The organism is Bacillus sp. FSL P2-0099, assembly GCF_038007445.1.
Taxonomy (GTDB): Bacteria; Bacillota; Bacilli; order Bacillales; family Bacillaceae_G; genus Bacillus_A; species Bacillus_A mycoides.
In genome coordinates this window covers 115,344-173,014 of the sequence record NZ_JBBOXE010000002.1, presented here as the reverse complement: position 1 = coordinate 173,014, position 57,671 = coordinate 115,344, and the positions used below count along the sequence as shown (strand labels likewise).

Genomic DNA, 57,671 nt, shown 5'->3' with positions numbered 1-57,671 from the left:
CGACCGGAGAGTTGTCAAAGTCCGGCTTACGCCTAGTGGTTTAAATTGTCATTTAGAAAGGGAGGAAAAACTAAAACATATTCTTAATGCGAACCTTTCAGATTTTGATGCAGACCAAATCGAGAAATCTTCTGAAATAATTAGGTGCCTAGTTCATGTGCTTGATCAACTATAATAGTATTCTAAAGCTTTCTTAGGTTCTTAGAACTAACTCCATCGCCATCAATATATCACCAGCAAAATTGAAAAATGGGCTGAATACTCAAATATAACTGTAAGATTTTGAACTACTCCCACTTAACGACTTTGCGGCCTTTTTGAAGTGGGAGATTTCTGTGAACATCGGTGTATCCACCAGTTATCTTAGCAGGATCCGTCCGTAGTTCCTATGGTGGGAACTGAAGTGTCTTTTACGTTGCCTCACCACGCTCCCTACTTTAGCTTGATTTTCGCAATTTCGGCAAGCGCGGGACGATAGGACGTTGAAAATTTTACGATTGCAACGAATTTTCTGCAACCAACCTCATATCTTCAGTTTTCAAAGATCAATCTGTACAAGTATATGGTAAAAAACATTTTGGCTTACACCAACCGACATGCATCCCACACTTAAAATTGACGTTTTACACTTTCACATTTTTAAGAAAGGAGTCTTTTGTCAGAATTCGATAAAATCGCTCCAATTCCTATTCATTTGAACTTGCCCCAGTACTATCTTTCTTCCCTTTTTCGAAGGATGCTTTGTTGCTTAAAGAACCTGAAAATTGAATTTAAGAGCGCAAAAAGTTTGTTTTTTAATTAATCAATTTATATAACTAGATAATCAATTTGTAATTTAACTATGGTAATGTTTTGGTAAAGTGCTAGGTATTGATGTAAAAACATAGAAGAAAAATTACTAATTATATTGTAATTAGCAAAGGTTTGTATTCCATTGAGTGAAATTATTGAGGTAACCGAAGATAATACGTATGCTGGTGTTGAAAAAGCAGAAGTATTCCGAATTGGAACAGCATACGGTACAACTGATTGTAGTTTAATTAAAACAATAAAGTATACCTATCTATGTTCTGTTGCAAAGTGTTTAAAACTAAGCTAAACTTTTGCAACAGAACCCATTTACTTTCCCTCTTCAAAAAATCGTAACTTTATTTCAAATCCACATTTAACCCTTAAAACAAAAAGAACTTGTAGGAATCTCTACAAGTTCTTTTTAGTTTCAGGTGAATATACGGGACAAACAAACTATCTTACAGATTCATCATAGAAACTACAGGGGTAATGCTTTGACAGATATATTATATAACAAATATTAACATCCATGGATTTTAATTTTGAAAATTATGTGAATTAAGAACGAAAGTAGCTTTTTTCTTAGCTATTATTAATTTCGTTTACTACTAACTTCTTTTTACTTAAATACACTGCTCGATCCGATTTTTTTGCAACTTCTTGTGAATGCGTAACAACAATTACACATTTATTCTCTTGATGAGCAAGCTCTTGAAACAACTCAATAATCTCTTTTGCTGTTTCTCCATCAAGGTTTCCTGTTGGTTCATCCGCAATAAGTAAATCAACATTGCAAGATAGTGCCCTAGCAATTGCTACACGCTGTTGTTGCCCGCCACTTAGTTGCAAGACGTTTCGTTTTGCTTCTACTTCTGTGAGTCCTACCTTCTCTAATAATTCTAATGCTCTTGCTTTTTTATTCTGTACCTTCACACCTGTAATTTCCATTGCCGTTAGTACATTTTGAAGAGCAGTCATATAGGTAATCAAATTATAGGATTGGAAAATTACGGATACATTTTGATTACGGTATCGATCCAAGCCAATTTTTCGAATATCCTTGCCATTAAACAGTACATAACCATTTTTAGGTATATCTAGACCACAACCTAAGCTAAGAGTTGTGGTTTTACCAGATCCAGATGGCCCTAAAATCGTGTAGAAATGCCCTTTTTGAAAAGAAAAATTAACATTATCTAGTATCGTTACTTTTTTTCCGTTACTTTCATAGTAATAATCTAAGTTTTTAAATTGTAAAATCGTCTCCATGTCGAGCCTCCTTATTCATCTTTTAAAAGGATTTGTTTTGGATTTAAGCGTAGAATAGATAATGCTGGAAGAAGCGTTGCTAATAAAGCAATAGCTAGTCCAATCCCCCCCATTTTCGCTACATCTTCTCCTGTTACACTTACATCAATTTTATCAATTGGATCTTCTTTTTGGTCTTGTAGCGTACCACCAGGTCCAGACATCATTACAGTACCATTTTGTGGGGTATCTGTTTCTTCGCTTGCTGTAGCAATTTCACTCGAAAGTAAATTATTCCCTATGAATTGAGAAATTTTTGCTCCTGTTGTTATGGATAATCCAAATGCTAAAATAGCAATACATACTACTTCTACTACGAACTGCGCCATCAGTTTCCATTTTTTCTCTCCAATGGACAATAGAATCCCCATTTCCTTACGACGCGCTTTAATCGATAACATAATGATTAATCCTAAGATAATCGCACCTGCAATAGATACCATATAGATAATCATTTGAGAAGTAGAAGCGATATTTTCGATAGGACCAATCATTTGTTTGTACAATGAATCATGTGCATCTAACTTAAAATAATTAAAATCAATATCAGATTTTTTTGCTTCTTTTTTAAATGCATCAATGTATTGTGGGTCGTTCAATAAGTACACAACTTGAATACTACTCATACCTTCATCTACTTCTAATTTTTTTAAAGTAGAGTAAGGCATATATAGTTTATTAGCTGGATTCATCATAGGAGGGGGATTTTGACCCATTGGTTGCTCATTCGTTTCGTAAATACCGATAATTTCAATTTCAAGAGTTTCCTTTTTATCCCCTGATTGAACTTTAACTTTATCTCCTACTTTCAAATTGTTTTGTTCCGCTAATCGTTTTTCCATTAAAGCTACATTCTGATCTTGCATCTGTTCTGTAATCGGTTTTCCATCAACGATTTTATTTTTTCCATTTTTAAAGCTTTCTTGTAATAAAGTCTTGCGAACTCCTTCTATCATAAGAGAAGAATTCATATCTATTTCTGTACCCGAACCTGATCCTCCCGCCGTTGCCACTCTAGCATTTCCATTTCCTTTTCCTTCTCCTTCTCCTTCTGAAACTCCTACTAATTTAAATCCATCTGCAATTCCGAAATTATGGGTTATATAATTATAGTCTTTTACATGCTTGGACTTCGCTAATTGATCTGTTTCTTTTGTATTGAGCTGCGGCGGATTAGGCGCTTCTCCAGTTTCCCTTGCTTGTTTTCCTAATTTATCAAAATCAAGACCTAAAGTAACATCAGCACCCAGTTTTTTTCTTGCTGCATCAGCAGCTTTTTTTGATGCATTTTGGATTGTGAATCCTGCCAGCACTAAGTTTGTAACAATCAGAAAGACCGCCATCAAAATTAATGATGTTCCTATTCTTTTTTTCATACTGAGAATTGCGCGTTTTATAAAATTCATTTTTCCTAACCTCCTTGATAGTTGTTATTGTATATACGCTATCTGGAGTTTATATGAAGATATTCAGTAGATTATCTAAAGATATTAGGGCTTATCTGGAGTTTATATGTAGTAATTCATTAATATGGGCAAGAAAAACTGGAACACAAATTAAAATACGTAATAAAAAAATTTTTAAAAGTTATTAGACAAATACAACCCAACGTTAAATCCACCGACTTTTGGGATATGTAAAAACTGGCTAACTAGAATCAGTTTTATTTTTTTATAAAAAAACCTTTATAACAGAACGCACATTCGTATACAATAAGAACATACGTTCTTATTTAAGGAGGCATAACGGTGTATGACTACTCAATTTTGCCAAATCGAATTGTTTTATGTGTAGATCTTCGCAGCTTTTATGCAAGCGTGTCCTGTATCAAGATGGGCTTAGACCCACTGCATACTAAATTAGCTGTAGTAGGAGATGTTAACAGGAGTGGCTCCATTGTTTTGGCTGCAACACCACCATTAAAGGCATTAGGTGTTAAAAAAATGGCAAGGTTGTACGAAATACCACGGCGTAAAGACATTCTTGTGGTAAACCCAATCATGGGAACTTATATAAAATGCTCAAATTACATAACGAAATTAGCTCTACAATACGTTCCGATTGAGGATTTCCATCAATACAGCATCGATGAATTCTTTATGGATATTACAAATAGCATTCATCTGTTTGCGAATGAGCCCTATGAATTTGCATTAAAATTCAAACGTGAAATATATGAAAGAACAAGAATTGAATGCACGATTGGGACTGGACCTAATCCTTTAATGAGCAAAGTGGCATTAGATGTGGAAGCGAAGAAAACGAAAGATTGTATAGCATACTGGAAGTACGAAGATGTCCCTATAAAATTATGGCCGATACGACCACTTAGCAAGTTTTGGGGGATTTCGGGTAAAACAGAAGCGAAGTTAAACCGAAAAGGAATACATTCAATCGGTGACCTAGCTGTTTATCCTCTCAAATACTTAATACAAAGCTTTGGGGTTATTGGTGAAGAATTACACTTACATAGCAACGGCATTGATTTTAGCCGCATTGCAGAAAAATACATACCCGCAACAACATCTATTGGTAAAAGTCAAATACTCATGCGTGATTACACGATAGAGGAATTCCCGATCATCCTACTGGAACATATCGAGGAAGTTTGTTATCGAATGAGAAGACAAAACAAACTAGCTCAAACAATCCATTTCTCCATTGGTTACAGTAAAAACTACGCTGGTGGTTTCAGAAAAATTCACACTATGAATCGACCAACTAATTTAACAATGGATATCTATCATATTTGTACATATTTTTTACATAAGTTTTATACCGGGGAACCAATTAGATCCATCAATGTTTCTTTAACCAACTTAATCAATGAAGGTGAAGAACAAATATCTCTTTTTGACAATGTAATACAACGAGAAAAAGAAATGAAATTAACGAAGGTAATGGATGAAATACGCACTAAGTTTGGTAAGAATAGCATATTAAGAGGAATTTCTTATACAAATAGTGCTACAGCAAGATACAGAAACACATTGTTAGGAGGGCACAAATCATGAACGACACTAATATGCCAAAGGGAAGAGGAATGGTGAAATGGACGCCATTCGCTGCAATGACAGAACAATTTGACGGTATACGTGAGATTATTAAGGAAAAAAATAAAGTAGCACGTCCACTCTTAACTTCTGAAGAAAAAGAACTTATCGAGAACATGTTATTATGCTCATTACTATCTGAAGAAGAGGTGTTGATTACATATTACGAAGATGGCTATCTGCTTACTAACTACATGACCGTGACTGATATTGATCCATTGAATTGTTCTATATTATGTACAGATGCTTTTTATAACAGGATTACTCTTAAATTTATGGATGTTGTCGATGCAAAATAAAAGCATTCAATGCAAAGTATAAATACTAAATGTGATGATTGCGCTCCCCCCTTGAAATAAATGAATTCGAAGCTAAGGATATGAAACTATATTTTAAAAATATAATAAATGAAACATAAGTCAAAAATATCTTATAACAAAAGTGACTCTTGTTTTGTTAGCTTGATAGCGATGTGGTGGGACCTCCTGCCCATCAAGTTAAAAAACTAATTATCTCCCAAAACGCAAAAAACGAGCGAAATTCACATAAATAACTATAGAGAGATAAAAATTTCGTTATGGGGGTACTTTAAAATCTTAGCTTGATAGCGATGTGACGCTACCCCTATAAGGGTAACAAGGCAAATATTAGATAAAATGATAACGAAAATAATAGATATGTCTGAATCACTTGGATGAAATCACTAGTTTCAAAAAAGCCTTCACGCAATGATGATTGCATGAAGGCTTTTGTGATACTAATGATTTCAAGTCGAAGTAAAGGGGTATTTCCATAAATTTTTTAAAAAGAGGAAATAAAAGGAGATGAACTTAATGAAGTGGAAGTTACCATTGACGATAATAGTCGTTGTTATCATTTACTATAATCGTACAGTTGAATCAAAAATACAGGGATTTCCTGTACCTGCTCGTGCAGAATATGTATATCAAGATGAGCATAAGGATTATGAATACAATGGATCATGCTTTTCGAACGGTTTACCATTTGATTATCAATTAGGAATATGGTTTGCTGGGTGGAAAACACTGAAGGCAGACGGCGCGATGATTAAATATAAAAAGGATGATAGGGTTGTAGTTTTAGTACAAAGCGGGAATGCCATTTATATTTACAAAGAAGGAAAAACTCAATAGAATCAGTTTGCGAATGTACATAATTTCTGTTCAGTTGCTATCAGGCAAACAAAAGAAATACCCTGTGAAATAAATAAGACGCCATTCTTTCTTAAAAATCATAGAAAGAATGGCGTTTTTGTATGTCTACTTTTTGTATTTATTTGACTAAAACAGTTTCTACAGAAAGACAGATAATATACATATTGATTATAATCAGTAAATCACAGCCAATTGAATTTCCCCCTTTTGTTTAGACCCTTCTACCTGAATCTTGATAATTTAAAGAAAGTTTACTAGGAAACTGAATTGTAAATCCACAAGAAATACCATAAAATGAAGAGATGGCTAATGGCTAATTTATTTAGTCCGTAAGCCAAACATTCTAAACTATTTATGCCCCTGTAAATCTTTTTTAATTACATCCCAGAGCGAATTATCTTGACGTATCGGTTTACCATCTTCGCCCCATTTTATTTTTTCTGTTCCCAATTCATAATTCATTCCCGTCCAAGTGTCTTCACGGAACGCATAGAATGATTTATGCCAACCTTTTTGGTTGAAGATAGAAATAAGGTCTTGCATGTATTTGGTAGCACCAGGGACAGTACGGTTAATTCCAAACTCCTCCGCAATAATTCGATTAGATGGTACATGATTTTTCTTAGACCATTGTTGGATTGGCTTTAAAAATTTCTCTAATCCCTGTTTGTTCCACATTACAGGTTTCTCTAAATCCCCAACTTTTACAAATCCCGGATATTGATATTCCTTGTTTTGTTTTTCACCTTGGCTCGTTAATTCATATGGTTCATACATATGAAATGCGTAAAGTGTTTTTTTATCCTTTACTGGTTTTAAATATTTAAAGGCCCATGGAGTAGCATATAAACCTGAATCTAAAATAATCGGTGTTTCTTGGTCCACTTCACGAATGGAATTAATGACCTTTTGATTAAATCTATTTAAATCCGCTGTCGTTCCTTTCACTTTTTCATACCATTTCTCGTAATCTTCTGTCCAAAAATCATTATATCTATTATTTTTAGCTGTTTCTGGATGCGGTTCATTTATAATATTGTAACCAACCACTGCAGGGTGATCTTTTAGTTCAAGAGCAAGGTCCTTCCAAAATTCACTTGCTTGTTCTTGATACTTCTCTTCTTCCCAGATTCTATCATCATTCTTATTATTATTGAATTGGCGCCATCGATCACCAGGTAAGGATAGCATTGTAAGAACGACTTTCATTCCTTGCGATTGTGCGGCATCTAAATCCGCTTTTAATTTTTCCAAATCTTCCTTTACCAATCCCTGATAGTTATCTGCATTCCCTATCAGAAAATCCTTTCCAGAAGTATCTGGTTTATCCTCAAATAAGAAATCTTTATCTTTCGCCCATTTATCAGGTGCTAAACGGACATATTCAATATTAGCTTCCTTTGCACTTTTATAGTTTTCAGGTAATGAAGTACTATTCATAAAATTAGTACCTTTTCTTTTGGAATCCCAAAAATGAATTTTGGAATCACTCTTGTGATAAGTATCAGCTTTCACATTCATTTCCTGTACTCCAAAACTCATCATGCCTAATAACGCAACAATCGGCAAAATTTTTTTCACAACTTTTCCTTCTTTCTCTTTATATTTAACACACATAACATACCTTTGTTTTGTTACAGGAATATGGCAATTTTACAAAAATGCCTTTTAAGTTTATAAAGTGGTAGTTCATTCATAAAAAAGAAAGAGATAATTAGAACGTTGCTTCATTTTCAAAGAAATAAAAAAGGAATCCTTTACGGATTCCTTTTTGCAATGCACTCTTTTTCAAATGGTACATTTTGTACCTACTTTTATTATACCTAACAATTCCTATAAAGTAAATAAGATTAGATGGAATTTACTTCATGTATTTTCATAAAAGTATATGAATCTATAAATTAATACTACTAGGTTCACTTACAAAAGATTTGTATTCTTTCACAAATAATAAAAAATCATACTTCTTTATAAATTTACAAATATAATTACGTATTTTTAAACCTTTCTCTTGAACATTATATTAGTAGTTCTATAGCAATCTTTCGCGCATGTTCCTCACTATCTACCAAAGTCAATCCTTGTGATATATAACTCCAAAATTCATATCCACAATCCTCCATCCATCTATACGCTTCTGTTGTATATAGACCATCTTTTCTTTTAATGATTTGAACCTTATAATTTTTACTTGGAGAAAAAACTCTTGTATAACCTGCTCCATTTATGCAATATCCCCCTAAAATAAGGGCTAGGCTTTTTCACCTAACCCTACTAATATATTTACCCGTGTTTAATCAATCTCATACGGACATCTTCGTCTGCACTATAAAGTTGTAACGTATTTAAATCATAATTTTGTACCTGATATCTAAAACTCTCAGTTCTTTGAGTCTTATAACCGTTCTCAGTTACGCTTGTTAGTTTTAATGTTAATTGTAAAGAAGGTACGTCTAACTCGTATGTTCCCTTCATTAGATTATCTCTACTTGGGAAATCCCCATACTTATAAAAAGCAAATGTCATATCACCTTCTAAATCAAATATTGTTTTGACTCCGTCTCCTAAATCAATACCATACTTACCTACAATAGATCTTTCATTTTTAATGTACCTAGATGTATTAGTATCGTTTATTCCTAACTCTTCATCAGTACCAACTATACCTTTGAACATACCTGTTTCGGCTAGGCTCTTGTCTAATTGACCTGGGTTAGGTGAAGATGATTTTGGAACAAAACTTGATGAAACGTCTTCACTAGACGAATCAGAAGAACTTTTTACTCTTTTTGATTCATTCTTTAGTTTTTCAAACACCGGTATCCAAATACGATTACCTTCTGATAGCTTACTGTCTGCCTTTTCAATTACTTCCTTATCAGCTTCCATTGAGAAGTCTTTTTTCTTGAATACCTTTTCTATTTCTTCAAAGGATCCTCTATACTTACTGACTGCTTTAAGAACTTCTTTGTGATCTTCCTTGTATTTAGAAGGGGCATCTATAGACTCTATCTTATCCAGTACTTTCATATAGTCTTTGGAAACTAAGACTTCTTCCCTTGATTTACTACCTTTTTGATAGTATTTTATTGAATCTTTATAAAGATTTAACCGCTTCACTAAATCTTTCTCCATGTCTAACATGTATTGTGGGTAATCCTCTTCTAAAACTCGAATCTTTTGAATATCTTTACCGTCATCTTTCGAATTAGTAGACTTTTTATCTTGTTCCGTAACTTTCGCTTTGCTTGACTCTTCTGTCCTTGCTTCTATCTTTGGTGAACCTTGAATTGTAGCACAACCACCTAATAACATAACCGGAATCGCTAACGTGATTAGTTTCTTCGATTTCATACGTCATCCCCCTTTAATAATCGTTGTTATTTTCTTTTCTGCTTACCATTTTAGGATTTAATTTATGAATACGGAATTCACCTTCTGCATTATCACTTAAATTCCTTTCTACTCTCTTCTCTGCTTTACGTTTCGCATCAGGTAAACCTTTGTCTATTTCATCAAAAATCGGTTGCCCTGTACTCAGTACGTCTATAATTATATTATTGGCTTTCTCGAATCCACCAGGTATCCTCTTATCATTATATAACGGATGTAAGATTTCATGGAACCAGATAAGATAAGCTAGGCTGAAAGCAATAATGTAACCTTCTCAGCCTTTTGAATCACAAGTATTTTTGGTGCCAATTCACCAACTACAACGTATAAGAAATTTGCAACTATATATTAACGATTTTGGAACGATTACTAAATAAATAATGTTTTTATTTTTTGCTCATGAATATTCCCATAATTTCATTTTTCTAGCAACCTTTCAACTAAATTCATATTACATTGAAAGACATAGAAATTAGCTTTAATCCTTCTCTCCCTAAACTTTTCAAAATAGAAGGTTGCATATTCACGATGAAAAGGTTTTATTAAGAATGTAAGTTACCTCGCAAGTTTGTATTTTCACATCTCCCGTGAATTTGAACTTGTTTAATCCTATCTACCTTACCTAATTATTTAAATTCCTCCCTAAAAGAAAAAGACAGCCACCCAAGGCTGTCTTTTTCTTTTATAAAATACAACAGAATAACAACAAATGTATTTATTGTAATAGTAAACAATTATATTGAAGTATTAATCCCAAAATCCGTGTAGTTAAAAATAAAAAGGAAAAGGTCCTTACTCTAGTAAAAATTTAAAAATTAAACTTTAAGAAGGATATAATATTTAAGTTAAATTTTGTTACTTTAAATTGTTCTAACTGGTATAATTTATAAGATCATTTAAATTAAGGAGGAACATAAGTAATGTTAGAGGTCGTCACTGCATTTTTCTTACTAATTTTTAATTCTATTGTTTATCTTTTTTCAAGTGGAGAAACTAAGCAAATAGCAAAAGAACACATAAAAAAAATTATGAATAGCCCTGATGGAGTAATAATATTAATCATAGCTCTGGCACTTCTAATCGGTGGGTTATATTTAATATTCGTATGATTATAGACTCTGATAATAAAGTTGACCAACCAAAAACACATAATTGTGAAGAAACTAGATCAAAGGAAGAGAAAAATGATTCCGAAAGAAAACATTTAAGAAAATTTGCATTTTCAATAGGAAACAAGTTTCCGAAATGTGATAAAAGTAAAAGGTCTGTAACCCCACATTGAATAATATAAACCTAATGAAAAAATTAAATACATAAAATCCGTTTCTAAAATAGAAACGGATTTTTAAATTCATAAATCTTTAAGACAATATTTCGGTTATGCTTCTTTCTCTTTTTATAACAATTCTATTTCTTCATGTCGATAAGGCAATTCAATCTCGCGTAAGATTGGTACCTGATCCCCTGCTGTTTTTAAAAGTGTTTTTACATATACAGTTTGAATTGGTTGGAAAATATCTGTTGAAAAATCAAACTTCTCCGTTAGTCCTTCATCAAAGTACAATTCGTGTTTTACAGTGTAATCATTAAGTGATGGACATCCAACGGGTACTGTTACCTTTGGCGTGTTTACATTTGTAAAACGACGATTTGTTCCTTCTAAAGAGAACTTTGTTGTGAATTCCGCAGTATCTTGGGAATATTCACGGTATTCAACAACGATGTCTTGGAATCCATACATAAAAATTCGTTTGTTATCATGCTTAAACCAGTAAGGTTGTTTTACTTTAATTTGTAATTCTGTTACTTGTCTTCTTGGGAATGAGAATACTAACTTACCAGATTCAACAATCTCTTCTGGAATGTCTGTATTGTTTACCTTTTTAATTGGGTAGGTTTCAATACGCCTCCACTCTCCATTTTGATTCTTATATTGAATATCAAGAATACTCATAGAGTACTCCGGAGATGGATGAATAGTAATTGTGTTTGTATAAATGTTATTAGAAATATTTTGTGGAATTTTCACATGAATTAATCCATACACTTCTGTTACGCATTTGTTTTCGTTAGATTCAGATTGACGAACCCAAAATGAGTTCTTATCTCCATCAAATGCTTTAGTAATACCACTAGAATCTACTGCATAGAACTTGCGTTGTTTTGTTTCTTCATCAATTGGCTCTACATCTGATGACTCAAATACACTTACTTCTAGGTTGCTAGGTAATATGTATTCTCCTAAGTCATTCTTATAAGCAATCTTATCATGAGATCTAACAACAACTGGGGTAACAATCCCGTGAAGTGTATCTATATTAATGGGATTATTTGCATTTGAGGAAATAATATTGCTTGCATGATAGAAGGACCGAGTTAGGATACTCTCCCCGTCTACACTGTTATTTTGGTAATCCTTTTCTAGCTCATACACCCGTCCTTCTAACTTCTTTAGACGGTTTTGTAAGAAGTAATTTTCACGTAAAATATGATCCATATTCTCAGAGATTATGCCATCATGACTATTAACAATATCAAACAAATTTGTAATATCAGTCTGGATGTCATTACGTAGTTTATTAAACTCTTCAGAAGAGCTAGGCCCTTTGTTTAGATTTGGATTTCTTAATGTAATCGGGCGCATGTACTCACCTTCCCTATCGTATCGAATTAATTTTTTCTTCTAGTTCATCAACATTTGGCTTAATAACCATGTCGATAGATGAAGCTTGAATTGGTGTTTCATTAAAGTAATATATCTCAAGATCTTTTATTTCAACATTTTCCGCCTTTAACTCGTTCGGTTTTTCATGAACGTTTATATTAATTGATACTGATTCAGCATATTGGAAACGTAACACGTAATCGATAGTGATAAATTCATTACTTTTCGCTAAAGGAACCTTCCTTGTGTCACCATTCTTATCTGGTCCCATACGCATATTGTTCGAACCAAAGGAAAAGTCTGAAGCACCACCTGTACTTCTTACCTTCATTCGAATATAAAGCTTGTCTCCTGGTTCTACATAAAGAGTACTAAACATTCCTACTGGATCTAGCAATCCATTTGAAGAGAGCTTAATTGCGTCACTCACTGCTGTTTTTGTACAGCCATTTAAAGGACTCCAACTATCTAATTCAGGAATAGGAACTGTTCGTGAGTAGTCAATTTTTTGAAGTGTGGAAGCCGTAAATAAACTCGACTTCCCTACTTCCCAATCACCTGTCATGATAGAAATGAAATTATTGTACATTTCTTTTTTGTGTCCATCTTTATGTGTTGCTTCATTTCCTTCTGTAATGTTTCCTAATAATAAAAGGTCGTGGGCAGATTCAAGAACAAAATTCGTATATTGGGAAAGCTCAGTAACACCACGGTAACGAGCATTGGCTTTATGGAAAGAAGGTTTATATTTCTTTTCTATTTGCATCTCTTTGCCATTCCTTTCATTTATTTAAGCTTTAGATAGGTACTTCTCTTTAATACAGTTATGTAAATTACCAACACATACGTTTTGTCATTTCTAATTGGGACAGTACTTACCTATTTTATCCTGAGAGTTGTAACAAGTATGTCTTAGCATTTCTTTCCCCATTGATAACTGCTCACTAACTAAATTGTAATGTATATCGACGTAATACAGGTGTTGTATACTGCCCTACTGAGAAGTGTTTCATAGCGATTTTCAATTGAATATTTCGGTGCTCTACTTCATCCACATAGTCATAGTAAAAATCATATGTTACACCCGGTAGTGAATGATTAACCACAATATAAACCTTTCCATTTTTCTCATAAAGGGCGTACTTAGACCAATCGTTGTTCTTTGTGTTATATCGTAAGTCGAATACAGATACCTTTTCCAGGAACTGACTTGAAGAATAACAATGAGTACTTACACGAATCGGATCAAATCCTAAATCAATCGTACAGTCCTTATTCAAATTCTGTACATACACCAACACAGTTAGATCATTCCATCCCTGTTTAAATTTGTAGTTTACATTAGTTTGAGAAGAAGGGATTCCTTCAAATAACTTTTCTCCATTTAAGAAGATGGCAATCGGTTCTGTAGATGATGGGATTGTAGAAAGCACTTGTTCTTTTCCTTCATAGAAAATACCCATTCCATAATACAGTTGCGTATGTTGTGTGAATTGTTCATCTTGTAGAATCAGTCCTCGATGCCCTTCCTGGATTGGTATTACATTTTGAACGATATCATTTGATGGCTTCTTCCAATCATCGAGAGAAGGGATATGGGTTTCCCCAAAATTCTCTACTGTCTTCTGAACACTCCAAGCATCTTTACCCATATACAAACGCTCTGTTCGCGGAACGATTTTACGTTTCTCAATAGAACCTAATGAATAGAATGCGACTCCATTTGCTTGCAGTTCGATAATCTCAGATTCTTGGCCACCGATATTCTTTCGAATGCCCAAGTTTGTTTGACTAGCATGAACAACATATTTAAAATCAATTAGGTTAGGTGCTTGTGCAGTATCCCTGTTAACAGGAGAAATCTGTTTCCAGCTCTCTTCCCTGTCATCTACTCGTACAAAGTACTCGATATCCGTACCGTCCGGAATCTCTTCTTCTGTAACCAATGATACTTTTCCAATAGAGAATGTCTCATCTGTTTTTGGCGTAAGAAATTTTGTAACAACCTCTCCTCTTTCTGGATAACTTAATTGGAAAAATTGAATTTTTTTAACTCCAAACAAGTACTGATATGAATAACCTTCAGGATGGACAATTTCTTTATCACTTTCCTGTTTGCGAATCCAAATTCGCATATTCTTCATTTCTGTTGTCGGGAAATAAAAAGATACGTTATTCCCTGTCAGTTTACCATCTGGATAATATGGTAAGTGGAAATAATTCAGTTCATCTAGCGTGAATTCAATATACACAGTAGCACTTTTAATTGTATGTAGGCTTAAATCAATTCGATTCAATACCTGTTTATCATTAAATTTGATATCTATATATCCATCAGCTGGCCCTTCCGTTTTAGACAACCATACTTCTTGGAATGTTTCATTTGTATTTGCATTTAATGCTTGTTCAATCTTCCCTGAAATGGGAATCTTCTTAAATGTACTTACAGAACTTTTTGGCATAACGAACTTAATTTCACTAGCAGGATTAATTAAAAATGAGGTATTCTCCTGTTTTTTAAGGGTGATTTGATGATTCTTTATATCGATAGATACATTGTCTTCTGAATCAATTTTAGATAGGTCATCAAATGTATCAAAGATACTAGCTAAGTAACCTGTCTTCCCATATAGCAAAATTTTCTCTTTTAATTCCGATTCTAATCTTCTAGCTTCATACTCTAATCGATTCTTTTCTACTTCAAACCAATGAAACTTTCCCTTTAGCTGGTTATGAACAGCAATTGTATTTTCGTAAAGAATCATCAAATCTTTTTGAATTTTTCCAACAACTTCATTGAAAAAATCAGACTCAGCTAATTCACCATTACGAATAAGCTTAAATTTATACTCAGGAGCACCTAATTCTTGATCTCTTAATAGTTTATTTAAACGAGAAGCGAACTCCTTGGATGTAGGAAGATTTCCCTTTCTCAGTTCTTCTTGAAGGATTTGGTTTACCGCTACGGTAAAACGTTTTTGACGAATATTGATAGACATCCCCTACACCCCTTTCTGTTCTGTAAGAATTTTTAAAGCGAAGTCTTCAACGAGTGGTGTTGTATGAAGAAGAGGTATTTCATCTTCTGTTGTTTTCTCCGGTCTCTTCATAATGATTTTTAACCTTACTTGCTTTGGAAGTTCTTTTAATTGAAGGTTTTGTTTGTAAAGAGCAAACGCATTTTCAATATCAGATTCGTTATCATTAACTGAAAGCACCTTTGCAGGGAACTTATCGTTTACTGGTTGCTGATGTTGTGGGGAAATTCTATGCCAGTCTATATCATCGAAAGAAACAAAGTATTGAATCCAATCATTGGATTCACTTACCTTCTCTTTATATATAGCAGGAACTTTTTCATTTGCATATAGAAGTACTTTCTTAATACCATCTTCAAGTAGAAATGGTTTGCTAATATATTCACTCGTTTCAGCGAATTCGAAACTCATAATGTCGATGTCTCGAACTCCTATATCGTAACGCCAACCCTCAACAGCTTCCAATACCTTTTTAATCTCATAGTCGCTATTAATAGTATGGATGCCGTATTTTTCATCAACAATATTACTTGGCACCTCCTGTTTGCGAATACGTGTAAATGAAGTAGAATCCTTTTTTCTTCTATAGAATGCTTCTTGTCCTAATAATTCTTTATAAGAATTTGGTTGTTCTAGTACGAATTCAATGTATTTTGCTTCTCTTGATGGGAAGCTCCAAACACCTTGGCCAGAAAATTTTGTTTTAGCAAAGTTTTCGCTACCATCGAATAAATCCTCTGCTCGATAGCTTTGAGGTGTTTTATTGATTTCTTGGTTTAATACAAATTGGTCTTTTTCGAAAAGACCTTGGTATTCAATACCGTCATTAGATGTTCGAATAGAATATACATTAGCTGTACCTGGGCTACCTGCAGCATGATAAGGATTTAAATTAATCCAGTTGATTGTCTCGCTCTTAGGTAATTGAACAACAATCTTTACACGTAGTAAGTCACCATGTTCCTTTCCCTTTGCCCATTCAACGTCGTAATAGAATGATTGTTTCTTATAACTTTCTGGGATGTTTACCATTTCAAATTCAAATACAGTATCCGCGTTTCCATCGATTAATGCTTTCGGATCATCATTCTTAATTTGAGAAGAAACATACTGGTAATTTTCGAACTCTGAATCTGATTGAACTTTACGAGATAGATAATAAGTTCCTGCAATTCCATTACCTTGAATAGTTCGAACTTTACTTCCTATGCTTCTATTTAAAGCATTTGTACGACGCAGTGTTAATACGCCTTCTTGTGTATGAATCATGCTTCTGTTCTCTACTGGAGTTAAAACAGAATCCACATTATCGTAATTCATAAACGATTCTTTTAAATAAACCGTGTTAGGGGTTGTTTCTTCAGTTAACATTTGAAGGTCTGATACGATCCCATTAATACTGCGCACGATAGATAAGATTCTATCTTTCTCACTCTGAGAATAATTAAAATAATCTACCAGGTATGTAGCAATGGTATTTAGTTCTGAGAATAAAATACCTAAGTCTTTCTCCATTTCCTTGTTGTTATCATAGTAATCCTCAAGAAAAGGTAGTTCTCCAAACACAACTTTACGTGCCTGGAATAAAGGCTTACCTATGCAAGATTGATACCTGTAAAAGATTTCATCTGCTAATTGAGATACTTCTTCTTGTGTAGCAGAACTACTTAATCGTAATTTCGCTTGCTCCAAAAGATATTCTCTTTGTTTCTCTAATATTTTAGATTCAATAACAGGGGCATTCATTCTTGCACCTCCCTACTTCATGACTTTAAATTTTAATTGGTAGCTATCAACCATTGGCGTTACCACTAGTTCATCACCTACGTTTTTACGCAAGATAACTTTTAATCGAAAGTTTGTCACTAAGTAATCGTAGTGAACAACCACTGTCGCATTACCATGATTTGTTGCTTCGTTATAATAAAGATCCGAGCGATTAAAGCTTTCTGTGAAAATGAGTTTATTCTTCTCTTGCTTATACTCAAATGTGTTGTAAACAGAATCCGGAACAATGCTGTACTTATTTAAAAATACATCTTTGTTAGTTTTATAATCTGTACGGTTTTTTGTTGTAAATTCATTTTTGCTTGAATAAGAGATTGGGAAAAATTCTTGTTGTGTCTTTCCCCCCTCTACTACGATTGAACCGCTCGTTAGAAATACATCAATTGGTCTGTAATCACTTGTATTCGGATCATAACTCTCTTCACTGTTCACTTGTTTATAATCAACATATGGATACTTAGAAAGCTTAATTGTATTGTTATAATCAGTTCCATTTGGGAAAGACTCTACTTTACGAATCCTTTTAGAAAATCGATCTCCTACCTTAACTGTCCAAGGGTCAAATAAGTTTGCGTTTGGTACATAATCAATAGTGTAAATTGAACTATTATCATGAGGCACAGTCAACTGAATAGCAGCTCCTCTTTCTGTAAAGTACCAGTCACTCCTATTCATTAAAATATTATTGCGGTATACTCTTGTATTATCTTCATCACTAATGTCTGCATGGAATCGAAGTTCCGCACTTGAGCCACGGAAGAATAGCTTTTCACACCTCACATTCCTTGTACCTTCAGGAAGGATTGAAACCCAATCATTAAGTGACGGATTTTCTTCTAATGAGATGTAGTATTCAATAGAAGTGACCCGATCTGTTGCCATCCCATTTAGCTCATTAAACAGCGGATGGTCTTCAAAGGTAGATAATGAAACCTCTACAATATTACCCTCTACTTCAATTGGTTTTGTAACAAAAATTCCAGCTTGTTCATACAAAGAATGATTTAATTGAAGGTTCTTTATTCCATACTGGTAAACATATTCTGTTGAACTATTTGTACGGTTACTTGAACCAATTCCTTCTACGATTGGAGGAAGCGGTCCAGGTGTTGTGCTACTTGTAGCACTTTGACTTTGTAGTAAAGTTGTTTTTGGTTTACTTGCACTTTCAAAACTGTTAACCATCTAAATCCTCCTTTCTATCGTTGTTGGCTATCTAAAGATCTTTTTGCTTGTTCAAAATCACTACGGTATAAATTCATAGGATCCGATGAAATAGATGCGTGACTTACATTAATGTTTTGGTAACTATCTAAGATTTCTTGATGCAGCTGAATACCAGATTTAGAAGAGAATAATTGGTCTACATATTCTCCAACTGCAGACTCATAAATAGATTGGCTTCTTGTTGAAGCTTGATCCCATAACTCTGCTTTCATTACTTCTTCTTCCTTCTTTGATTGGTCTAGTAATGTATAAGACTCTTGCTTAATGATTAAATAGAATGTCTTTGCAAATACAGGAGAGAAATGAAGATAGATCGATCCATTTGTTTGAACTGCTTTTGAAAGAGGAATTTCGTAAGTAGTCGATTCTTCATTCTGGTCAACTTGATACATCAATGAAAGTAACTCGATTGGATACTCTGTAAAGAAATCAATGAACAAATGATTTACGGTTTTAGGCTTGTCCAACGTGATTTTCAGCTTGGCCATAACACCTTTTCCGCTGACCTTTTCTGTTTCATCTACTACATCTGTTTTTAACGCAGAGAAGAAATTATAAAACTCATTTACTTCTTTAAGGGCGATCTCAGTTAAATCAATATAGGTCAAACTGGTACCTGTAAAGTCTGTTTCAAAATCATACCCATATGAAACAATTTTCTTTCCCGCGAAGTCCCAAGAATAAGGATAGTATTCGATTTTATAAAGTAATCGTTTTAATACTTCCGTTAATCTTGGTCCAGCTTCTACAATCGGGCGATCATCAAGCTCAGCATGTTCATAATCACTATTAGGAGCAACTAGATAGATACTAAAATGCTCTTGTCGATTGTATGGGTGCATAAATGTCATTTCCCATAGTCCTTCAAATTCAGATACGGATAATGAATAATGTTGTTCAATATAAATGGGAGTAGGCATTCCCTTTCCTCCTTTCTATAGTTTTTTTATTTCCGTATAAGCAGATGCATTCGTTTTAACTGCTTGCGCCCAATACGTTTCAAGTGAATCATCTATTGCATGTTCCAATGGATGGTTTTTATCTGAAATGCTATTTGGTGCTTGATACATAACTTCAATCTTTGCAGTTGTCGCCCCATTTGAATTTTGCATTGTGTTCTCCACTTCTCTGATAGGTAGTGATAAATAGTGTTGATGAAAACTACGATTCAATGATGCGCTTTGTAAAGATTTACCGTCGCGGTCTAAGAATAAATGCGCATATTGATCATGATCTGTTTCCATGTACAAACTCTTTTCTTTTTCTTCAAAACCGTATGTCTTTACGACTAAACCATCTTCTCCTTTTGCTTTGAGGTTTAATTCCTCAACACGAGTAGAAAGTGAGTCCACTTCTCTTTTTACATCATCTAATGTTCCTCGAAGAATTCTGTCGTAATTCGCAATTACTTTCTCAACAATAAGATGTGAGTTATAAAGTCTCTTTAAATCCAGAGCTACATTCGAGTGAATTTGGTTAAAATGTTCGGCATCGACTTTTTCACCAGTTGTCGTAAGAGTTGTAACCTTTTCTTTTCTATTTGCAAGTTGTTGAATAAGTGCTTCGAACTCTTCTTTTGTTATGACTTTTACATCAAACAAATCCATATTTTCTTGTAATAGCTGCTCTACTTCTTTACGATCATAATTAGGTAGAACAGATAAATAATTATCCAAATATTCCATATCTACACCTCCTTATGTTGGATATAAACCCAAGGACCTGCCTGTTCACTATATCGATTTCGTATCCGAATAGCAGGACAAGCGCCATCGATGGTTGTTTGTTGGATATAGGCCCATTCTCCGTTTTGGTTTCTTATTCTCATAGGAGATTTACTTATCTCTAAAGCAGAAGCTAAGATTGCTTCAATTCTTCCATATTGCATTTCACTGTAACGAAAACGGCCATATTGATTTGTCTTGGTGTTTCGTCTTATAACAGGTTCGGCTTTTACTTGGAATACATTTGCTTTTGGAGTTTCCTGTCTGGTCTCTTCTTGAATATAAACCCAGGGAGATTTTTCGTCTTTTGTAATGGAACGAATTCGTACCTGTGTCATACAGAAAAACACCTCCAAAATAAAATAAGAGGGAGCTCTTGCTCCCTCATGAACGTAACCATTCGTATATAATCAGTCAATATATAATTAGTTATTGTTACGCTACTACTGTTTCTACTTCTTCTACCGGCACCGAAGGTGGTGCAGGCGGAGCAGGATGTCTCATTAGCTCTTCTTGACGTTGCTGTTCTTCAATAGCTCTTTGTTTCATAAGTGCTTTGAATTTAACGTTCTCACTTATTAAGGCGGTAATTGTAGCTTCATACTCTTTGATTAATAGATTCACATCTATATTTGTTGTATTCCCTTGTTGATTCATTTTGTTTTTCCTCCTATTGAACATTTAGAACATACTGTTTGTTGAACACATCATAAGGACTGCTTATTAAAATATCAAGCTAGTGGTGTTGGTTTTTCGTCCCAATAAATAGCTTGTACTTCTTCTATAGTTGTACATGCATCTATTCGTGGCTGAAGTATATTTCTCAGTTTAGATATTTTCGCATCCTTTTCTCGATACGCTACAAATGCTACACCCATAAACTGTTCCCTATTCAGAGTAACTCTATGAGCTTGTTCGCCTTTCCATGCAGTCCACTCAACTTCTGTCATCAGGCCTTCATTAAATAATGCTAAGCTACCAATAAAATTAGATTGTGCTTCTACATCAAAAGAAAATTTGTAAGTCTCTGAACCAGCAGGAGCATCGAAGTAACCTAAAATATCTTTATTACATGCATCGTTTAGTTCATCAAACTTATTTTCTTTAACAAGTTTCAGTATTGATTCCATATCAGCACCTTCGACCCAATCATTTAGAGTTTCATCGAATTGTGGCTTGTGAAAGCTTTTTTTCCAGCAGAAATCAATGATTCTACGACCTTCAGATAAAGCTTTTTTGATTTCGCTATCTGTGATTAAATAATGCTCAATAACATAACCTGCTTCATCTATTTCCCAACATGGTTTTTCTATTTCCACAAGAACAGGTTCTTCTACAGGTTCTTCTACAGGTTCTTCTGTTTCTATTGAAATAGGAGGAACTACAGGTTCTTCTGTAATCCCTACTTCTCCTACGACTTCAATATTTTCTATATTTTCCATAGTAAACACTCCTCTAATTCTCAGCCAAAAATCTTATTCCATTTAAAGAACAGAATGCGTTATTGCCAGCTGTCATTTTAACGTCTCCGTTAGGGCTCACGTCGATACGAGTATGTTGATTGACACCATCAACACCATTAAATAAAAGCGTACCACCTGGTCTGAATCCAGCAGGTAAATTGAATCCAGGTTGGCCAACTACCCCAGACCTCATTAGGCCCTTTAACATAACAACTCCGGCTGCATCTTTTGTATAAGAAACGCCACCGAAACCTATACCATATTCAGTCCATCCATTCAGAAATCCTGTAACTGTTGTGTATGGTCTGCTTTTAGCCTCCACATAACCACCACTAGTTCCTGTCCATACCTTAAGTGGGTAGTTATTATTCATATCGTTTACCCACCAGTAAGCACCTGTTGCGTGAGTTAAAGGATCTCTAGGTTTTATGTTTCCGCTTCCGTCAAATGTCATGCCAGAGCTGTTCATGAATTGAATTTCCTTACCATTCCACATCCGTAAGTTTCCAGAGTTGTCTACGTTTCCGGCACCGTCTACTGACCATCTAATAACATCACCAGTTCCATGTATTTGAAATCCATTATCTGCGCCAGCACCTGTTCCGCCAGTACGAATTCTTGCGATATTGTTAAGGAAGTTTAATGAAACTGAGGCGCTTGTATTACTAGGATTAATTGTAGCAAAACCACCAGCTGCTGCAACTTCACCATTGGCTCTTACCGTGGCTCTTCTTACACCATTTCGAGCAAATTGTAAGTCTCCTGAAGAGTTAGCTAGGCTGTCTGGTGCAACTACAATCTTCCAGTTGTTTGTAGGATCTAGCCACTCAAGTCCTTCTCCACCACCTGGATCACTAATTGTAATATGGTTTACGTTTTTAATATCCGTATTACCCATATCTATAAATCCACCGACAATTAAGTTACCAGTGAGAGTTACGTTACCACCAACATAAAGTTTTTCATTTGCTGTAGCAAAACCATTAATACCTACCCCTCTTTCACGGATAGATAATGCAGGTGTAAATGTAGGAATAGTAACTTTTAGGGTAACGTCATTCGAACCATTTAATATGTAACCTATTGAATCACGAACTACAACAGAAATTGTCGCAGTATACGAATCAGTAAGAGTTGTACTACTAGTTACCGTATAGGTTTCTATTCCGGAAGCTATACCTGATGTACCTTTCGTGTATCCTGAAGGCATTGTCGAAGTATTAGTAGCCCCACCTAATGAGTTAGAAGGTGTAATAACTACTTTGAATGTAGCCTTACCTGTAACACGAGATAAATCACTTGAAGTAACACTTGGTTTTTTGTAATAGTGGAGATCTACTTTTGGGGTTTCTGCAGAGGATTTGCCTTCATTACCTAACGTTTGTGCTCTTACATAGAAGGAAACATTTTTCTTAGTAGTTAATAATCCAGATTCTACATGGTTAACTGTCGCCGTAGTCGAAGCGGTAACAATACCTGTATTTTTAATAATAGATTGACTGTTCCCCTCTACCATAACTATGTCGTAGCTACAATTTCGCCCAAGCATATCTTTGATTGCGCCTGCAATTGTAAGTGAAACAGGTTTATATTCAGGGAAAATATAGTTAGCTGCATTAATTGCGTAATAAGAAGTAGCCGCTATAGTAACGCTAGGCGTGCCATTTACAGGAGCATCCATTCCTAAGTTAACTGGAATTGACACTGTATCGGTTTTTGACGACCCTTTACCATTTGTAGCAGTAACTTGTAAATCGATTGAACCTATATAGTAATTCGTATCTGAATGTGCTGTACCATTTAATGCGGCTGTCTTCAGATTGTCTATAGTCATATAGATACCCGATGATCCATTGTTTGCATTAATAGTAATATTCCCTGGGGAAACACCGCCTGGTCCATTAATTGTTGTAAACTTACTTGATATCCCAACTAGGGAATAACTTATTGGTGAGCCAAGATTATCCGATGCGGCTCCGAGTGATACTGTGAAAGATCTTGTATTATAAGAAACATAGGCACTAGATGTTAGTGTTGGAGATCTTAATTCGTTTTTATATACTGTCGGAGAGTAAATCCAATCGGAGCGCATAACATCTGTTCCTACTTTGTTTTTTGCCTGTATAGAATAACGAACAGAGTTTGCACTTGCCCCTGGAGCATCCGAAAAGCTTCCATTATTGTCGGCAGCCACTATTGTCCAAGCGCCTCCATTTATTTGTCTCTGTATTTCATAAGTAAGTGTTCCATTGGCTCCGGTTGCACCTGACCAGTTTAGCGCGAAAGATCCTGTTCCTAAATTCTCTCTATAATAAGAGTCAACAGCTGTTGATCCATCTTTTATCCAAATTTGACCACCTAGCCAAGGTGTTGTAGCGTAAATAGAACAAGATACTGTACCTGATTTACCGCCTACGTAACCTGTGGTACTACTTGATGTTCCTCCAAGTTGTGATGTTGCCGAGAACGTATATGATACGCTAGATGTTGTTGCTGATATACCTGATACAGTTACGCTAATAGTACTAGATTTAGCGCCAGCTCCTTTTGGGAATGTACCTAAATTAGCGAAAGATACCGTATTGCCACCTATGTTTATTTTGGGATAAACTACTGCGCCAAAGTAATCATAAGTTTGGTTTTGCAACCTAGCCCAACATGTAACACTATATGTTACTGAGTTAGCAGAACGACTTGTTTCGTCTGCGTAAACTGTATAAAGCATGGTCGGGCCTGAGCCCGACGCTAAAGCACTAAATAATTCCATGCCTTTCTACTCCTCTCTTAATTTTCTCTATTAAATGAATACATAGTCGATACCTTTATTACCGGCATCCGTAGCTTTTTTCATACGTAAGACGTTCACAATCTCAATATCATCCCTAGCAATGAAGCTACCGTCTACGCGAACTGATGTATCACCAGTAACGTTTTTAAATACGAAATCATCACCAGACGAACCATCGGATATAAACTCTAAAGCTGTCGTCCCTTTAAGAGAGAAGCTTTTCATTTTAATCGTATTGTTCTTATAGTCGATTTTGAAATCATTCGCTCCGAAATCTAGCTTTTGATTGTCGATATCTACTGTTAAGAAGTTACCAAAAGTCGTTTTTGTATTTAACTCTACTGCTGATTCCCCTAGAACAACTTTCTGTATTTTAGAGTCATCAGTAAGAATTATTTTTGCATCTCCTTTTGCTGCAGTATCTTTGATTAAGATATTCCCTACAACCACTTCACCAGAGAAAGTTCCTGTAAAGAAACCTTTAGTAGCCTCTAAAGTACCATCCGAGTAAACCTTAAATGGAGCATTAGATTTATCATTTCCTGCCCAGAATCTTAAATCTTTACCAGTTCCACCAACACTACTTAGTAGTCCACCAGTAACGACAAAAGAATTGGTTGGTGCGTTGTAATAACCTAATTCAATATCTCCACGGAATGTAGCAGCATTGAATTCAGCACTACCATCAGCATCAATTTTCCAACCCTTTTTCTGTCTTTCATATCCGATAGATTGAGAGGTACCAGATGTAGATAGATTACCGTTAGTATCAATACGGAAAGTTTGTTGCCCTTGGTCGTTATATACTTGAACATCTCTAAAGTTGGCGTATTTAGCTTGGATTGTTCCTGTCTTAATGTAGTTACCATCGATAACTGTAACTCCAGTTGTGTCGTCTTTAGTGAATAGATTTGACATGAAGTTCTTTTCATCTGTTAACGGTCTATAGTTACCATCCATATCTAGATAAAGTGGATTTTTAGGGTCGTAACCTGGTTGATCAGAGTTGCTAATTTTGTTTCCTTTTGAGTCAAGTGCCCATCCAGAAGCAAAAGAAGAAAATGTTACTTTACCTTTTAAGTTGATACTTGAACTTATGACATCAATTGCTCCCGGTGTAACAGACATAGAAGAAGCAATGTCGAGTGCTTTAATCTCACCGTTCGGAGATACTACGTAGTTGATTAATCCCTCAGCATCCTCATTAGCAGGAGTCCAACCTGTTGTTTTGTCTCCCTCTTCTAATTTAATACCAGTGAACCAGTAAGTACCTAATGATCCTCCACCAGTTTTACCAAACTCTACTCGTGCGGTGTTAGTTTTAGCAGGGAACGTAAAGAATAACTTAACCCATTCGTTTTTTCCTACTTTAGCTGTAGGCATTGCTACAGAAGGATAACCTGAACCGTCATATATCTGTAGGATTGGTTGTCCCGATGCTGATTTAGCATAACAAGAAACGGTGTAAGTTTGACCAGTAACAACGGGCACACTTTGGTTAAGACCTTGGTTGTTTGCTGTCGTTGTTAACTTAACTGCTTTATCAAAACCAGGCAAGTCAGTTATATCTTCAATTTGTCTGACAGATGGAGATCCCCAATTGTTCCAGCTTGTTGCATCTGCAGTAGAGAAACGAGAGTTTAATAATATGTTTCGTCCACCATCATTTTTTGATGGGTCGTACCCTGCAGCAAACGTAGAATTACTGTTAATAGAAACCTTACCGTTGATAGTTACTTCACCATTGTTATCAATGTATAAAGTGTCTTCTCCGGCATTATTTTTCACTCTAAGTCTTCGTGCATTAATAGACTCAGCTTGTACAGAACCAGTTTTAATTTTCCCACCATCAATAACCGTTGTCCCGTTTTCGATAGTTGTGATTTCGTAAGCATCTATCTCTTGTTGAGTAGGTTCTCGGAAAACCAATCGGTCATATACCATGTTTTTAACTTTAGTAGGAGCAAAGCTACTGTAATTTGCCATTAAGTAACCCATCATGCCATTATATCCAGTCAATGTATCTGAAGGTCTTTTCATGACTGCTCTGACTGTGTACCATTTTCCTAGAGTAGGATTTGATTCATAGTCTGCTAATTTAATAGTAGCTCTATAGTTGGCCATCCCATTCCAATCTAAAAGAATACCTGCACCAGTTATACTCCCACTTACTAACATGAAATCTACTTCAATTGCGTAATATTTACTGTTTGGCAGATTTGGAATAAAGAAGTTTGTATTGATGACAGCACCTACTGCAGTTGCATCAGTACCCGCATCAAATCTCATAGCTGTTCCACTTCTTGTTAATGCTGTCTCTTTAGAAACTGTCGAACTAGACCACGAACTAAAACCATCTGGGTATGTCCCTGTCCATTTGGAGAAAGTTGGATTAGTCACTACCTGTCCTTGTTTTAATGCGTTATTTGCATCATCCGCAGCATTATCCCACTTGTCTTTATTGTCCGCAACAGTGTAGTCTACATCTCCTACATCGTATACAGTCGCAAAAGCAACTTGCCAAGTTATCGGTGCTTCTGGTGTAGCTGTTAACCCACTTGTTAAATAGAAGTGACCTCCATTTGAAAAGGTTCCTGTAGTTCCACAAGTAATAAGGCGAATATATTCCTCAAATTTTCCTGTTCCTTTATTAGACGTTAAGATTCTGTCTGTATATCCAGTACCCATTGAGTTAGATGCTACGTTCAGGGTACATCCTACTGGTATCTTAGCTACCATTCGAACTAAGAATTTAGCACCGGCTCTTGAATTGATAAATTGTACATACCCACCATGACCAGGCGATGCTGTGCCAGTTGTTTTAATCTCCATCACACTAGAAGATGTTGTTGGCGCATCTATTGGTGCGGCAACCCTAGTTACCGTTACTGCAGTACTACCACTAAGATTGTTATACGTAATTACGTTGTTTGTACCGTTCTTAAATATCGGGTCAGTATGTAGCATTTTTCCTGTTGAAATGGCTTGAGATAATTCTCTGTTGGTATTGTTAATTGCATCGCTAATCGCTCTTTTGATTTTTTCAGATTCAGTAAAGTAAGCGTTCATTTGAGACTTAAATAAATCTCTAGCTGCAGCTGAAACGAATGAATATGTTGTGCCCATACTCGCTAAAATTTCCGAAGCGATTTTTGGAGATACACCATTTAGATTTGTATATGCTGTTGTGTAGGCTGATGCAGAAACACCAGGAATTGTTTGAGCTTGTGCTAACACTTGAGAATACTCAGCGTTAATAGCGTCCCAGTCTCGACTTAATTGATTTTTCTCAAGTGGTGTAACTTTCATATCACTTGTCATTTCAGCAACAGAATCCTTAACGCCTTGAGCTTTCTGGTCTGCATCTGCAATCACCTTATCAATATCAGCCTGAGCCAAACTCCAGGATGTTGCAACGTTACCTTCTTCAATTTTCAATGCATTAACACGAATCCATGCATAACCGTTCGTTCCATTCAATTCACGTTTTGTACCGCCACCAATTAAGATATACGCATTGTCGTCGTCACGATCGGCTTTAAACGTTAGCCTAACACTGTAATAATTCGTCAAACTCCCGTCAGCGATTGGTGCGAATTTTGGGAAGTCTGTTGTTTTGATATCATCTAAACGACGGTTACCACCCTCTACCGTGTACATTAAGTACATATAATCCAGCATGTCACCTAGTTCGCTTGTTGCTACATTCATAGAAAGTGTATACTCTCGTCCACTTTTAACTGCGAATTTTCTTCCGTTACTTGACATACCAACCTTAGAACCTATAGGAACAGCTAACTGGGTAGTACCATTTCTTGTTTCCATGAACAACGATTTTCCTGTTGGTAATTGTGTTTGTGCATAATGGCCAACAGATCCAATACCTCCCCAAAGATTCCAACCTGAAGCATCTTTGAAGTCTGTTCCAGTCAGCATTTGGCTACCGCCGACTCTCATATTGTCAAACCTCTTATTTGTAGCATCAATTAGGTCATTCAGATCTTGAGTTGACAAGCTCCAGTCTGTTACCTTATTTCCTCTTTCTAATTGAACTCCAGTAGCATAACCAGAAGTTGGCACAGAACCACCATCTTGACCTATGTACATACTTAATGAACTTTCTTTCGCAACGAAGGTATGCGTGATTCTAAACCATTTTCCAATCGCTGCAGTACCTTTTGTGAAAGTCCATTTAGCAGTAGAGCTACCCTCTTGAACTTTTACATCTCCAGCCTTATCTAACTTAAACCAAGCTGAAAGAGTATATGTCTCTCCTTGAGTAACACTTACTCCATCTATTGCATAACCAAATTCTCCTGCTGTTGTTGCATCGAATTGAAACCCTGTTCCAAATCCCGATAAATCAACAGAGACTCCCGTAGTTCTTGTTCCGGTCGCAGTACCCCAATCCCTCCATGAACCTTTTGTTTTGAATAAAGAGTTTGGAATGATATTATTACCACCAACTTTAATGTCGGCAACCATCTCTTCAATATCCGCAAGAGATGCTGACCAGTTGACAATTCTGTTGGTTTCGGAGAACATAACGTTTTTAACCCAGTACATATTGTCATCGGTTAACTCACTACCATATATGAAAGCTTTGAAATACGCTGCACTCGTTATAGTAGCTTTCGTTTTAAACAGAATAGATACTCTAGTCCATGTATTTGCTTTTGCAACTGTTTCACTGGATATTAATTTGTAGTAATCTACTGCATTGTAGTTACCACCAGTATCAAAGAACCAATGGTGCACAGGTCTTATATTATCGATATTGGTATCTTTGCTAAACATGATTTCTACAGAATAAACATACTCAGTAGATGGCTTTAGCACATTGCGAGTAACATAATTAGTAGACATGATAGAACCAACCGCTTCTAAAACAGTGAATCCATCTTTTTCTCCTATTCTTAATGACTTCCCTGCGTTTGTTACCCAGCCGTTTAGATTCTTGAAGTTTCCAGAGTTTCTAAACATATTCGCTGCACCACTTGATTGAAGATTTACTATGCTCTCAATATCTTCTGGAGCAATCATCCAATCCATCGGTTTGTTACCTTTGTATAAAGCAACCCAGTCAACATTGGCTTGTGTTGTGTTACTAGGGTAGTTATATAAAGCTAATTTTCTTTCGTTGCCTGATGTAGTTGCTAATGCTTTGAACGTTACATAAGTAACCCCATTAGCATATGTCGTTGTGGCTTCCCCTACCTTGTTTGAACCACCATTTTGCCATATCCCAAAATATTGCCCTTGAGGAACGGAACCTTTTACTACAAAGGTATATTCTTGTCCTGCAATAAAGTCTTCGGATAACGAATATTGGTTGATAAGATAACCAGTTGTAGAGTAATCCTGATTAGAATTTAAAATCAAGTTTCTACCACCAAATGATATGTTCGCAATACTATTGTTGAAGCTTTCATCGATATCTTCAGGAGCGGATGTAAAGTCAGTAGGAACGCTTCCAAGTTCCCCTTTTACATTTCGGATTTTAACCGTTATAGGCGCGCCAGTGTTATTAACCACTCCAATATTAGATTGGTCATACAGTTCATTTGTTGAGCTATCTTTGTTTTTATAAGAGAACCAACACTTAGTCCATGTATTCGCTTTTATGTTTCTACCAGAATTCTTTCTTAATGCAACCTCGTCATTATCATTTGTTCCAGATGTTGTGCCGACTGGGAAATTGTTTGTATCGTTGTTCCAATTGATATCAACAGGTGAATATACATCGAAACTAATTGTGTACCAACTTCCGATAGGGATAATAGCGAACTTATCAGTGATTCGCACACCTGCTCCCCATGCTCCACCAGCCCCATCATTAGCTGTAATAGTCCATATATTTGTAGAATCATCAAATGATGAAGATGCTGCATTGTAAGGAATTACTTGTTTCTTTCTAACGATGTTTCGCGAACCAATTTTTAGATTGTCTATCTTTGAATTAGCATCATTTGCTGATTTGTTGATTGCGTCGTTGATTGCTTTTTTAATCTTTTCAGATTCAGCAAAGTAAGAGTTTATTTTTGCTCTAAATGCATCTCTCGCAGATGCTGAAGCGAATGAATAAGTGGTTGTCATAGTGGCTAATACTTCGGCTGCTATTTTTGGAGTAACACCATCTAGGTTTGTATAAGATGTTGTATAAGTAGAAGTAGCGACACCAAGAAAGGTCGCTTGTGCTAGCACTTGCGTATACTCTGCTTTAATAGATTCCCATTCTCTGCTTAATGTTGTTTTCTCTGAAGGAGTAACCTTCATGTCATTTATTAAATCATCAATACCCGCTTTACCAGATGCAGCATTGTTTTTAATTGTATTCGCATCAGTTCCAGCAATTGTAGAATCGGAACTAATAACTAATCCGTTTGCGTAGATTTTACCGTCTAGGTTTGTATAGAACATCTTGTTCCATGTACCTGCATTGTTCTTTTCAATAGAGATACCTTCAGTTGCATTAAGGATTGTTCTGAAAAGATTATCACCTCTAAGAACAACTATCCCCTTATCAGTGTTAATAGTGACACCGTTATAATCTTCTCCAGGCTTAATGCTGTTTGCTAGATACGTAGATGTAGTGACTGCTAATTTAGAAAGCTTGTCATAGTACAAATCCCATTTGGATGTCCAAGTAGCAGGTACAATTTTTGTATCACCCGTTTGCCACAGTCTAGGAGAAAGTGATTCTAAATAAGTTTTTAAATCGTTGTACGATGTTTCGAAAGCTGTATAATCTGCATGAGTTATTGGAATACCAGCGGCTCTTGCTTCAGCTCTTGCTAAATAAACTTGTCCTCCCTTTGCGGTATCGATTGTTGCAAGTGTAGGAAGAGTAGTTCCAGCAAGTATATCACCTGTGATTTCTACTAAAAGTAGTTTTACATTTAGCTTTTCACTGGTTTGAATAATTCCGTCATTAGATGCATCTGTAACGAATTGTTTTAAGTTTTGTACGTCTTTATCGAAGTTTGGATCTAGGCCTCCAATAGATAAAGTTTGTTCAACCCATTTATTAGAAACTGCACTCCAGCTTTTTAATATATTTGGAGTCACACTCGTGTCTATCCAAAGCATTCCATCGACAGGGTTTTTAGGTGCTGTGCCTGATCGAATTGCATCGTTTAAGTCCACAATAGTAATCTGTCCAACTGCATATGGCATATATTCACGCCCTTTCAATATAAAACAACTCCACTAAATCAATAGTGGAGTTATTCTTTGTCTATATAGAAACCATTTGGCTAGCTAATTTCAACCTTGAATACAGCTTTTTGAAAAATATCAGCATCTGTAATATCTATCCACTTTCCTGTTTTTGTTGAAATAGCTTTACCGCCAAAGTCCATATCTTGTGTTCCGTCCATTTTTAACTTAGTCCAAGTATATGTGTACTTATAACCAGTTGTAGCCGAAGCTAACTTAGGGTCAATCTCTTCACCATTTTGGAATAGGCGACATAAAATCTGTGATGATACGCTTCCGTTTTTGAAGATGTTTCCGTTGCTGCTTTCCACAGAAACCATGATAGGATCCGTTTGGTCATAGAAGATAATTGTGTCGTAGTAGGCTTTCGAAGAGTAAGTTGCTTTGATTTTAAATGCAGCCAAGTTTGTAATACCAGCAGGGGTAACTGTGATTGTAGCTGTATTGACAGCACCAGTAACACCGTATGAAGCTTGGTTAGTAGCATCTATCTTGTCCCAACCTGTTCCGGCACCTTCATCTGCATTGCCTGATTTTTGCACAAACCATTCATAGGTTACACCAGAACTTTGAACCGTTGCTCCTTTGTAAAGGTCTGCTTGAGCAGTTAATGAAGTTACTAAGTCATTTTTAAACAAGTTGCCATTCGGAGTCCAAACTGATACTAGTACTGCATCTGCACCTGATGCACCCGTTGCTCCATCAGAAACAACAGAAATCGTTTGCTCATCAATATGGTTTGAACCATTCGGTGTTACGCCAGCGATATGAAGTCGAACTCGAATTGCTTTAATACCTGCAGATGGTGTATGAATTTTTGAAGATTCATTTGAGGCACTCGTATATTTGTTTGTGAACGTTGTACCGTCCGTTGTTTCTTCAATTGTGAATTTTCCTGAATAGTCACCGTATGCGCCTGACCCAGTTTGAGATTTAGCTGTGAAAATAAGAGTTGTTGGGGTATAAACTCCCGCGAGGTTTTTTTGAAGTGCATCCGCACTTGAAAGTAATCGGTACAGTGTAGGTGTTGTACCTGATACACCTTGCTTACTTTTACTTAATGCGAATCGTCTTGAAACTGAGGCATAACCTGATTTAGAAGCCGTAAGATCTACGTACCCTGTGTCTTTACCAGCTGCGAATCCAGTTACTGTGTAAGTTCTTCCTGATAAAGTACCAGTAATATCAACAGGCGTTGCTGTTACTGTCCAACTAGCACTTACATCGGTTGCACCCTCAAAGATTGTCATCGTTGAAATCGCACCATTAAAGTTACCGTTGTTACCTGCACTGTCTGTTGGAATAACGTCAGAATCATTGCTTAGTACCGCTGAGATAGCAGACGGACCAGTCGCACCATTGTTTGCACGATGGAATGTAAATTCAGCACGAACTACTAAGTCTGCTAAAGTTGTTGGGTCTGTCCATATAATTTCAGCTATAAATGTCTTAGCATATGTTGAACCTGTCATGATGTTTTGGGAGATTTTTAAAGTGTTGCCCGTAACCGTGTATGCTCCGCCAGTCACAATAACTTTACTCGTATCAATTGAGTCATACCACTTAACTGCTTTTGCGCTAGAGATTGCATCTGTAGTTCCTTCTGTAGAGATGAATAATGAAGGAGTTAAAGTCGGACCTGAGGAAGTCCAGTTTGGAATGTAAGTTCCTGAAGTGGGATCGTAGATTTGAGTCTTTGGTGATGTTGTGGAAACGAAGGCGCTTAACGAAGGCGCATCATTGAAGTCCACAATGGAAATCATACCAGTTGCTAATGTTTTTGCCATGCTTATTTTCCTCTATTCTCTATTAAGTTATCTATTTATAAATACAAGAATAAAGGTAAGCATTCCAAATAATGGTTGACAACATTTAACTATCTAAAACTTCACATAAAAATGTAGCTCTTTGATATACATCCTCTCTTGTAATAGGAACTTCTTTTAATCCTTTATGAGCAGCATTCCAAACTAGGTCATCTTCCCCATTCCTACCTACGCGCATCCACTTAAAACGAATAGCATCTATTTGGTCGGTTACATTTTCAGCACCTAAATATACATTCGCTTTAAGTGTTGTAGAGATGTTACCACCCTTAAAGGCGATTCCATTTGTGCTCAGTATTTCTACACGATAAGGAATGCGGTCTTTCATTTCTTCACGAAGTTCACCGGGACTATAACCTGGTTCAAATTCTGTATCGGGTCCAATTTGAAGCATATCAGCCTTAATCTTTCCAGCTGTTATTTGGTTTGCATGTAAGTCTCCTGTGTAGAACCCATCTTCTGTCATGTATGAACCGTCACCAGTCCATTCTGTTACGATGTTACCCTTTTGGAGCATTGGTCTACAGAAATATGAATCTCCATTTTTAGGATGGTAGATTCGTAAGCGAACTCTTGTCGTTTCTGCGGGAGCAACTTCCGTAATACTGATACGTTGCCACAGATCATTGCTTGTTAATTGAGCTGCAGTATTTTTGGATGAGATACGGGCTGAGTCATTAAAATACTCGATTTCAACTCTAGGGTGTCCACCATCATAATTGAGGATATTTTTTGTGAGGACATATACAGAAGCAGAGTAGTTTTCACCGGGGCTTGCAGGGACAAACTTAGAATACGCACTAAGGTTTTGTGTCTGTTTTCCTGTGGTAAATAAATGCATACTATTTGTTGTGTTCAAACGGACAACTTCACTTACCTTAGCGATATCTAGTAATGGATCAGTAGTCCAATCTAGTAATCCTTTTCTAAGTGTTGAATTAGATACTAGATTTCGACTTTGGATTTGAAGAGAACCTGCAGAAACACTATCAGCACTTAGCTTTTTAATGTGAGCATCAGTAATACTTGCTTGTGCGATTTCCGCTTCACCGATAGCACCTTTACCGATTACCCCACTACCTGCAACGATGGCACCGACTTGCATATGATTAGCATTTACGGATTTTGCTGCTAGTTCTCGTGCAGTTATAGATTCAGCTACTAACTTATCAGCTGTTACTGTGTTGGCCGCAATGTGTTTTTCACCATCAACAGCACCTTCGGCAATCTTTGGATTTGTGATAGCCCCGTCCGTTATACCTTCTGAATATACACCCGATTCATCGTATAAGACAGTTGTTCCATCTGCGCCACGAACACGAAGACCATATAGGCTTCCGTCCATGTTAACGTCACCAATACTTACACGTTCAATAGGAGTTGTTTGATTATCGAATACTTGCAATCTATTTCCTGTGATTCGTAAATGACCGTTCTCACCTTGAAGAGTAACTTGTCCAGTATTAATTGTACCTGCAACAATCTTATTAGCTACTAAGCTAACAATCTTTGCATCTGTGATACTACCGTCTGCAATTTGAGCAGAGTCAACTGTACCTTCACCAATAATAGCTCCATCAATAAAAGCATGTTCGATACTTGCATTAATCGCTTCAATTACAGAAGCTTGCAATCTATCGAAGTCCGCACTTCCTGCTGAGATCTCCAAGGCCTCAATTAATCCTGCTGAAATATTATCTGCTTTTAAAGCACCAATTTGAGCAGCATCGATTTTTGCTTGTCCTGCATAAAGGTTAATAGCTTCAACAACCATACCCTTAATATGACTTGCAGTTAATGTCCCAATCTTAGCTGAATCGATTACAGCCGTTTCAATAGACGCGTTTATCGCTTCAATTACAGTTGCTTTGATATGATCCGCATCAAGTTGACCGATCTTTGCAGAATCAATTACCGCTTCTCCTGCATATAAGTTAACAGCTTCAATAACTGCTCCCTTGATATGATCTGATGATAATTCACCAATAACAGCTGTATTGATTTTAGCTGAACTAGAAGAAATATTTGTAGCATAAATATTGATTGCATCGATAACATTGGCTGCGATATGATCTGCTGATAATTCACCAATAACGGCTGTATTGATTTTAGCTGTACCAATATAAGCATTGATCGCCTCAATGATATTTGTTTTAATCGCGTCGATATTAAGTATCCCTGACTTAATAGAACCTGCATCAATATAGTCAATGACTCCACCGTGAATAAAGTTATTACCAGCTAACTCGTCATATCCTTTTGGTGGGTTTTTAGCTACGGCTGCAGGAGAGTTGTTGATTGCTCGGATAACAGTATCCTTAAATAAATCAGGTGTTACGCCACCCTCTCCCATACCATCAATCTTCGAATAGTGGATTTTATGGTCGTTATTATTAATTGCATCAACAAGAGTTTTTACACCTTCAGAACCATAAATAGCACTTGCGAAATCAATTGCATTACCAGGGATTTGTTTATCTTGCCATGTGTAGATGGAAGGGTTTAACCCTACTCCTTTTATGTAGCATTCATTTTTCACTTTATCGAATAGAATGCTTCCTTTAGAGAAAGAACGCGATGTAGCAGTTGCTTCTTCTACATAAATCGGATTCTGTGTTTTCCATTTCCCTAACTCAAAACCATGAAGGTATCTTTCTACCTTCTCATTTAAGGCGTATCGGCTTTTAGGAACGAGACTGTATCCGTCTAAGTTATACAGTGTGGATAACATTTTTCCGTATAAATAAAGCTTATTGTTATCACTACTTGCATCTGCTGTATCTTCAACGAAGATTTGAATTCCTCTTTCTTTTTGAGCTTTGTTTAAATTGAAAACAATGGAAGGAATTACGATAGGATTGTTTTTAGCACCATTTAAAACGAAAACATCTTGTGCTAGATAGATGTCATCTTTTGATGTTTTAAGGTCTGTTTGTTGGGGATTGTTTTTGTGGGGCTTGTTAAATAAAGTGGTATCAATTTCACCTGTAATAACAGCAACCATTCCTCTTGCATGAATATATTGAAGGATTTGGTTTTGTTGTGACCTGTTCCATCCGTTTTCGAATCCGAAACCAGGCAATAACACTCCATGAAAACCTTTAGATTGGAACCATGTTATATTGGCTTCAATGTTATTTAAAACAACATCTGAATAATTGATAATACCGTATAGCAATGTTCCACTCTTCTTAACTTCATTAACAAAGAAATCAAAGTTAGTAGATTCTTCTTTGTTAATCATGACATGAGGAATGTAGCTAAAAGCGTTGATTCGTTTCTCAATACTATCGTATGCATTGATGGACGCGCCTCTATACCCCACAAATAATGGACTACCAAAATCAGACATAGTTGCTTTATCAACTTTTTTATTTAGTTCATCTGAGACTGTGCTTTCAAGTTCTGTAAAGTTAATGACTCTTTCTATCTTTTCAATAGACTCCTGAAGCTCATTAACATCTTCAGCCATGACGTAATCACCATTAGGATCTCCGTCATACTCTGCATCTTTTTTACGGTCAAACTCAGAATAAGGCACAGGGAAAATCAATTCTTTTTCCATACACTCACCTACTTTGTCTTTAATATGCTTCTTTTATAACCATTACAAAATACTTTTGCTATAAAAAACGGGACGGAATTACCCGCCCCATTGGTTAATAGTTACTTCCTATTTTCGGTTGTTTTTCTATGATTCCATTTCGACCATCAGCCTTCACCCATTTGCGTAAGTTTTGATCAAAGATTTCAACTTCGAAATGAGTAAGGTTTGGGTCATCAACATAACTCCACTGTAAGTGGGTTGTATCAGTTTCCTTGTCATAGTACTGGAATACTCCTAATGGATAATTCACACCACTCACTCCCATTCGATAATGCAATAAGTACCGTAAGCAACATGCTTATCAATAGCTTCTTTTGCATATTCTTCAGATAATGTACCGCCGTACTCAGTTAGAATAGATTTTGGAAGTGTTACAATTAGGACACCATTTCTATAGAATGCTTTCCCATCCCAATTTCCAATGTCCCAATAACGTTGTCTTCCATGTACTCTCTCGTCAATTGCCTTAGTTGATAATGATTCAGAGATACCACCACCACGAGTACGTGCATCCATAACAACTACGTCTTTCACATTCGTATGCTCTCTTACTTGAACCTTAGCAAGTAACAGGTACATAGGATTCGATTGCTGAATGTTTCTCCATTCTTCTCTGCTGAAACAATGACGAATTGAGTTTCCATTTTCAGAATCCGGAACGATGTAAATATGGATAAGCTTATTTAGAAGCTTTGAAGATGGAACGTTCTTATACTCTACCTTTTGGACACCATTCACATAAGTTGTCATTGGAAGAGTTGAGTAATGTCCCACTGATGGATTGAGGTCTAAATGAAGGAATGTTCGAAGAGTTTCATTGTAGAAACCTTTGTATTCGTAGAAGTTATCAAAATAAGAATACTTAGCGAATAAATCATCTTTAAATGAAATGTTTTCTTTTAAGAAGAAGATTCCATTTTGGATATCATAGTCATTTGCTGATAGATCTTGATTCTCGAAATAACCATAGTCTGCGTATACAGGCCCAATAGGTTCGAACTTAAAGATTACTTTCCCTTTCTCATAATCAATTCGATAATTTGTTGCAGGGATTGTATTGGCTGATGTTGCCTTGCCTTTAGTTGTCTTAAGAACTGGTATCGGCTGAATTAACCAGTTTTCTTTTGAACCATACATGATTACTTCTTTCGTAACTGAATCGATTCGTTTATTTTCTAAAAGGTCGTTCGACATTTTAGTATTCTTGTAGATTCGCTTATACAGACGGAAATTGCGATGCTCATAAGTTGCATATACTTTGCCAGTTATGATTCGACCAGGGAAGAAAACTGTACCTTCATCGTGATTAATCTCGAATGGATACTCTTCAAGAATCTCCACAATATTACCGTTATTTGAAGCATCTATAAAGATATGAACTTTATCGTTACGGAGCCAATCTTTTTGTTTAGCTCGGAATAATGTCCCCACAGAATTAGCTAATCCCTCAGCTAAAAGCTGTTCTTTTTCTACAAAGCCTTGGCTTACGAACAGATTGTTGTGAGGTACTTTCACTGTAGAAGGAGTAAGGTATTCCATCTCATTCTCTACTGTCATAATTCCAATAGAAGGATTGAAAATTTGAGACGTGTATTCATCGATTTGATACTTCTCTTTTTTCATAACTCGTTCTTTGTATTGATTCATTACAGCAGGATTATTGCTAGCATGTAGTTCTGACCATTCCTTATATCCTAGACCGTCCTTGATAAACTGTCCGTTATGGATTCTTAGATACCAGTTTTCTTTAGCATCCTTTGTTTGTGGAAGTTCGCTATAGATACGACGATCATCAATTAACTTTAATCCGAAGTTTCTTTTAGAGGCTCTAATTGTTTCGAAACCAGTTTCAGCGTGAAGAACAAAACTTGGTTTGTCTGTTGCCCAAAAAATATCTTTATGGCCAATAACAAGATCACCACTATAGAACCATTCCATACCTGTTTTACGGTCAAATAGTTTTAGGTTAACAAGATTGTTTTCTTCTAGGTTTTCTGAACCAAGTGCAATCTTATAGAAGATCTTGTTCTTGTCATACCATTGTTTCCCGCTTGGTACTGGAGGAAGCAGCGTATGTAAGTATCCTAGATTCTTTAAGCCGTCTGTTTTACGAATTGCTTTAGAATAAGAAACCGGTGGTCCATACATTCGCTCATAACGACCATATTCTAATCCAGTTCCTGAATCTACTCCGTAAGAAATCCATTGAAGGATAAATGGCATAATCGTGTATGTGAATGAAACTTCTGGAGTAGCTCTTGTAATGTTTGCATTTCCAAAACCTTCTGCTTCGATATCAATCGTTGTAGCGTTTGGCTTGATACTGAATGCATAGAGAGTTTTTTCTCCCTCATTCTGTGCAACCCCTCGGACTGCTCCGATTGTATCTAGTGTGACATTATCAAAGCTTGCTTTACCGAATCCATTACCGTCTACAAAACCTAAACGAATCTTAATGTTTTGAGGTTTGTCGATGTGGAAATTCGTTTCAAGCTTAACCCAATCTTTCTTGCCCGTAATAGAAATTGAAGAAGAGATTTGTTCTCCCTGTAGGTTGTATACACCTATCTTAATACCGTCAGTTGTAATCCCTCGTACCTGATCAATTGTTGTCCATACAGTTACTTTGTAGTCATCAATAGATAAGTAGATGTCTTCGCTTTCCCAAAAGGCATGAGCGCCTGTTGTTCCATTTGATGAATTTAGAGATACTTGACGAACTCCGAATAGGCTCTTATCGGAATCATGTGTGAATGTTACTGTTTGACCAGCTAACTTCTTTGTGTTCCATGAAGGTATTGCATTCACTGTGTCGGATATCCAAGAAACAATAGGTTTACCACTGGAATCCACCTGACCACTTTCAAACCCACTATTGTTAACTGGAATAGATTTATCACCATTTACGGCATGTTCATATGTTCCGATAGCATTATAGAACCAAGGTTTGCAATAGATTTTTACATATTCCTTACAGTTTTTATAAAGAATTTTCTTAGCGACAATTTGGTTTGCGTTATAATCACTTCTATCATTGATATAAACGTCAGTGTTATTTACTTTGTATTCTTGCGCGAATAAATTATCTCGGTGATATACAAAATCATTTCTCCAAGGAGTAAACACCCATTGTTCTTCTGAATGGTAAAGGATTGAGTTCAGAACAAGGTTGACGCTCTCTTTTTGATTATGGTAAAAGCTTCTGAATATTCCACAGTTAGAAATCAGAACAGTACCTTTATCAAACAATGTTTTCTTAATAATAGAAGGGCCACCATTAAAGTGCTTTACTACTGCATCCCACTGCTTACTTTCTTCATCTTGTCCAAATAAGATAGTAGGAGCAATGTCCGTATATCCTAAGGCTTCAATATTTTTAATCGGCAATAAGCGACTTATATACGGAGAGTCTTCCGTAATTTCTTTTACTCCAAACTCATTGCTGCTCGATGAGAATCCAATATCAGAAACAAATGTGTTTCCTTTACTTGTTTTGAAATCAAGAACGTTAATCCCACTACCTGCATTGTCTATCCAAATCGTACCGCCATTTTTTAAGTAATGCTCAAACTTGTCTTTAAACATAGATAAGTCAGCTTTACCGTAACCAGTAATAACAAGTAAATCATAATCCTCATAATGATGGTCTGGCATATCAAGATTAACAGCCCAGTAGCGTATATCCTTCTTCAAAAGGTCAACTTCTGTTGGGTGCGGATTCTGTAACTCTACATATTTAGGAAGAGATAAATGCTCGTTGATCGCCTTACCAATAGAAGATAAGTTTTCAACATTAGCGACGGATTGAACAAAGCTAAATCCAATATTCATCTTCCCTGGGTTTGTTTCACTAAGCTTTGTTTTTAATTTGGCTTCAACACGGTGCTTAAATAATTGAGGAGTACGTGTTTGGTAGTTGGCAATCATAACGTCAGATGTTGCGTAGAAAGAAAAGTCATTCCCCTTCTCTTCAATTGCGTACACTTTTAAGTGCTTGTATTTATCAGGATCAGATTCCATCTGAGAAACAATGTCTTCAAACTGATCCATCGTTACTTGTTCGAAGAACGGATACGCATTGAGAACTTCTTCTTTTAGTTCGCTCTGTTTAGTATCGTTTCTGTAGTTAGGGTAAACTACTTTGTATGTAACATCTTTGTCGTTACGGAAGTTTGTAACTACAACAATACGATAAATGAAATTATCTTCACGAATTAATTGAACCTTATATGCGTCCTCTTCCTGTATGGGGCCACCATTTGCTTCTATGCGAATACTATTCCCTACATAAATTAGATCGTTTCTTTTGTCCAGTACGACATCCTCTAAAGCAATAGCATCTTGTTCTGTTTCAGAAGAGAAGCCACCTAGATAAGGGATAACCTGAGAAGTTCTTGCATCGAAGCGTCCTTTCAATTCCATTTGATAGAATACTGGTTTTGGAGTATCTTGACGGTTTTTACGAATAGTAAATTCATCTGTTACAAATACTGCATCGGTAGGAAAGATAGCTTGTCCTGATTCTGTCTCTAACAGGAACTTGTTGTTCGGGTAAACCATGTAATCTTTCTCTATGAAATTAGATAATCCGTTTTCTTTAATTTGAGAAGAAACATCTTCTAATAAGATGTTCTCCTCGGGTGATACAGATTTTGATTGTACATATGCAAGGTTGGCACTATTTTTAGGAACTTTGTTCCCAATACGAATAGCATACCCGCGATTTCTTTGACCACTACGAACGAGGTCTTTATGAGGTTGCAACTGCATGGTTTGTATCCTCCCATTCTTTTAACTTGTTTAAGATAACAGTCAATTCATTATCTTTCTGATTTGTTTCTAACACTAAGATCTCGTCCATTGTTACACGACCGTCTTGGTTAAAATCTAAGATAGAGAAAAGTACTTCATCTTCATATCTCTCTACTCCCTCATACATAAGGAGGTAATTAATGATTTTCGTTTTAGCAGTTAATAGATTCTTTTCTACCTGCGTTAATTGAACTTTATCTGGCTTTGACACAGGACTTAATAACATCTTGTAGCAAACACCAATATTATTATCCTTGTCTGTAATCCAAATATAATCTTCTACAATTTCACCCGCACGCTTCGATTGAATATATGGAGCATGGTATTGGTACAGGTATTGCCCTGATCGTTTTTGTGCTTCAACTGCATCTCTTGAGATGTGTCGAGAAACAAAACCTTTGGAAGCAATAATCTCTAAATTGGAGTGAGATAAGAAGTTCCCTTGATAATCAAGTGGTTCAATAATCATTGTAGAGAAACTAGCTCCATCTGCATGTAATCGATCTGGAGTAGCTGTAATTCTAAAGCTATCGGTCTTATTTATTGTGTTCGTAATATATAAGAACCCTTCATGATTTTGATTTTGAATTGGATTCATATCAATCATTGTTGCTAGTTTCTTTGGCTCACCATAACGGTTTCCTTCTTGATACACAATTCTTTTCCCGCCATCATGTTTAGCGAAATCGATTCGGTAACCATCAACAGCTTTGATATTGTAATCAATCGTGTATGTATCGTTCACTTGATACGTTGCATAGAGGGTTTTGCTTTTTAATACTGCTTTCCTGTTTGTGTGAAGAGAGAAATAAAATCTCTTACCATCTATTCGATAAGGTTCTCCTATTTTTTCTCCATCCTCTGTACGAATAGCAATATCTCTAAATTGCTCATCAAGATTATTGTACGCAACCTCAACGAAATCACTTTTACCGTCATACTGGAATGCTTCTTGATTCCATGTTTGATACGCTGCTGTTTCATGATTAAAGAATGATACTTTTTGTAACGTATCTCCATTCTCTTTTTGAACTAGAATAGGTGAATGATCAATTGGAGCTACAGGGATTTCTGACCATGTAACATTCTGACCACTGATTCCACCATCAAATAAAGACTGCATAACTGCAAAAGGTAGCTGTGCTTTTATGTTTGAGTTAGCTGGTAATTTGTTATTGAATAACGCCCATTCTTCTAAGACAACTTCTTCCTGAATAGGTGTTTCTTCATTTGCGAAAATTAATTTCTGGGGAGTTGTAAGTAGAAGACCAGTATTTAAAGCTTTTGCATTCTCCCCATTTACTGTTAGCTCAATACCTTCATCATTCCAACTACAAAGGAATTCATATGACGTATTTCCTTCAAGTGTTTTAGGGAGGGTAATTGAACTAGCACCAACGGTATACGATAAGTTAGTTCCATGTACCGAAAGAGACATCTCTCTTGTATCTGAACAGAAAATAGTTTGGTCTCTATCCATACGATTTTTTGTAGTTAGTTTCAAATAGATACTTCCTGCTTTTTTATCGAACAAGTTTTTAACTGGAAACTTCAGCGCCGATCCCTTGCGGGTTGCCGAACTACTAATACTAGGATTCGGTATGTACGGCGTAGGGTCTACGCGGTCCTCTAATTGATGTTTTCCTACGATAAGTATTTCACTTGTCTGGAATACTAAAGTAATAGTTTGTGGGGTTGCTAAATTAAAAGTTTGAGAGATGTAAGACAACTCTCCTTTTGAAATAGCAATCTGTTTTAAAATTGTCTCTCCAGACTTAATTAGGTATTCACCATTCCCTTGAGCGTTGAATGAAAGTGTGTAATCTTTTGCAAGTAGAGAGATAGATTGAGAGAACATTGCTTTCTTAGTTGCAGAGCCTACTAGTTTTACATAGTCATGGTCTTCTATCTTAATTGTTTTGGCCTCTACTCCCCCACCGTTTGCATTACTTGTCCACGCGGTAGATTGTGGTTCTTGTATTTCACAAGAATTAAAGACTTCTCCTATTTCCCCATATACGCGGACTTGTCCATTAACGAATAAAGCAGATTCAAATTTTAATACTGTTTTATTGTTTAAGGTAACTGTAAAATGAGATCCATTCGAAGAGACTGTTAGAGTATTAGAATCCAAGATATTATCTTTTACATCTACGACTCCATAAATCTTCTCAGAACCCTTTACAATTCCGCCTATATGTAACTTGTTTTCTTTATCTAAAGAAGCAAATAAGAAGTTTCCATCACTTAAATATTTAGGGATTAACGCTACTTTTTCCGTCGGCTTAGAAAACGAGAATACTACTTTGCTATCTTCATATAGTTCATTTGAGATAGAAACATATCCCGCACTTTGGAAAGTAATAGCGCCTGGTATTGTAGCATGTTTAATAATTTTTCCAGAATTAGTGAACATTTCTGCACCACCTTTTTATTGATTTCTTTTGACAATCTAACCTTTATTTCTCATTAATGTCCATAAGAAAAGGAGAGGAATCTCTCCCCCTCCTTAACTAAACTAGAATGACGATGCGTTAAAGACCTTAGCCTTTTTCCAACTATCGTTTTCTAATACAGAATCTTTTACCATGTTGCTACTAGCAGGCAGCAGCATTGCTCCGATTCCAGTTGGTCCATTCACATATTCGATACCGTCAGCTGTTGGTAATTCTTTATCAGTTAATACCGTTTTTAATGGTTCGGAATATAGATAATGCTCTTGTTCTTTTAGGTAGTAGTACCCTTTTTGAATTTCTGGATGCCAATTCTTACTTGGGTCTTTTCCGTTAAGAGTCCCTACTAAGAACTTCTTACCGTTAATGTCTTGAACACTTGTTTCTACCCACAAGTCATTATCCTCAATAATATATCCGATGTTTTTATAGATACCATCATAACCTTCGAAAGATTGAGGAGTAGGAAGTTCTAACTTAAAGTCTTCTGTCGGTGTACAAACTCCGTCAAATACTTTTACTTCCGGTGAACGCCATACGATATCAGTTCCCATCTTTTCAAAGAATGTTGTATCTAAATGAACCTTTACAGTATTTACTTCACGACGTTTATAAACAACGATGTATTCTTCCCCGGCTGCAGGTTCTAATACTCCTGCTTGAGATGGAGACCAATCAATGTAGTTGCTCTTTAATTTAAAGTCACCAGTTTTTAAAGTGTCATTCCAAATATGGTATGTTACACTACCAACTTTTTTCTTACAAGAAACGATTTCAACAACATCACTTAAAGGAAGTGGATCCATTCCATTTGCATCTGCATTTCTTACCATTTCAGCTGTAAGAAGTTCGGAGGTTCTATACGTTACTTCAAGCGGTAAGTGTTTCCCATTCCAATTGATAGGGATAAATGATTCATTAATTCTAACACCATTCTTCTTATGAACAGAATCTTCAATAATGGAAATCTCATAAGGCATTGCATTTTCAAATTCAGCTTCAGGAGCTAATGCAGGAAGAATAATATTTGGAGGTACAATGATTGTATTCCCTACCTTTAATTCCTCAATTGAATCATTAGTCATCTTTAGATCCTGTACATGAACATCATATTTAGTAGCAATACTTTCCCATGTGTCTCCACTTACTACTACATACTCACGATTGAAATCTGAAAGAGTAGAAAGGTTGAATTGTGTACGAACAAATTCTCCACGGATATCATTCGCATTAATTACGCCTGTGTAAATCTTTTCTTCTGATGCCCAATCCACATACCCTTTTGGAGGCTTAGTAGGAACCTTAATACTTATTGGCTCACTTGAGAAGTCAGTAACGTTTACACCATGATCTTTGTCGTATAACGAATTATGACTAGACTTTTGTGTATACGGCGTACCGTTCTTGAAGAATAGAGAAACCTTGCTGTTCTTAGATATATTTGGAATTGTGATAAGCTGATCCTTCACCAATGTACCATCTTCATTCAACAGGATATCCTTATTGTTTGCCTTAATTGCAGTTACCGTTGTGTTGTACATTTCAGCAACATCATTTAGTGTTTGCCCATTAACAACCTTATGCAACTCGTTCGGCCATCCATTTTGAATGTAGTAACGGTACTTAAGATTTGATAACAAGAATGGTGTAAACGTAGAGTCTAATTCCCTCTCGTAAGGTCTTAGATACTGAACCTTCCCTGCACCATATTGGTAATGCATAAGGACTCCTGTTTTTTCTCCAAACTCCAATTTCCTTTGAATAGCTTTTGCGATTACTTCATCGGATGCAGCTATAGACTTTCCTGTTCTAGACCCTTTGCTTTCCTCTGATTTAAGGTAAACCATAACGTCAGAAGGTCTTCTTGTTTGATCTGTAAGCTCATATCTTTGTTGAGCAGAAGTAATTTGTTGCTGATTAAAAGGAATTTGATTTGATGTGCTAGGATACTTGAACGCATAATCACTAATCTTTTGAAGTGATTTTCTACCCGTACCTAAACTATCTACAGCAGAAACGTCCTTATTTATCACATTGACTACTTCCTTGTACAAGATGTTTTGATACACATCTATAAGGTCAACTACTGGTGTTCCTCTTACCGAAGAACGTGTCATTTCTACAGTTAAGAAATACGGTTGAGGAGAGAACTTCATTGCTCGGTCTTTTACATTCATTGGGTTATCAATTACTTGAAGAAGATTACGAGGATCTTTTTGATTCGTTCTTGTTTTTGAGAAGATATAAGATATCTTAGTGTTGCTTGCATCTTTTGGAGAGAATGCTTGTGTGTCCCAATTCAATAATGCAGTTGTCTTACTAAAATCAAACTTATTCCCTTCATTAATTGGGCCTAGCGTCACACTATGATTTGTTGCTCCGCGTTTTAATCGAAGACGATTCGTATTCTGACGATAAGGTGCTGTTATTGGACCCCAGAATATATTGTCTCTACTTGAAGAAGAACGAATATTCATTTCGGTACCGATTGGTTGCTTCTGAATAAAACGTATCTTATTAGCATATTTAAAGGTCTTTCCAACACTTGTCGCTACTTGTGTTAAATCGATCTTAACGGTGTAATCACCATCTTGGTCATACAATCCACTATCTTCTGAACGTAACTCAACCTTGTCGATAATTGGAGAAGTTGCATTATCTGAGGATAATAAAATTATTTTCCCTTGAACATAACGAACGTTTTTGTAAAGCGTTGCGCTCTGTCCCGTACATAGATATTCCTGTCCTTGAACAATTGTCTTAGTTAGAGTAATTGGTTCCCATTTCGACCATGTAGTTTTATTGGCAGAGGTACGAATCTCAATATTAAAGTCACTTGTTCTTAGTTTCCCGCCGACAATGATTGCATCTGCTGTCGTATCAAGTGCTTGGATAACTACTTTATAATCACCAAATCCGTAGGAATCAAAAGCGATTTTATCTACCTTATTAGGGTTAGTAAGAGATAACGTATTGATTGTTTTTGTTTGTTTCTCTACCCACTGGTATGTTTCTGCCACAAGTTCCTCTTTAAATAGCTTTGCTTCTATATTCTGAACACCAACGTTTTGAAGGCGAACATGGACTTCCAAATTGTCACCTGTAGCTAAGAATTCTACTGGTGTATTAGCAGTTCTTGTTTTAATATCCTTACCGGATACCGTCCATTTTGTTGAGTCAATTCTTGTAAACTCTCTGCTTGTTGCTGCGTAAAAAGTAGAAAGTAATTGTGCTTGGATTTTCGCATCGATATGATAGCTAAAAGGTTCTTGAGCATCAAATTCTTCTGTTAGATAATCTCCATAAAATGCTTTTAGTCGTCCATATAATGAACTAGAATAAAAGTTTCTTTGGTACTGTGCCAATCTGTGTCACCACCTTAAAAAAATAAAGGGGAGATTACTCTCTCCCTATCGATATTTTACGTAAAATTGGAATGTATAAGCGTCAAAACGCATGTAAGAGTATGGACCATAATCTGCACCAGGATGATAAAATGCAACCCCTTTGATCCACCCGTCGCGTAGACCTTCACCAAACGACTTATTAAGAGAAATCCAGTGAGACTCACCTCGATTAAAGTCTATTCTTTCTATCTTTTGGTGATTGTTTAAATCAGGACCATCCGATCCTGAAGGCAGATCCCATTTTCCTGCATAATTGTGCGCCCATACATGAAGGAAACGACCATCTTCCGGATATCCGTGTTCGGTATTTCTTCTACGAATATAAAGCTGAACGTCCAAAATCTCTTTTCCCTGCAATTTTTGTCTCCAATCATTGTGGTCAAGGAAGAATAAACATTTGTTATTGCCCCATCTTGTTCCTTTTTTAACGGCCATACCATCTTGAATCTTGTTTCGAAGCTCTACCCATTCTCCATGAAATACTTCGTTATCGTCGTATTCATAGCGCCACTCTGACGAATTTTTTCTAACTTGTCCGTTTTGTTTATAAATGACATAATCTGTACGCCAAGTTCTGCTTCCTGCACCCTTTTGGTATGCTTCAACAATTGGTCTTGGTTTTGTTCTACCACTAACGGTAACCCAAGGAGATGCACCCGCTCTGTTTACTGCTCTTACTTTTTGAACATATGTAGTATCGTAATTTAACCATATGTGTTTTGTAGTAAGACCATTCTCTCTTTGAGTTGAAGGATTTGGCCACCATGTAGGTATATATTCATAATACTCTGCAGTAGGAACAGCAGACCAAGCAAATTCAAGTTCAGTTTGAGTAGACCAATTTAAATATGGTTTTGGAGCTGAAGGGGGTTTTAAAGGGTCGATTTTTATTTGTTCGGGGAACCAATACCAATCACTAACGCTTCCGTTTATATCAAATACACGAACAGCGTAATGGTAAATACCATCTACATTCCCTGTTACATTATGAACATAAGCTGTATTCGGGCCATTGTAAATATCATGGTAATACTGGATAGCCCATTGATTTGACAAGTCGTTCTGTTGAACACGCAGATTGTAACTTGCTACACCAAGAGGAACGTTATTTACGTTATATGGTTTATAATAATTGGTTGACTGTTTTCGTCTTTTATCTACTGCATAAACTCTAAGTACGTAACGCGTTTCTTTTGAAGAAGAAAGATGTACAAAGCTGATGTGATCCATTGGGATATTAATTTTTCTTCCTAACGAATCTATATCTTCTACCCGATAAAGTAATGTATGAGTACAAGCTTCATCAGTGAAACCAACCTCTAGTTCAACCCTGTAATACGAAACATCCTCTGTCAATTCATTCAAGAAGTTAATCGTACACGTACCTGATTTAAGATCTGAGGGCTTCCAGTTGATATCAACAGATAAGTCTTCCTTGCCATTGTTGTATGCTTTTCCTTCTTTTACGTAAAGCTTCTCAAAGCCACCAAAGCTTAAATACACATTGCTTGGTTCTTTTGGTGGGATCTTAACAAGACGCTCAAAAAGTGTATATATCTTATGAATATCTTGAGCCCCTAGACCATCTTCAATGAGTCTCTGGATTTCATCTTGATAGGTACTTTCTTTTTTTGCGATTAACCATAGGATACTTTCGAGGTTTTCAAAATCGGTACGACTAGGAACAGTTTCACGAGTAAATAAAGCCAAAGCTTTTTCTAATGCATCGTTTTCTTCTCTAGAATCTATTACGTAATCTTCAAGTACTGAGGCAGCATTTTCTTTAATCTCATTAAAGTACTTGCGGGTTCCAATGTATTCGTACGCATCTGGTCCATCTGGCCACACAAGACCATCTTGTAGAAATATATTTCCGAATTTAAATCTTTTTCTTCCACTAAAAGCAGTCGAGTTATTAGCAGCTGTTACTTTTACTTCCCATTCATAATTCTGCTCTGGGTCAAGAACACCCTGGTGAGAAGTTATATCTACTTGGTTATCTGTTCCTGAAGAGAAGGTAATAAGGGCTGTGTTAGTGCCCGTCTTATATACCTTTACTTCTGCATCTTTCTGATAATCACTAGAGTTTTCTTTAATGAATGTCCATGAAAAAATGAATGAGGAAGGAACGTCTGGAGAAACGATGGAGTTAAAATTAGGAGATAACCCTTCTGGTCGTTTTGCCATTTATATAACATCCTTTCTTAGCGATCAAATACCGCTGGGTGAACTGGTTCAACAATCGCATAATCGAAACGAACTTTTACAGAAGAAGTTGTAGCTAGTTTTCGAACACGTATTTTTGTAGAACCATCATGATTGAAGATCAAGTAGAATGTTTTATATTGTCCACTTGTATCGAAGTCTGTTCCGTTTAAAGTAGTTTTGTTAATAACTTGGTTTGTCTTTGAGTTGACTGCTGAAATCTCAACAAGCCCATTAGAAGGAAGACTGCTTGCGGATAATCTCACAATCGCAACATAACGACCATAATGCATTCCATCTAATGGAGCATTTAATAGGTCTGAAGCAGCAGTAGCACCACTCTCAATTGCTTTGTTCAGTAACGTTTTTCCGTCAGCAACTGCGGTATTACCAGTTGAAGATGCATCATTAGAATCAAACTCTCTTGTCCATCGAGTGTTTGTTTTTCCTAACACTTTTAATTCTGCATTTTGTGCAATTGTTCCACCTGTTGTTTCGGAAATCTTATCGTTAATCGCCTCTGCTACTTTCGTATTAGAAGTTGATTCTACATAGATATCAGAACCAGTTATCCCTGTAGCAGTCTTTGTTAGATCAACGTTTGCCTTTGGAAGCTTACCTTGCACTTCCTGTGTAAGCATAATCTTCTCAGGCATACCAGGGATCCCTGAAGTGCTACCTAAGTGACGGTGTTGTTGAATTGTAGCATTTGTAGGTTTATCCTTATCAAACTTCCATACTGGTCCACCGTATCTCTTATCGAACTCAGCATACCAGTCATGAGTCTCAAGTGCGTCTATACGAGACTTAACTGTAGAAGTTCGTTTAAGGTTTAGTAGCGCATTTGGGTCTGTAATAGGTTTCCCGTTTACATCCTTTGGTGCGGCTGGCATTTGAGCCAACTCCCCAAGCATACGCTGTATTGCCATCGTAGCATCTTGCAGAGAGTTTACATGTTCAGCCATGTTGTAATCTTTAAGGTTTGTCCATCGTTGCAAGTTGGGGTTTGATTTAGAACCACTACGCTCATCGAATAATTCAGGGAAACGAGTAAGAACTAAATCGGGATAAATATTATTCCCAACTGCATTTTGTACTGATCCAGTTTCAGCCATTATTTATCCACTCCTTGTTAGTTTGGTAGGTTAAGAGATAAAGAACCTTCTCTGTTAACTCTTACGGATATACCTTGTGATCCTCTTAAGAATGAACCCTCTGTATCAATAACAGCAGAGAATGAACCTCTACCAAGAGTTACAGAACCGTTACCTACTTCTACATCGGCTAACGTTGTTTGAGTCATTGTATTGTTTAAGGTAAAGTCTTCGTCAGTTGTTAATTTGTAAGACTGAGGTGCATCATTCTGATCGGTCCAGTCCACTATAAGCTCTTCTAAAACAGGTGTCACTGTTCTATCCGCAGTTTTCATGTCTACATGAATTTTAATTTTGGGTTCTTCGTTATTGTGAAGAACATCTTCACCTGTAACAACTTCCATACCAGGAGATGTATTATCACTAAAAGTGTATCCATAGCGATTATCCCAAGTGATGTGAGTTTGATATAAGAACTCACGTAAAGCGACTAATACGTAATGTAGTGGAATAATTTCTGAAGACATTACTGTATACTTGTAATCTTCCAATTCGTATTCATCATTAGGTATTTTCCCTTTCGCCACTATCTTGTATTTGAATTGTATTTGTGGGTGATTCTCTTCTATTTGTTCTTCTGTACCATGTAAGCCAACATAAGTCTTAAACTCACGAACGGGAGACTCTTCTTTCGGTGCGGTTACTAATAAGTCATCTCCGCTACCAATACCTGATTGTACTTCGTTGTCTTTCCATGAAGCAGAGAAACCATCCCAAATATGAGGTAGATAATGGAACCCCATATTATTCTCTTCAATACTTCTCCAATAAGCTTCTCCCCAGTTCATATGATCCCAAGAAAAACCTAGATTGCTATTAATCTGATTTACGTATTGGATATATGTTTCGGAAGGTGTACCATCTGTATTCATAAGTTTTGTTTGAACATACTTATCATCAGATAGTGAGCCTAATTTAACTTCCGATTTATCAATACCTAGTTCTCTACTAATACCATTGATTAATCCTTGCTTTGTTGCTCCGCCAGGATTCTTAAAAACATCTAAGATACGATTCTTAAAGTCTCCGTTTCTTTCACCTGGTAATCTAGAAATACCTAGTAACATACCGAACTCATCAAATACATTCCAGATATGATGAAGCATATATTCATAGTGAAGGGTGTCCCCTACTTCAATTGCATCGAATGGTTTGAAGATATTATCTTTCATATAGTAATCCATTACTTTGATATATACATAACCTTCGATAGTATCAATCATGTAGGAGTTGTCATCACTCTCAAAAAATAGTCGTAAAGTATCAGCCGGCATACAGTCTCTTCGTACACCGTCGATAACTAAACGAACGTGGAGATCTAGTGTCTCAATATCTACAACATCACGAGTAGCAAGCGGAATCTTATAACAGTAATCGGCCTTTTGTAAGTTTGTTGTACCAATGTACATGTCGTTCCAAGCTTGCTCTATGTATCGTTCAATCTCTGATAATTCAACACCAAATGCATCTAAAAACAAGGCCCCTACTGATTTTGGATCTTTGGCCATCTTCATCCATTGCGGAAGCATGGACATCATACTTGTTGTATGTTTGTTTAACAATAGTGTCACCTGCTTTCTATGCTACGTTAATTTTTCTTAAGAAGTATCGTTCTTCTAATGAAGGCTCAACATTCTTAATGAAGTATTCCTTTTCATTAACAACAAGTTTTTTAAATTCCATATCTAGAATTTGTTCGCTTGTTTCCATTACACGCTGAATAATTTCATTGATAATAATTGGGGAACCCATATTTAATTGCTTCATGTACGCTCCGACATTTTGAATAACTTTGTTGCGGATGTGTTGTCTTTCAAGAGAAGTTGTTTTTGAGTGGAAAATTAAGTTGAGGGTAATATCAACGGGGTTGTACTCACTTGTTTTTACTTCTACATTCATACCATAAGCAGCTACTTCATCTATAATGCTTTCTACACGAGTTAATAGGTCGTTTTCAATTGGATAGACTTGAGGAGTAACATAGCAAGTAAATGAGCCTGTCCCTCTTGTAAATCTTTTGAACTGAGCATCTGCAACGCCATCAATTCTCAGTGTTTTTAAACGTATAGCAATTAAATTTGCATTCTGTTCAACAGATACTTGATTAGAGATTCTTGCACGATAGTTGTCGTCCGATTCATCTCCATCACGAGTACAGTTTAACAGTTCACCAATAAGGTCTAGGTATCCACCTGTTGATGTTGAAACAAAGCCCATCTGAATAATTAGCTCTAATTCATCGTAGAATGGACTAAATTCGTCTATCATTACTTCTGAAAACATTCGAGCAATGGAACCTGGACTTGTTTCAGTAATTCCACCATCAGTTCGAAGTCTTGTTAATACATCTTCGAGCATTTCATCTTTTGATTTTCTCATTAACTGTTCACCTCATATTCTGATAACAAACCATGTTCTAAATTAAATAGAACCGGCATAACTAGATCCGTTACTTTTCTTCTTACAGTTATATAGAAAAGTATTTCACTAGAACTTACAGGCACAGGCCTAACATCTAAATCACCCGGAAGTATAAACTTGTCACCTGTTAGACTTTTTTCAATTAGAGACTTTCCTAATTCGCCTGTCTCTCTTGTATTAGGGAGACCCACTAGTTCGGATAAATCAGCTCCTATATCCTTATGGATAAACCAGTCTGGATTGTCGGTTCTTAATCGGTTGAATATTACTTGCTTCTCACTTAAGTATGATACTTGTAATGGAATATCTCTTATTAATAAACCTTCTGAGCTATCTGTTGAGGTATTCCCTACCGAATCAACATAGAGCAATTCATCAAAGTCATTGAAACTAGGAGAACCAAGTTCTAAATCTCCTTCCGGTGAAAAACGAAAATCGACTTTCATTTGTTATCCTCCTCTCTTTATTCTTGAAGTTTCTATTCCTAGATCTTCAATCATGGATGTAACTTTTGCGTCGTAATAATGTTTTCTCTGTTGCTCTTGGAATAAAGGAACATTAATGTTACTTGGTCCATCTTGTAGCATAGAAACCATAGAAGCTTTTGGAATGTTTCTCTGTTCCCCTACCTTATCGCCATAATACAAATAAGGATTTAGGTTGTGATTATTCCAAATGAACCCGTATGGTTTTGTATGCATTCTCATTTCTTTTGTAGCAAAGTGAATGCTATCACCATAAAAGATGATTCCATTATCTTTCGCGTCTAAACGAATACCTGTATCTTCATTAACAAACATTTCAATAGAACCGTCATTACAAAGCTTAAAGGTTGATCCTGTTACGGGGTGTTTTAATGCAATTTCATCTTCACCAATAAATTGCCATTTCTCTAATTCCTTCTCTAGACTTTTTGCATTAAAGTTAACGAGTTCATTTTGCAATACTTGTCGCCAATAAGGATAATGAATATCTTTGTCTCCATCTCCATATGTTTTATTTACATATGCTTCATTCATCGGAATCCTCCTTTCTAAAAAATACGGGATTGGCGAATCGTTCTTCCACCATAGGGGCTTAGATAATTGTCATCACTATGATTTGCCTTGTATACGGTAGATATATAAGGTGACTCCTTGGATTTGTTTTTAAAGGAGATTGAAACCCTATCACCGTTTTTAACAGCTTGTGTAAATACGCCATCTCCATCTTTCGGTAAAGAAACGTTTTTCATTGTTCGTAAAGCATGACTGTTTTCATCAGAGTAGACTACTTCACATGTTAATTTCGTGTAATCTACTTGAATCACATAACCTTCAATCGTTCCTTGTAATCTATTCAAAGATGGTATAACTACTTTGCTATAAATAGACTGATGGATTTGACTGTTAAAGTTCATTGAGTTACCCACTTTCCTGGTCCACCATAAATAGGAACTCCATCATACATAATGTCTTTTCCTTTTGGAGCAATATCTAAATGAATGAACCCTTTGTTGTTTTCGAAGTCTCCACCAATTGCGATTGATCTCACACCTAATTGCCATGCACAATCTGCAATTTCTCTTACCTCGTCTATACTTTTCACAAGGATATCAATTGCACAACCTGCTTCATGTGGTGAGAGTTGACCTTGGTTACTAAAGCGGAAACCACTAATAACCTCAAAGTAAGGTTTTTTGGTTTTCAAAAGCAAGCTTTCAAACAACCTTTTTGCATCTGAGGAATAAAGATTACCTTCATGACCATCGTATTTGTCACTATGAATAAATCTTTCTTTATTCAAAGAAACCATCTTTTCATACTTGGTAGTTCTAGCCCAGCCAACACGATTAAGAAGAAAAAGGTCTCTTGTATCATTGCTTTTTCTCATAGAATCCCCTACGAATGGAACTGGTATATACGGATAAGAACTTCTGTATGCTAGGTCAATCAACTTCTCTTCTTCTGATAACTCAGCTCCATCATTATCATAATGGGGATGCATTGGCTTTTCGTTACCTTCTTCTTTCTCATCTGCTTTTGCTGAGAACTTAGCTTGTGGTGTAAAGGAATTAACTTCTATAGACGATGCTGAAGCGCGGACATTTACATAGTCTTCAGGATTTTTAGTAGTTCCTCTCCTGTTATTAACAAAGTCTGTACAAACTTCAAAATGTAAATGGACACCTGTTGATTCTCCTTGCATACCCATATTTGCAATATGCTGTCCTCTTTTTACTGTGTCACCGGTTTTTACTTTTAGTGTACTAGGGTGCATATGGCCATAAATCGTATATAGGTCATCTTTGTGTTTGATAACTATCCAAGTACCAAATCCACCTACCCCACTTCTAGCTTGAAGAACAACACCATCTCCTGCAGATAGTATCTTACAATTGGTATCACCAGGAGTATTAGGAGCTAAGTCCACTCCGTTATGGCTTGTTCCCCAACGGGCTCCCATAACAGAAGTGAATCTATATGACTTAGGTTCTGCAGGTACGGATAGTTCACCCGAACCTGAGAAGTTACCAACTCCACCTTCTGGTTCTTTTACTGCATTCCCTTGACCTTCAGATTTTTTACTAGCATCAGAAGGTTTTTCTTCTACTTCGTCTTCATCGTCATTAAGTTTAGGGAGATTAAATTTAGCAAGGAACTCTTTTCTTTTTGCATACTCTTCCTTACCAGCCTTAATTTTTTTCTTATAACTCTCGGTATTATAAGTTTGCTTGTTTGTAGCCATAACGGAATGCACCTGCCTTTAATGTACCTGGTCCTCTATAGATTGGTAGATTATCATATCCCCAAACTGATTCTGGTCCGATATCAACATGAACAAAATTAGGCCCAACCGCAATTGAACGAAATCCTGTTAACCATGCAGTATCAGCTATGTAAACTGCTTCTTCCGTAGAATCAGCATATATATCCATAGATATACCAATAGAATGAGACGACTCTCCATCGGAAGGATCAAACCCCCTAGCAATCCTTAACGTTCTGTATCCAAGTCGATCTTTAAGAAGACGAAAAGCTTGTCTTGCTTCACTTGTGTAAAAATTCTCTTGAGGTCCATTTAGATGAATGAATTCATTTGGAGATAATGGGGTATAATTTTTTTTCATGTCATAACTGGATGACATTTTAAAGTCTTCCACATAGCTTGATCTTGTGTATTCTGGGGCAACAATTCTGCTCTCTTTTAATTTTGCAATAGGGATACTTATCTTGGTCGCAAAACCTTTAGCGAATAATAATTCCTCTTCGGTTGGTGGGAACTTAACGGGGTATTCAATAACATCTTCTCTTACCGGATCTTGATAAAGGTCACATCCAGATGCGAAATTCTCTTCAATCTCTTTATTTGATAAAGGTACTGACTGGACAGAAAATGCACTTGCCTTCGCCCCACCATTTACTAAGCCCATAAACCAGTTTTTATCAACTCCAGTACCCGGACAGCTTTTTGGCTCTTGACCATTAATTAATCCTTCGCGGTGAAACTTCACACCATTTGGTCTACCAGCAAAGTATTTAGCAATCGCAACAGCAGACTCCAACTGTTTGCCTTGCAAAGTATCTTTACCTTTATCAAAGTTTCCTATCATTTCATACATGGCGGGGTGATTAGCAGCTGTACCATTATAGTTTTTTGCACTACATGGTACGGATGAAATATTTCGTCCAAGAATTACTTGTCCATCTACACCGATAGTAAAGTGTTGAGCGATATCGTCCCAGCCATTTGTTTGTGTATGGAATCTTCTCATATTGTCATTTAATGTTGCTAATGACACACCTTTAGCCTTTGTATGGTCTGGGTCCCAAGTATGGTGGACATAGATTCCATTAATCATAGTTGTATCTACAGTATCCAAGAATTTAACTGCTTCTGCACCGCTTGCAAATGTTTTTCCGTACTCCCATTTTCCGCCTGTTCCTTTACCACCAGCAGAGGATGAACTTCCACCACTTCCACCAGATAAAACATCCAGAGTTAAAATTGTATCTGTGTATGCGTCTCTTCCAAAACCTTTATACATAGCAGCTACTTGGTTCGCATAAACATATCCACCACTATAAACTTTATTTTCCACACCATCAGGCACACTAAAACCGTTATACAACCAGGAAACCCCATGAACGTTTTGTTTTAACTCAAACCCTCGA

The 57,671-nt window shown here is 36.3% G+C and carries 36 protein-coding genes and 3 pseudogenes (2 of these 39 cut by a window edge); 6 read left to right on the top strand and 33 right to left on the bottom strand.

Annotation, left to right across the window (positions count from 1 at the left end):
• Window positions 1–175, top strand: partial view of a MarR family winged helix-turn-helix transcriptional regulator gene (locus MKY90_RS28590; protein ID WP_002090399.1) — the final stretch only. It extends 275 nt beyond the left edge of the window; 175 of the gene's 450 nt are visible here — the last part of the coding sequence; its start codon lies off the left edge, out of view; its stop codon occupies window positions 173–175.
• A gap of 738 nt (window positions 176–913) precedes the next feature.
• Window positions 914–1,099 (top strand): annotated as a pseudogene (locus MKY90_RS28585) (SunI/YnzG family protein); the annotation flags it as partial.
• Between the two features lie 275 nt (window positions 1,100–1,374).
• On the opposite strand, the gene MKY90_RS28580 reads toward MKY90_RS28585, so the two are convergent.
• Together MKY90_RS28580 and MKY90_RS28575 are read right to left on the bottom strand one after the other, a co-directional pair.
• The gene (locus MKY90_RS28580; protein WP_002090397.1) at window positions 1,375–2,061 is read right to left on the bottom strand and encodes an ABC transporter ATP-binding protein; all 687 of its coding nucleotides are present in this window, start codon (window positions 2,059–2,061) and stop codon (window positions 1,375–1,377) included.
• Window positions 2,062–2,072: 11 nt separating this feature from the next.
• Complete coding sequence (locus MKY90_RS28575; RefSeq protein WP_341093547.1) at window positions 2,073–3,506, bottom strand: ABC transporter permease; 1,434 nt, start codon at window positions 3,504–3,506, stop codon at window positions 2,073–2,075.
• Window positions 3,507–3,848: 342 nt separating this feature from the next.
• Here MKY90_RS28575 and MKY90_RS28570 point away from each other — a divergent pair, with 342 nt between their 5' ends.
• The 3 genes from MKY90_RS28570 to MKY90_RS28560 all read left to right on the top strand — a co-directional run bounded on the left by MKY90_RS28570 (window position 3,849) and on the right by MKY90_RS28560 (window position 6,307).
• Window positions 3,849–5,114, top strand: coding sequence for a Y-family DNA polymerase (locus tag MKY90_RS28570; RefSeq protein ID WP_341093544.1), 1,266 nt, complete (start codon window positions 3,849–3,851; stop codon window positions 5,112–5,114).
• Window positions 5,111–5,452, top strand: a complete 342-nt coding sequence (locus MKY90_RS28565; protein ID WP_088037744.1) for a YolD-like family protein — start codon at window positions 5,111–5,113, stop codon at window positions 5,450–5,452. The genes MKY90_RS28570 and MKY90_RS28565 overlap by 4 nt, the downstream gene beginning before the upstream one ends.
• Before the next feature lie 534 nt (window positions 5,453–5,986).
• Entirely contained in the window at window positions 5,987–6,307 is a 321-nt protein-coding gene (locus MKY90_RS28560; protein ID WP_098168874.1) for a hypothetical protein, read from the top strand.
• Between the two features lie 369 nt (window positions 6,308–6,676).
• On the opposite strand, the gene MKY90_RS28555 is transcribed toward MKY90_RS28560, so the two are convergent.
• The 4 genes and pseudogenes from MKY90_RS28555 to MKY90_RS28540 all read right to left on the bottom strand — a co-directional run.
• Window positions 6,677–7,945, bottom strand: a complete 1,269-nt coding sequence (locus MKY90_RS28555) for a glycoside hydrolase family 5 protein (protein WP_098168873.1) — start codon at window positions 7,943–7,945, stop codon at window positions 6,677–6,679.
• Between the two features lie 401 nt (window positions 7,946–8,346).
• Window positions 8,347–8,552, bottom strand: a pseudogene (locus MKY90_RS28550) (hypothetical protein).
• Between the two features lie 59 nt (window positions 8,553–8,611).
• A complete protein-coding gene (locus MKY90_RS28545) occupies window positions 8,612–9,682 on the bottom strand; it encodes a DUF3994 domain-containing protein (RefSeq protein ID WP_341093538.1) in 1,071 nt (356 codons plus the stop codon).
• Window positions 9,683–9,932: 250 nt separating this feature from the next.
• Window positions 9,933–10,051, bottom strand: a pseudogene (locus tag MKY90_RS28540) (hypothetical protein); the annotation flags it as partial.
• A 590-nt stretch (window positions 10,052–10,641) separates the two neighbouring features.
• On the opposite strand from MKY90_RS28540, the gene MKY90_RS28535 reads away from it, so the two are divergent.
• On the top strand, window positions 10,642–10,830 hold the full coding sequence (locus MKY90_RS28535) for a hypothetical protein (protein ID WP_098168872.1): 189 nt from the start codon (window positions 10,642–10,644) through the stop codon (window positions 10,828–10,830).
• A 287-nt stretch (window positions 10,831–11,117) separates the two neighbouring features.
• Here the strand turns inward: MKY90_RS28535 and MKY90_RS28530 are convergent, their stop codons facing one another.
• From MKY90_RS28530 to MKY90_RS28400, 27 genes are all read right to left on the bottom strand, one after another.
• Complete coding sequence (locus tag MKY90_RS28530; RefSeq protein ID WP_098168871.1) at window positions 11,118–12,365, bottom strand: hypothetical protein; 1,248 nt, start codon at window positions 12,363–12,365, stop codon at window positions 11,118–11,120.
• Window positions 12,366–12,378: 13 nt separating this feature from the next.
• Window positions 12,379–13,152: a hypothetical protein gene (locus MKY90_RS28525; RefSeq protein ID WP_098168870.1), complete on the bottom strand. Its 774-nt coding sequence runs from the start codon at window positions 13,150–13,152 to the stop codon at window positions 12,379–12,381.
• 178 nt (window positions 13,153–13,330) lie between these two features.
• Window positions 13,331–15,385, bottom strand: coding sequence for a hypothetical protein (locus MKY90_RS28520; protein WP_341093534.1), 2,055 nt, complete (start codon window positions 15,383–15,385; stop codon window positions 13,331–13,333).
• A 3-nt stretch (window positions 15,386–15,388) separates the two neighbouring features.
• A complete protein-coding gene (locus tag MKY90_RS28515) occupies window positions 15,389–17,170 on the bottom strand; it encodes a hypothetical protein (protein ID WP_098168868.1) in 1,782 nt (593 codons plus the stop codon).
• Window positions 17,171–17,182: 12 nt separating this feature from the next.
• On the bottom strand, window positions 17,183–18,397 hold the full coding sequence (locus MKY90_RS28510) for a hypothetical protein (RefSeq protein ID WP_341093532.1): 1,215 nt from the start codon (window positions 18,395–18,397) through the stop codon (window positions 17,183–17,185).
• A 14-nt stretch (window positions 18,398–18,411) separates the two neighbouring features.
• On the bottom strand, window positions 18,412–19,359 hold the full coding sequence (locus MKY90_RS28505) for a hypothetical protein (RefSeq protein WP_012259782.1): 948 nt from the start codon (window positions 19,357–19,359) through the stop codon (window positions 18,412–18,414).
• A 15-nt stretch (window positions 19,360–19,374) separates the two neighbouring features.
• Complete coding sequence (locus MKY90_RS28500; protein ID WP_012259781.1) at window positions 19,375–20,124, bottom strand: hypothetical protein; 750 nt, start codon at window positions 20,122–20,124, stop codon at window positions 19,375–19,377.
• A gap of 2 nt (window positions 20,125–20,126) precedes the next feature.
• On the bottom strand, window positions 20,127–20,501 hold the full coding sequence (locus MKY90_RS28495; protein WP_098168866.1) for a hypothetical protein: 375 nt from the start codon (window positions 20,499–20,501) through the stop codon (window positions 20,127–20,129).
• 97 nt (window positions 20,502–20,598) lie between these two features.
• Window positions 20,599–20,820, bottom strand: a complete 222-nt coding sequence (locus MKY90_RS28490; protein WP_341093527.1) for a hypothetical protein — start codon at window positions 20,818–20,820, stop codon at window positions 20,599–20,601.
• 74 nt (window positions 20,821–20,894) lie between these two features.
• Window positions 20,895–21,605, bottom strand: coding sequence for a DUF4376 domain-containing protein (locus MKY90_RS28485; RefSeq protein WP_341093525.1), 711 nt, complete (start codon window positions 21,603–21,605; stop codon window positions 20,895–20,897).
• Window positions 21,606–21,618: 13 nt separating this feature from the next.
• Window positions 21,619–24,393: a hypothetical protein gene (locus MKY90_RS28480; RefSeq protein ID WP_341093522.1), complete on the bottom strand. Its 2,775-nt coding sequence runs from the start codon at window positions 24,391–24,393 to the stop codon at window positions 21,619–21,621.
• A gap of 30 nt (window positions 24,394–24,423) precedes the next feature.
• Window positions 24,424–31,590: a phage head spike fiber domain-containing protein gene (locus tag MKY90_RS28475; protein WP_341093816.1), complete on the bottom strand. Its 7,167-nt coding sequence runs from the start codon at window positions 31,588–31,590 to the stop codon at window positions 24,424–24,426.
• A gap of 80 nt (window positions 31,591–31,670) precedes the next feature.
• On the bottom strand, window positions 31,671–33,419 hold the full coding sequence (locus MKY90_RS28470; RefSeq protein ID WP_341093519.1) for a hypothetical protein: 1,749 nt from the start codon (window positions 33,417–33,419) through the stop codon (window positions 31,671–31,673).
• An 85-nt stretch (window positions 33,420–33,504) separates the two neighbouring features.
• Window positions 33,505–37,023, bottom strand: a complete 3,519-nt coding sequence (locus MKY90_RS28465) for a hypothetical protein (protein ID WP_341093517.1) — start codon at window positions 37,021–37,023, stop codon at window positions 33,505–33,507.
• Window positions 37,024–37,117: 94 nt separating this feature from the next.
• Complete coding sequence (locus MKY90_RS28460) at window positions 37,118–37,315, bottom strand: hypothetical protein (protein ID WP_040963189.1); 198 nt, start codon at window positions 37,313–37,315, stop codon at window positions 37,118–37,120.
• 5 nt (window positions 37,316–37,320) lie between these two features.
• Window positions 37,321–41,835 carry a hypothetical protein gene (locus MKY90_RS28455; protein ID WP_341093513.1) on the bottom strand — a complete coding sequence of 1,505 codons (4,515 nt, stop codon included), beginning with the start codon at window positions 41,833–41,835 and terminating at the stop codon, window positions 37,321–37,323.
• Complete coding sequence (locus MKY90_RS28450) at window positions 41,816–44,293, bottom strand: hypothetical protein (RefSeq protein WP_341093511.1); 2,478 nt, start codon at window positions 44,291–44,293, stop codon at window positions 41,816–41,818. Before MKY90_RS28450 ends, MKY90_RS28455 begins: the two co-directional genes overlap by 20 nt.
• Window positions 44,294–44,395: 102 nt before the next feature.
• Entirely contained in the window at window positions 44,396–47,695 is a 3,300-nt protein-coding gene (locus MKY90_RS28445; RefSeq protein WP_341093510.1) for a LysM peptidoglycan-binding domain-containing protein, read from the bottom strand.
• A 45-nt stretch (window positions 47,696–47,740) separates the two neighbouring features.
• Window positions 47,741–49,924 carry a glycoside hydrolase family 78 protein gene (locus MKY90_RS28440; protein WP_341093507.1) on the bottom strand — a complete coding sequence of 728 codons (2,184 nt, stop codon included), beginning with the start codon at window positions 49,922–49,924 and terminating at the stop codon, window positions 47,741–47,743.
• Window positions 49,925–49,941: 17 nt separating this feature from the next.
• On the bottom strand, window positions 49,942–51,057 hold the full coding sequence (locus MKY90_RS28435; RefSeq protein WP_341093504.1) for a hypothetical protein: 1,116 nt from the start codon (window positions 51,055–51,057) through the stop codon (window positions 49,942–49,944).
• Window positions 51,058–51,074: 17 nt separating this feature from the next.
• Window positions 51,075–52,658 carry a hypothetical protein gene (locus MKY90_RS28430; protein ID WP_341093502.1) on the bottom strand — a complete coding sequence of 528 codons (1,584 nt, stop codon included), beginning with the start codon at window positions 52,656–52,658 and terminating at the stop codon, window positions 51,075–51,077.
• 16 nt (window positions 52,659–52,674) lie between these two features.
• Window positions 52,675–53,475, bottom strand: coding sequence for a baseplate J/gp47 family protein (locus MKY90_RS28425; protein ID WP_012259978.1), 801 nt, complete (start codon window positions 53,473–53,475; stop codon window positions 52,675–52,677).
• Window positions 53,475–53,963, bottom strand: coding sequence for a hypothetical protein (locus MKY90_RS28420; protein ID WP_341093498.1), 489 nt, complete (start codon window positions 53,961–53,963; stop codon window positions 53,475–53,477). Before MKY90_RS28420 ends, MKY90_RS28425 begins: the two co-directional genes overlap by 1 nt.
• A 3-nt stretch (window positions 53,964–53,966) precedes the next feature.
• Window positions 53,967–54,536: a hypothetical protein gene (locus MKY90_RS28415; protein WP_098168853.1), complete on the bottom strand. Its 570-nt coding sequence runs from the start codon at window positions 54,534–54,536 to the stop codon at window positions 53,967–53,969.
• Window positions 54,537–54,550: 14 nt separating this feature from the next.
• On the bottom strand, window positions 54,551–54,916 hold the full coding sequence (locus tag MKY90_RS28410) for a hypothetical protein (protein WP_098168852.1): 366 nt from the start codon (window positions 54,914–54,916) through the stop codon (window positions 54,551–54,553).
• On the bottom strand, window positions 54,913–56,244 hold the full coding sequence (locus MKY90_RS28405; RefSeq protein ID WP_341093494.1) for a M23 family metallopeptidase: 1,332 nt from the start codon (window positions 56,242–56,244) through the stop codon (window positions 54,913–54,915). Before MKY90_RS28405 ends, MKY90_RS28410 begins: the two co-directional genes overlap by 4 nt.
• On the bottom strand, window positions 56,219–57,671 hold the 3' portion of the coding sequence (locus MKY90_RS28400) for a transglycosylase SLT domain-containing protein (RefSeq protein ID WP_341093492.1). The gene runs 599 nt beyond the window's last position; only the last 1,453 of its 2,052 coding nucleotides appear in the window; the start codon falls outside the window, past its right edge; it ends in the stop codon at window positions 56,219–56,221. The genes MKY90_RS28405 and MKY90_RS28400 overlap by 26 nt, the downstream gene beginning before the upstream one ends.

Coding starts and splice junctions, on each gene's coding strand:
- MKY90_RS28465 (WP_341093517.1), bottom strand. CDS start 37,023: ATGGAAAAAGAATTGATTTTCCCTGTGCCTTATTCTGAGTTTGACCGT.
- MKY90_RS28475 (WP_341093816.1), bottom strand. CDS start 31,590: ATGCCATATGCAGTTGGACAGATTACTATTGTGGACTTAAACGATGCA.
- MKY90_RS28580 (WP_002090397.1), bottom strand. CDS start 2,061: ATGGAGACGATTTTACAATTTAAAAACTTAGATTATTACTATGAAAGT.
- MKY90_RS28420 (WP_341093498.1), bottom strand. CDS start 53,963: ATGAAAGTCGATTTTCGTTTTTCACCGGAAGGAGATTTAGAACTTGGT.
- MKY90_RS28505 (WP_012259782.1), bottom strand. CDS start 19,359: ATGCCTACTCCCATTTATATTGAACAACATTATTCATTATCCGTATCT.
- MKY90_RS28520 (WP_341093534.1), bottom strand. CDS start 15,385: ATGTCTATCAATATTCGTCAAAAACGTTTTACCGTAGCGGTAAACCAA.
- MKY90_RS28495 (WP_098168866.1), bottom strand. CDS start 20,501: ATGACACAGGTACGAATTCGTTCCATTACAAAAGACGAAAAATCTCCC.
- MKY90_RS28510 (WP_341093532.1), bottom strand. CDS start 18,397: ATGGTTAACAGTTTTGAAAGTGCAAGTAAACCAAAAACAACTTTACTA.
- MKY90_RS28565 (WP_088037744.1), top strand. CDS start 5,111: ATGAACGACACTAATATGCCAAAGGGAAGAGGAATGGTGAAATGGACG.
- MKY90_RS28470 (WP_341093519.1), bottom strand. CDS start 33,419: ATGGCAAAAACATTAGCAACTGGTATGATTTCCATTGTGGACTTCAAT.
- MKY90_RS28560 (WP_098168874.1), top strand. CDS start 5,987: ATGAAGTGGAAGTTACCATTGACGATAATAGTCGTTGTTATCATTTAC.
- MKY90_RS28515 (WP_098168868.1), bottom strand. CDS start 17,170: ATGAATGCCCCTGTTATTGAATCTAAAATATTAGAGAAACAAAGAGAA.
- MKY90_RS28415 (WP_098168853.1), bottom strand. CDS start 54,536: ATGAATGAAGCATATGTAAATAAAACATATGGAGATGGAGACAAAGAT.
- MKY90_RS28435 (WP_341093504.1), bottom strand. CDS start 51,057: ATGGCTGAAACTGGATCAGTACAAAATGCAGTTGGGAATAATATTTAT.
- MKY90_RS28500 (WP_012259781.1), bottom strand. CDS start 20,124: ATGGAATATTTGGATAATTATTTATCTGTTCTACCTAATTATGATCGT.
- MKY90_RS28535 (WP_098168872.1), top strand. CDS start 10,642: ATGTTAGAGGTCGTCACTGCATTTTTCTTACTAATTTTTAATTCTATT.
- MKY90_RS28455 (WP_341093513.1), bottom strand. CDS start 41,835: ATGCAGTTGCAACCTCATAAAGACCTCGTTCGTAGTGGTCAAAGAAAT.
- MKY90_RS28480 (WP_341093522.1), bottom strand. CDS start 24,393: ATGGAATTATTTAGTGCTTTAGCGTCGGGCTCAGGCCCGACCATGCTT.
- MKY90_RS28545 (WP_341093538.1), bottom strand. CDS start 9,682: ATGAAATCGAAGAAACTAATCACGTTAGCGATTCCGGTTATGTTATTA.
- MKY90_RS28575 (WP_341093547.1), bottom strand. CDS start 3,506: ATGAATTTTATAAAACGCGCAATTCTCAGTATGAAAAAAAGAATAGGA.
- MKY90_RS28450 (WP_341093511.1), bottom strand. CDS start 44,293: ATGTTCACTAATTCTGGAAAAATTATTAAACATGCTACAATACCAGGC.
- MKY90_RS28485 (WP_341093525.1), bottom strand. CDS start 21,605: ATGGAAAATATAGAAAATATTGAAGTCGTAGGAGAAGTAGGGATTACA.
- MKY90_RS28405 (WP_341093494.1), bottom strand. CDS start 56,244: ATGGCTACAAACAAGCAAACTTATAATACCGAGAGTTATAAGAAAAAA.
- MKY90_RS28525 (WP_098168870.1), bottom strand. CDS start 13,152: ATGCAAATAGAAAAGAAATATAAACCTTCTTTCCATAAAGCCAATGCT.
- MKY90_RS28530 (WP_098168871.1), bottom strand. CDS start 12,365: ATGCGCCCGATTACATTAAGAAATCCAAATCTAAACAAAGGGCCTAGC.
- MKY90_RS28440 (WP_341093507.1), bottom strand. CDS start 49,924: ATGGCAAAACGACCAGAAGGGTTATCTCCTAATTTTAACTCCATCGTT.
- MKY90_RS28555 (WP_098168873.1), bottom strand. CDS start 7,945: ATGTGTGTTAAATATAAAGAGAAAGAAGGAAAAGTTGTGAAAAAAATT.
- MKY90_RS28490 (WP_341093527.1), bottom strand. CDS start 20,820: ATGAATCAACAAGGGAATACAACAAATATAGATGTGAATCTATTAATC.
- MKY90_RS28425 (WP_012259978.1), bottom strand. CDS start 53,475: ATGAGAAAATCAAAAGATGAAATGCTCGAAGATGTATTAACAAGACTT.
- MKY90_RS28410 (WP_098168852.1), bottom strand. CDS start 54,916: ATGAACTTTAACAGTCAAATCCATCAGTCTATTTATAGCAAAGTAGTT.